Origin of the sequence: Parapedobacter sp. ISTM3, from assembly GCF_016533505.1 — a bacterium.
GTDB lineage: Bacteria > Bacteroidota > Bacteroidia > Sphingobacteriales > Sphingobacteriaceae > Parapedobacter > Parapedobacter luteus.
This window is the reverse complement of the sequence record NZ_JAENGN010000012.1, coordinates 1-57,671: the sequence shown is the minus strand read 5'-3', so window position 1 is coordinate 57,671 and position 57,671 is coordinate 1. Positions and strand designations below refer to the sequence as shown.

The window sequence follows — 57,671 nt, the reverse complement described above, 5'->3', positions numbered from 1 at the left end:
CGCAACTGGATGATATCGAATTGCAATTGCGCAATGCGGAGGTGAAGTTGCAGCAAGCCAACCGGCGCGTACAGGACGCGAACATTAAATCGCCGATTAATGGAATTATCAATCGCCGTGATATTGAAGTAGGTGCGTACTTGTCGCCGGGTACTGAATTGTTTGAGATTGTCGATTTATCCCAGTTGAAGTTAAAAGTCTCCGCCAACGAAAACCAAGTGGTGAACCTCAAGTTGGGCGATAAAGTCGCTATTACCAGCTCTGTTTTTCCGGATAAGGAATTCAACGGAACGGTTAGCTTCATCGCAGCAAAGGCCGACAATACACTGAATTATCCCATTGAGATTACGGTTGATAACAACACTTCCGTTCAATTGAAAGCGGGAATGTACGGCACAGCCAACTTCAGGTTCCCTCAACAGGAGCCAACGATTTTGATACCGAGGGGTGCTTTTGTCGGGGGGGTTAATAGCAATCGTATCTATGTGCTTGACGCGGATAGTACAGCGCGGACGCGTGAAGTGGTTGCCGGAAGGATTTTAGGCGAGCAAGTGGAAATATTAAGAGGCCTTGAAGAAGGTGAAACCGTCATTACCAGTGGACAGATCAACTTGGTAGATGGTGCAAAAGTCGAAGCGCAACTCGATTCGACGGCTGACAGCCAGTCGCAGGTCTCAACTTCAAATTAAAACGTCTCATATCTTAAGTCATGAAGATAGCAGAAATATCGATTAAACGCCCATCCATCGTCATTGTGGTTTATACCGCCTTGACCTTGCTGGGTATCCTGAGCTATTTCTCGTTGAACTACGAGTTGCTCCCAAAGTTTTCACCCAATGTGGTGTCCATCACGACCGTTTATCCCGGTGCATCGCCAAGTGAGGTTGAAAACACGGTCACCAAGAAAATAGAGGATGCGGTGGCCTCCTTAGAAAACATCAAGAAGCTGGATGCGACATCGTTCGAAAGTCTTTCGATGGTCGTCATCGAACTCCATAGTGGCGCAGATGTTGATTATTCGCTGAACGATGCGCAGCGTAAAGTCAATGCCATTCTTTCGGACTTGCCGGATGATGCTGAAACGCCGTCATTAGCGAAGTTCTCCATGGATGACCTGCCCATCCTTACGCTTGCCGCTACGGGTAATTTGGACGATGCAGCTTTTTATGATTTGATTGACAAGCGTGTTCAGCCGGTGCTTTCGCGCGTGCCGGGTGTAGCGCAGGTAAACCTTATCGGTGGGCAGGAGCGCGAAATCCAAGTGAGCATTGATGCCTCCCGCTTGCAAGGTTACGGCATGTCTATCCTTCAGGTGCAACAGGCTATCCTGACGTCCAACCTCGATTTCCCGACGGGAAGCGTAAAGACGCAGAATCAGGATATCCTTATCCGCCTGGCAGGGAAGTATAAGACGGTCGACGAACTTCGGAACTTGGTCATTGCTACCACTCCTACAGGAGCGCAGGTGCGGGTGCGGGATATCGCTGATGTACAGGATAGCCAAAAAGATGTTGAAAAAATAGCCCGGGTAAACAACCGGAGCGCCTTGGTGCTTCAGGTATTGAAACAGTCGGATGCCAATGCGGTGGAAGTGAGCCGTGGTTCACAGGAGGTCATCGCCAACCTGACGCAAATGTATGCAAAGGAAGGGCTGAAGATCGATGTCGCCAATGATAGTTCAACCTATACCCTGGAATCAGCCGACGCGGTGATCTTCGACTTGTTTTTGGCTATCGTATTGGTGGCGATTGTCATGCTGTTTTTCCTGCACAGCCTTCGGAATGCGGTAATCGTCATGGTCGCTATTCCTGCTTCATTGATTGCTACGTTTATCGGTATAAATCTTTTGGGATACACGCTCAACCTCATGTCATTGCTGGGGCTTTCATTGGTCGTGGGTATTTTGGTGGATGATGCCATTGTGGTTATTGAAAACATCTACCGGCACATGGAGATGGGCAAGAACAAAGTGCGCGCATCTTACGACGGGGCCAAGGAAATCGGCTTTACGGTAGTGTCCATAACGATGGTCATTGTCGTGGTGTTCTTGCCTATTGCGTTGAGTACGGGCATGGTATCGGATATTTTGCGGGAGTTTTGTGTGGTGGTAGTTATCGCCACGTTGCTCAGTTTGTTGGCTTCGTTTACGATTGTGCCCTTGCTTACATCGCGATTCGGGAAATTGGAACGGGTTTCCAACACGAACATCTTCGGGCGATTCATCCTTTGGTTTGAAAAGCAGTTGCATCGTTTCACCCGTTGGATGACCGGTATCCTGAAATGGTCGCTCAACCATAAATTTATCACGCTGACGTTGGTCGTGCTGCTGTTCTTTGCTTCCTTCATATTGCCCGCAGGTGGTTTCATTGGATTCGAATTTTTTGCGTCGGGAGATAGGGGGGAGTTCTTGGTGCAGATTGAAATGCCCAAGGATGCTTCCATCGAGCAAACCAACCAAATGACCAGACGGGCGGAAGAATACTTGGGTACAAAACCCGAGATTGTGTCGATGATTACAACGGTGGGCCAGTCAAGCGATGCTGTAACGGGCGCGCTGACAACCATGTATAAATCAGAAATCACCGTCAAGCTTGTGGAAAAGAAGGAACGGGAGGATGAGAGTAGCATTTATGCAGCGAAGATAAAACGCGAGTTGGAAAAAGTATTGGTGGGTGCCAAAGTAAAGACTGTCCCCATCAGTATTGTCGGATTTGCTGAGCAAGCGCCCGTCGAAATGGTGGTGATGGGTTCGGATCTGGACAGCGTGCTCGCTTATGCGGAAGATGCGCTGGCTTTATTGAACAAAATTCCCGGCACGGTCGAGAGTAAGCTTTCGGTAGAAAGCGGTACACCGGAAATTACGGTTGAAGTGGACAGGGATAAAATGGCCGCATTGGGGTTAAACCTGCAGACTGTCGGAGCGACGATGCAGACCGCGTTTAACGGCAACACCGACGGTAAGTTCCGCGCAGGCGAATATGAATATGACATCAACATCCGTTTTGATGATTATGATCGGAAGAATGTGAATGATGTAAGCAACCTCCAGTTTACCAACGATGCGGGGCAGCTGGTGCGGTTGTCGCAGTTTGCGACCATTCAAGAGGGGTCGGGGCCGAGCCAATTGGAACGCCGCGACAAAAGTACGTCGGTAAAGGTGCAATCTCAGGTTGTGGGGCGCACGGCCAGTGCGGTAGTGACCGATTGGTTGGAGCAACTGGACCAAGTGCACACGCCCAGTGGTGTAAGCTATGTTTGGGGGGGCGATATGGAGCAACAGTCTGAGGGCTTCGGTACGTTGGGCATCGCGTTACTGGCGTCGGTATTGTTGGTATATTTCATCATGGTCGCCTTGTATGATAGTTTTGTGTATCCGTTTGTGGTGATGTTTTCCATACCATTGGCGGTGATAGGCGCTTTCTTAGCCCTAGCGCTGACGAACAATACGCTGAGTATCTTTACGATTCTGGGACTCATCATGCTGATTGGTTTGGTGGCCAAGAATGCCATCATCCTTGTGGATTTTACCAACCACCTCAAAGCGGAAGGTAAATCGACACGCGAGGCACTCATCCTGGCTAATCAAGCGCGTCTGAGGCCCATTCTGATGACAACCATCGCCATGGTGTTCGGTATGCTTCCCATTGCGATTGCATCGGGTGCGGGTGCGGAATGGAAAAACGGCCTGGCTTGGGTGATTATCGGTGGCTTGATCAGTTCGCTGTTTCTTACCCTCATCGTGGTGCCGGTAGTTTACCAAATGGTAGACAATGTCCTGCACCGCTTTGGGCTCGATAAACAAGGACGGCCCATCGACGAGCTGATGGTTGAGGAGTATGTGCATAAGGAGGTGAAGGAATATGAAGATGAACCTGTTTAGTTCTATTGATTAGGTTAATATGTTTACAGGCCTGCTGGAAACCTTATCCAGCAGGTTTTTTTAGTTTTATGGGACCACTGGCCCGGTTGCTTCCGGTTTGCCGTATCATTTAATCTCCTTATCTTTACTCGCGCAAAGGAAAACTTACCATGAAGCAATACCTCGATTTAATGCGCCATGTTTACGAGAATGGCGTGGATAAGCACGACCGTACGGGCACGGGGACACGCAGTGTCTTTGGCTACCAGATGCGTTTTGACCTCAAAGCGGGGTTTCCATTGGTTACCACGAAAAAGGTACACCTGCGATCGATTATCCACGAGTTGATTTGGTTTCTCAAGGGCGATACCAATATACGCTACCTGAAAGAAAATGGGGTGAGCATTTGGGATGAGTGGGCAGACGAGCAAGGGAACCTGGGGCCTGTTTACGGATCCCAGTGGCGATCCTGGCCTACACCCGGCGGCAAACATATCGACCAAATCACGAAGGTCATCCAGCAGCTCAAGACCAATCCGGATTCGCGCCGCATTATCGTGTCTGCATGGAATGTGTCCGAAATCGAAAACATGGCGTTGCCACCGTGCCATGCCCTCTTCCAGTTTTATGTGACTCCTGCGAATCCCGAGAAAGGTTGGTACAAGCCTCAGCTTTCCTGCCAATTGTATCAACGCAGTGCAGATATTTTCCTCGGTGTGCCGTTCAACATTGCTTCCTATGCGCTGCTTACGATGATGGTCGCGCAGGTATGCGGTATGGAGGCCGCTGAGTTTATCCATACTTTTGGAGACGCTCATCTTTACAGTAATCATTTCGAACAGGTGGCCTTACAGCTGAGCCGTGAGCCGCGGCCATTGCCACGGATGGTGATTAATCCGGAAGTCGTAGATATTTTTGACTTCAAGTATGGAGACTTCGAGTTGATGGACTACGACCCTTACCCACATATCAAAGCACCCGTGGCGGTGTAAGCGCGATGCTTATGGACAGCGTACTGATGGACAGACCATTTATCTCCGCTATTGTGGCGGCTGCAGAAAATAATGCGATTGGCAAAGGCAACGAACTGCTATGGCATCTACCGAATGACCTTCGGTTTTTTAAACAGACTACCTCGGGACATACCGTCGTTATGGGGCGCAAGACGTACGAATCGGTTGGCAAGCCTTTGCCAAATCGACGCAATATCGTCATCACGCGCCAAGCGGATTATGCAATCAATGGGGCCGAAGTGGTACATTCGCTTGATGAAGCCATACAACGGTGCACAGGCGACGGAGAAGTATTTGTGGTGGGAGGTGCTGAAATCTATAAAGCGGCATTACCTATCACGAACCGCATCTACCTCACCCGGGTGCATGCGACGCTTGCCGGCGATGCCTATTTTCCGGAGCTGGATGAGCGGGAGTGGACTATCGTATCCAGCCAGCACCACGAGCCGGATGAGCGGCATGCTTTTGCCTACACGTTCCTGTGCTACGAACGGGCGTAATGAAATTGTAGGAATTGTGTATTTTTACGGCTATGGCAGCAGTGTCTGATATCGTAAAGCGCAGAGCCATCAAGGAACGGCTTTTCTTTATTTTCAAAGTGGTGCTATGGGTGGTGATTGCCTATTCGTTTGCCACGGCGGAAACGTGGTACCGCGATTATCCCCGCGTTCGCCAATTTGCTTACGGGATCAATACCTTTCTCACCGGTAGTGTGCTTATCTCAATTGGCAGGTTTATGTTTATTGCACTGTACAAGCAGCGCAACACAAAGAATGACCGGATAAGGGGCAATTATGTGTTGGGCATCAACCAAATCGCTGCTTTGCTAAACGTTGCTTTTGCGGTTATCGGGTTGATGCTGATGTTTGGGATCAATCCAAAAGAATTTCTAACAAGCATCACGATTGTCGCCATGGCCATCGCACTGTTGTTCAAAGACTACATCACGAACATGATTAGCGGGCTATTGATTATGTTTTCCGACCAATTTACTATCGGCGACAATGTGCGGATAGGGGAGCACAAGGGAAAGATTGTAGACATCACCCTGGCCAATATTATGGTTAAAAATGAAGATGACGACGTGGTGCTAATCCCCAACAATACGGCATTTACCGCCAACATTATCAACCAATCCCTCCAAAATTCCAAAAAGCTGTCCATGGACTTTGAGTTGCCGCTGGCCCACTCATATGATCATGAGGCGTTGAAAAACAGTCTGGAGGAGGTAGTGAAACAATATGGCGGAGCCATTGTGACGGGAAGTTTTCAGTTTAAAGTTGTCGGTGTGGGGAAAGACGTTGTTAAATACAAACTGCAATTTTTTACCACTAAACGGGATGCTGACATTCGGAGAAAAGTACGAAGTGAGCTGTACCAACGCGTGATTGCGTATGACGCCGAACAAGCCCGGAGCCGAAGTAATGACTAGACCTTTCTTATTTTTACACTTTTCACGAAATGGTGGTTGCCTTTTTCGAGGATAAGATCGGCACGGAGCCGGGTGGGTAAAATGTTTTTCAGGAGATTAGGCTTGTTGATTTCATTCCAAATCTGGGTGGCCATTTTGATGCTTTCCTCCTCGCTCAGGTTGGCATAACGGTGAAAGTAAGAGCCGGGGTTCTGGAATGCGGTTTTACGAAGCCATTTAAACCGCTGAATATACCATTCCAACAGGTCTTCCGGACTGGCATCGACATAGATGGAATAATCAAAAAAGTCCGATACGAACACGCGCGGCCCGCGGTGTTTACCTTTGACATTTACCTGCAGCACATTGATGCCCTCCACGATTAATACATCCGGTTGCGCTATCCATTGCAACTCGTTCGGCAGGATATCGTAGGCCAAATGAGAATACACCGGGGCGGAAACCAGTTCCTTGCCGGATTTGATGTCAGACAGGAAGCCAAGCAGCCGCCTGGTGTCATAGCTTTCGGGAAACCCTTTTCGATTAAGTATCCCCTTGGATTCCAGGTAATGGTTGGGGTGCAAAAAGCCATCTGTTGTGATAAGGTCCACCTTGGGGTTGCCCGGAGAAAGTGACAGTACTTTCTGCAGCACCCGCGCTGTGGTACTTTTACCTGCCGCCACGCTCCCCGCTATCCCGATGATGAAAGGTAGGCGCTTGCTGTAGTTATTAAAAAACGAGTTGGCTTTTTGGTGCAGTTGGCGATAACTGTCGATATGTATTTGTAACAAATGGCTCAACGGAAAATAGACGTCTTCAATTTCCTGCATGGTCAGGGGCTCATTCAAGGCATTGAGCTTATGAATGTCGGCATCGGCTATGAGGTAAGATGGATGGCCGTTGAGATCCTTCCATTCCTCCCGAGTAATGTGGCGGAAGGGTGAATATGTAATACCGTTGTCCGTTTTTACCATACCGATGGGGTTTGGTGGAAGCTGCAAACTTAGCTAAAATGCGCGGCATTCTCGATACCGCTGGAATAAAAACTTTTAGGTGGCACCCGTTTTAAAGTAAACCTTTCAAAATGAGCTCTCCCGTAGCCGGATTGGTTGCAAGCGGCACGTTGTATACATCGCAAACCCGCATAAGCATCTGGATGTCTGGCTCATGGGCGTGTTTTCCCAATGGGTCGCGGAAGAAAATAATGGCATCTACCTTGCCTTCAGCGGCTAAGGCTGCGATTTGCGCGTCGCCTCCCTTTGGGCCGCTGAGCTTCAGTTCGACAGCCAATCCTGTTTGTCTGATGTAGGACCCGGTAGTGCCCGTGGCTACAAGTTTTGCATCGCGCAATAAAGCGACATGGTCTTTCACAAATCCGACCATTTCGGGCTTTTTGCCGTCATGCGCAATGAGTGCTATTGTTTTTTGTTTCATCACGTATAATTTTTAGATTTAAGAGGCATTTTAGCCTTTGGCAGACAGAAACCGCCAGGGGCTTCTGGTCTGCGAATGCTCCTTTTCGCTTATTAATTGACCTGCCAGCTGATTCAGCAGCTCATCATTTTCGCTGACCATCCTGTCGCCCAGCGCGATTAATTTCTGGATATTGTTATAGCTTGCCGCATCCAGCTCCTCATGTATGCTGTGCAGGTTGCTCGGCTCTATCCTGATATATTGCTCTGCTTTGCCGGCAGATCGATACAGTTGCTGTAAGAAGAAGTCGCTGCTTTCGGCGGCCCCGCTCATCATGATATCAATCAGGGCAGGCCCCACGGAGATTGCCCGCCTCTTTTTGAAGTGTTCATAATCATAGGCTTTTCTTGACCGTCCGGTGCCCAAAGACAAAATAGCGATATCATTGATTTTGGTTTCATTGAACGCCCGCGTGACTTCCACCAGCGCACTCATCGAAGGGTTGGGAGCAAATACGCCGCCGTCAAGCAGTGGGTAGCGCGTGCCACTGATGGAATATGTTTCGGCGACGCTGAAATAAGTGGGGGCGGCCGAGGTGGCCCGGCAGACGTCACGCAAGTAAAAGTCGCGCGAATCGCCGCGCACAATGGCGGTCTGCTGCCTAAAAAAGTGCGTTTTACGGAGCTCGATATTATAGGCGGTCACGATACATGGTTTGAGAAGTTCGCTCAGTTTAATCTCGCCAAAGTAGGCTTGCAGGACATGCTCCAGGGTTGCACTGGGGTAACGTTCGCTCAATAGGCCAAATTTGGCCATCAGTCGCCGGAAGAAACCGGCCTTGAAGATATCGCTGCCGTGTGTCACATAAATATCCAATGCTTCTTTCGCCGAAAATCTCGGGCGGGGCGGTGTCTGGTCATCGGGGCACAGCAGCAAGCAGATAAGGATGCCCCCTGTGCTAGTGCCCGCAAAAAAGTCGAAATAGTCAGCGATTGCGGCATCCGGATTATTACTTATACGCTTTAATCTCCGTTCTAAAGCCGCCAACAACATACCCGGAATGATTCCGCGGATTCCGCCGCCGTCTATCGAAAGGATTCTCTTCATCGTTTATAGTTTGCGGTAAAAATATAACTTTTCTCATAATCTTCCGCCTGTGGCCTTCATCTGTAACGTGGTCTTCCATCTCATGCCCCACATCTCAAATCTTATCCTTATTTTTGCAGGAAATATTAGTGTTCATCATTTTTAATCATTCATCTTGGAAACACAGGAATTGACCACCGTAGAAACTGCAACCGAATTGGGCTTGCTGCCTGAAGAGTTTGAGCGAATCATCGAAATTTTGGGGCGGACGCCCAATTTTACTGAATTGTCAATTTTTTCGGTGATGTGGAGCGAACACTGCTCATATAAAAACTCCATTGTTTGGCTGAAGACTTTGCCCAAGGAGGGACCACACATGCTAGCCAAGGCAGGTGAAGAAAACGCAGGTTTGGTTGACATCGGCGATGGCCTCGGCTGTGCGTTCAAAATAGAATCCCATAACCACCCTTCTGCGTTGGAGCCTTATCAGGGTGCTGCAACCGGTGTGGGCGGTATCAATCGGGATATCTTTACCATGGGGGCACGTCCGATTGCGCAACTCAACTCGTTGCGTTTCGGCGACATCAACCATCCGCGCACGCAGTGGCTGATAAAGGGCGTGGTCAAGGGAATCGGCGATTACGGCAACGCATTTGGCATCCCCACGGTTGGCGGCGAGGTTTTTTTTGATGAATGCTATCAAGTGAATCCCCTGGTCAATGCGATGTCTGCAGGGATCGTCAAGGTGGGTGAAACCGTGTCAGCCACATCCTACGGTGTGGGTAATCCGGTCTATATCGTCGGGTCGGCTACAGGCAAGGATGGTATACACGGTGCGGCCTTTGCCTCCAAAGATATTACGGAAGACTCTGTAAACGACTTGCCCGCCGTGCAGGTGGGGGATCCGTTTCAGGAAAAATTGTTGCTGGAAGCCACACTTGAGGTCATTAAGACCGGTGCCGTCGTCGGTATGCAAGATATGGGGGCTGCCGGGATTATTTGTTCCAATTCAGAGATGTCTGCCAAAGGCAAACACGGCATGCGGATTGATTTAGATAAGGTGCCTACGCGGCAGGCCAACATGAAGCCCTATGAAATACTGCTGTCTGAGTCACAAGAGCGAATGCTCATCGTGGTACAGAAAGGTCGGGAAGCTGACGTGGAGGCCGTGTTTGACAAATGGGATCTGAACTGCGCCATCATCGGTGAGGTGACGGATACCCGGCGGCTGGAATATTACATGCATGGCGAGCTGGTGGCCGATGTGCCAGCCGACGACCTTGTATTGGGCGGAGGTGCCCCCGTTTATCACCGGGAATATAAGGAGCCTGCTTATTTTGCACAATATCAACAGTTCAAAATAACGGATATCGCCGAACCCGAAGATCTTCGCGAGGTTGCGCAGCATTTGCTGTCGCATCCGAATATCGCCTCCAAGCGATGGGTCACTAAGCAGTATGACTCGATGGTCGGAACGGCCACCGTGACAACCAACCGGCCAAGCGATGCAGCCGTGGTGGCAGTAAAGGGCACGAATAAGGCAATAGCGTTGACCGTAGACTGTAATTCCCGTTATGTAAACGCTGACCCGCAGAAGGGATGTGCTATTGCGGTTGCAGAAGCGGCGCGCAACATCACCTGCGCGGGAGGCGAACCTTCGGCAATTACGAACTGCCTTAATTTCGGTAATCCTTATATACCGGAGGTTTATTGGCAGTTTGTCCATGCAATCAAAGGGATGGGGGAGGCTTGCCTCAAGTTCCAGACGCCGGTAACCGGCGGTAATGTGAGCTTCTATAATCAATCGCCGGATGGGGGATCGGTATTCCCTACACCGACCATTGGTATGCTGGGGCTGCTGCCCGATGTATCCAACCTGATGACGTTGGACTTTAAAGCGGAAGGCGATTATATTTATCTAATCGGTGAGTCCCGCAATGATATAGCGTCGTCGCAATACCTGGCGTCGTACCACGGCGTGAAAGCTTCACCGGCTCCTTATTTTGATTTGGATGAGGAATATGCGACACATCAGGTTATCAAGCACCTGATCCATGAACGGCTCATCGTATCGGCACATGATGTTTCAGATGGCGGGCTATATGTAGCGTTGGCCGAGTCGGCGATGGCTGGCAATCTCGGATTTGCCATTGATACAGACAGTGAAATCCGCAGGGATGCTTTCTTGTTCGGGGAAGCCCAAGGCCGAATCGTGGTGTCTGTTAAACCGGATGCACAAGAGGCCTTTGTGGAATTGCTGGCAGCGAGCGGAACAGAGTTTTCGCTTTTGGGTGCGGTGACCAAAAATGGATTCGTAGTGGATGGAACATTGTACGACACCGTAAGCCATGCAAAAGAGATTTATGACAATGCAATCCAAAATATTTTAGGCGAGTAACTGAAAATTCTTCCCGATTCTGGAGCCCGGCAATATTGCTGGGCTTTTTTTATTGAAAAAAAATAGGCTGTTTAGCTTGTTTTTGTTTTTAAAGTACGGTTTTTGGATGTTTTGTGTTGTCCGATTTGGATAAAATAGGTATTCGTTTTGCTTTTTCGGCATATAAAAAAGAATAAAATATCAAAAACTATTTATTTTTTTGATTAAATTGTAATATTTTGATTGATTTAATAATATATTTATACATATTTGTGGTGTATATTGATTGTTTTTTAATGATTTCGGTGGTTTTTTGTGTTTGACTACCATTGTTGTTTGAATGAAACACTTTTTTTGTTGCTTGTTGGCGGGATTCTGTCAATTACCAGTTGGTAGTCGGTTGCTTTTATGTTTTATGCTGTCCATGTTTAAGTTCTTTCGCTGAATGTCTTTGTTTAAAATTTAAAGAAGTAAAATTATGAAGAAAAAAATCACACCACTAAGTCTGCAAACCCTTTTGAGCGTTTTGTTTTTAATAGTTGTCAGCACAACCAACGTGGCTGCGCAAGACGATGACGATGACTTTTCGTTCACACTGGCGTTGGTTTCTGATCAATTTTTCGGTTTTGCGCCCTCGTTTTCCGGGGCGTATTCATTAAATCCAACAGTTGATCTGACGTTTTATGGTATCATGTGGTCCGCAGGTACCGGTGCCGGCTGGGGCAATTGGACCGAATTTGGAGTGGGGGCCAATTTCAATGTGGCCGACGGTTTTGGTATTAACCCAAATCTGGGGATTACCGGGGGCAACTTACTCTCCAGTGGGGCGGAAGGGCCTTCGATTTTCGGAGACGGGATTGTGCCGAATGTTATCCTTTCCCTCGACAAACCGCGTATTGACGGGGAAGTGTATTTCGGTTATTATGCGCCTTTGAGGGATAAGGCACCCGCAGGCGGCACGACGCTGTCCTATGTGCATTATTGGGCAAATGCAGGGTACAAGGTAAGTCCGAAATTTTCATTTGGGGCCCATTTTGAACATCTAATCAATTCCGGTGGTTCCAACGTCAGTGAGTCAACGGACGTCTACCAGTGGTTGGGTCCTTACATTCAATTTTCATCGCCCAAGTACGGCGTCTTTTCACGCTTGACCGCAGGGGGAGACTTTATCGAAGGGAATGACTCTTTCTTTAAGGTTAGCGCAGGCTTTAGTTTTTAGTCCTTGGCGTTTGTTAAGGTAAACCGATCCTAACAAGTTTGAAAAAGAAACAGCTTGAACAGATAGCATCGATATAAGACACATCGGCTACTGAACCCTGCCATTTATGGCGGGGTTTTGTCAGTTAATCAGCAAAGATGGCTGTCATCCTGTCTTACCTGAGAAAGCTGGAACATTCCTTGTTTGAGTTCCAGCAGCAAAATTGAAGGTAATATGAACGAAAAGGGCAACATCTCCATCCATACCGAGAATATCTTCCCGGTGATCAAAAAGTTTTTATATTCAGATAACGAGATTTTCCTTCGGGAGCTGGTGTCAAACGCGGTAGATGCCACGCAGAAAATCAAACGGTTAGCCGCTCTTGGTCAATACAAGGGCGAATTGGGCGATACGACCATCGACGTCTCATTTGACGAAAAAGCGAAGACCATCACGATTTCTGACAACGGTATCGGCATGACCGCTGACGAGATTAAAAAGTATATCAATCAAATCGCTTTCTCGGGCGCCACTGAATTTGTTGAAAAGTTTAAGGAAGCTAAGGATGCCAACGAGATTATTGGCCGCTTTGGGCTCGGTTTTTATTCGGCATTCATGGTAGCCGACAAAGTGGAGATTCAGACCTTGTCATACCAGGAGGGCGCTGAGCCCGCCCGCTGGATTTGCGACGGTACCACTTCGTATGAGATTTCGGAAGGGAATCGCGCTAAGCGGGGCACCGATATTATTCTTTATATCAACAACGACTCCGAGGAGTTTCTAACTAAAAGCCGGTTGCAGGAGATATTGGAGAAATACGGCAAATTTTTGCCCGTACCTATCCGCTTCGGCACCCGCACGAGCAGTGAACCCGACGGGGAGGATAAAGATGGAAATACGAAGTACAAGTCAGTAGAAGTTGATAACATCATCAATAATACCCATCCAGCCTGGACGAAATCACCGTCTGAACTAAAGGACGAAGACTACTTGGCGTTTTATCGTGAGCTTTACCCTTACTCATTTGATGAGCCGCTCTTCTGGATTCATTTAAATGTAGATTATCCATTCAATCTCACCGGTATCCTTTATTTCCCGAAGATCAAAAACGATTTCGAACTTCAGAAAAATAAAATCAAACTTTATTCACGCCAGGTCTTTATTACGGATGAAGTAAAAGATATTGTTCCCGAATTTCTCATGTTGCTCCACGGGGTAATCGATTCACCAGATATTCCGTTGAACGTGTCGAGGAGCTTCCTGCAAGCGGATAGCAACGTAAAAAAGATAAATGCCCACATCACTAAGAAAGTCGCGGACAAGCTGGCGGAACTATTCCGGACTGATCGGAAAGGATTTGAAGAAAAATGGAAAGACATCAGCCTTTTTGTCAAATACGGAATGCTGAGCGACGAAAAATTCGCAGAAAAGGCTGCTGACTTCTGTTTGTTAAAAAATACCGGAGGCGAAATCTACACACTTAAGGAATACGGTGAAAAGGTAAAGGATATCCAAAAAGATAAGGACGGCAACATCGTGTACCTCTATACGCATGATGTGGCGCAGCAAGACAGCTATATTGCTACAGCCAACGGCAACGGCTATGATGTGCTGGTGCTGGATTCGCCGATAGACAGCCATTTTGTGGCGTACCTGGAGCAGAAAAATGAAAAGACCCAGCTGAAGCGTGTGGATGCAGACGTCATTGATAACTTGATTCAGAAGGAAGAACGTAAAACGCTGCAATTGACGGATGAAGAAAGTAAGACGGTGACATCATTGTTCGAGAAAGCTATCAGCAAGGATAACATGAAGGTGCATGTTGAAGCACTAAGCGAACAGGATCTACCCGTGACCGTTACCATCGACGAGTTTATGCGCCGGATGAAAGACATGGCACAAACCGGTGGTGGCATGAGTTTCTATGGCTCAATGCCAGACAATTATAAGGTGACAATCAATGGCAACCACCCCTTGATTAAGCGCATTCTTTCCAATGAAGACGAAGACGCGCGCCAGCAGTTAGCTAAGCAAGCATTTGATTTGGCGCTGCTTTCGCGCGGATTACTTACTGGTAATGAGTTGACTAGCTTTGTTAAACGAAGTGTCAGTCTGATAGGTTAAGGTTTTTTTTAAAATTGTTGTTGGATTGTCAGGTGATTATTATCTTTGCAGTCCATTAACACGGTAGGTATAGCTCAGTTGGTTAGAGCGCCTGATTGTGGTTCAGGAGGTCGTCGGTTCGAGCCCGATTACTTACCCTTGAGTGGGCAAAAGCTTTTGAGAGTTTTTGCCCCTTTTTTTTTTCTGATAAATTGCCCTAATCAGGAATAATAAAATATTGCCTAACTTCTGCGGGCCGAGCTTTCAGGTCGTCAAAAATCAATTGTCAAGAAACATCGGAGTGATCTAACGTTGTGGCATACTCCTCGGTTGCATCACTCCATTTATGATAGTTAAATGGCGGTATTATACGCTATTTTATGTATCTTACGGCTATTGATAGTTATCGGTTGCTGCATGAAGACATTTGTGTTAGGAGACATACATGGCGCTGCCAAGGCTCTCGAACAGTGCATTGAGCGGTCAGGGTTTGACCCGGATAATGATAAGCTTATCCAGCTGGGCGATATTACGGATGGATATCCCGATGTATTTGAGTGCGTCGATATGTTGATGAAAATAAAAAACCTGATCGCCATCAAGGGGAATCACGATGATTGGTTCAATGAGTTTATTTCGACGGATTTCCATCCGCAATACTGGAACCTGGGCGGATTGGGCACGCTGAAATCTTATCTCCGTCACGCAGGGAAGCCGGATATGTTCCGCGCGACACGCAGCGGCTATAAAACATCGCTCGCTTCCTCGGATATTCCGGCGGCCCACCGGCAATTCTTTATGAGGCAGCAACTGTACCACGTCGATGTGAAAAACCGCTGTTTTGTGCATGGCGGCTTCTTGTCGGGCATACCCCTGAGCCAGCAACGCCCGCAGGAATTCTACTGGGACAGAACCCTATGGGAAAATGCTTACCGGCATAAGCTACTGATGGCAGGAGACGAAAAGTTGCGTTCGTTTGCGCCCGTGCCGGACTTCTCGGAAGTTTTTCTTGGCCACACGCCGACCATCAATTGGGGGACAGACGAACCATTGAATGCATTCAATATCTGGAATCTCGATACCGGAGCAGGCCACTCGGGCAGATTGACTATCATGGATGCGGACACCAAAGCTTACTGGCAGTCCGACCCGCTACCATCGCTATATGCGGAAAATACAAGGCCCGGCTAAGGGTGGCTTCCTTGATTACAACGTCCGAAAAGAACGGCATTGATTGATGCGACGGAATTAGTCGGCGGACCTAAACGATATGTGGTTGCATCAGCGGAAAAGATGCTGCCTGCTGCCGACAACGACCCTCGGCTTAACGTATGCCTTTCGGGTTTCGGCTGGTCTTCGGCTCAGTGTGTTTTCTCAGCCCCCTGACCGAAAAGCGTTTTGGCGTAAATTCGGTATTTTCTTCCGGTTTTTTCTTGTCGGTATTCTCGTTCTCGGTGTTTTTTTCGACCGGTTTTTCTGTCTTATTGGTGCTCATGTCTTCAAAGGTTAAGTAAACAAATCAATAAATTAGTTTCCTCTATGAATAATACAACCAATAAGCCATTTTGTTTGGCCGAAGGAAAGCCCCGCATCGGTGGCAAGTTGTGGCTTACGTGTCGACAATGGCTTTCCAGTATTCCCTGTCGCCATTTTCTAAAAAGTCAAGGTAAGGTATCAATGCGTCGATTTCACTTCGTTCCATGGTTTCGATGCCGTCAAACAATGCATTTACAAACTCAGCACAGAATGTGGTGCCAAAGCTGTAAGCACTGATCCGTCGCAGTTCGTCATAACCAATTTCCGTCGCATTCAGGTTCAGCACTTCCTCCGGTATTTCATAATCTCCCTGTTTGTCATAACCCAGGTATCGGAATTTGCCCGCTTTCCATACCCTGAAAAGGATCTCATGGGTGATGCAAGTCCCGAAGTGCTGGAAAATGCGGACAAGTAAGCGCGCGGCGGATGTTTTTTCCAGCACCTGGGGGATAGTCTTTTCCAAGAACATGGCGTATGGGATAAATACGGATGGGTCAAAGCTGCTGTCAAAATTAGACGTTAGCATAGCGAATGCAAAATTCTCATTTTTTCCCTGCAGGAGCTGCTTGACAGCCAGTTTCATCAGGCTATGCTTGTGTTCTTTTTTTCGTCTATCCGGAAGCTGTATCATGTCGTTCGTTCCCAACAACAACAATGTGGCTGCCTTCCAATCCTCCTGATGGTCAAGGATACGGCATTTTGCTGCCGTATAGCCGTCCCGCTTTGCGTTTATTTTTTTATGGCCAAAAATTACGGTGCTGCTCTTTATCTCTCCCTGGGGTGGGCTAACAAAACCCCGGATATGCAGGAATAGCTCTTCTCCCGACGGTAATGCGATGATACCGAATCCTTTTTTGTTGTCAAACCATTTCACTGCGCCGATGAACATGGTTGGGTCTGGGCATTTTTTCAATGCTATAAAGGTAAAGAATATAATCCACTATTACGGCTTAAAAAGCAATATTATAAAAAGATGGAATAAATATTTTTATCTTTAGTCGGCAGAAGTAAAATTACCCCTTTCTTAACAATGGATTTTATGAAAGCGTTACTTTTTTTGCTGTTGTTCTCGGCCCTTGTCGGCCATGCCCAGCAGCGTCAACAGGTCAAAGGCAATCCTGTACATCAGTTACGAATCTATGAAATTTTTGAGCATAATAAAGACGCTTTCCATCAGCGTTTCAACGACCATGCACAGCGGATAATGAAGCAGTATGATTTTCACATCATAGCCATGTGGGAGACCAACACCAATGGCAAGCTTGCTTTTGTATATTTACTGGAGTGGCCGGATGTGCAGGTGCTCCAAGCGAGCTGGGATAAATTCATGGCTGATGAAGAATGGGCGCGCATCAAGCAGGAAACAGGCAGGCTGCATGGTCAATTGGTCGGGGAGATACAGGATATCCGCATGGCCGCCGTCCCTTATTCGCCGTTGATGAATTTCAAGGAAATAATGGATACAGCCAGGGACAAATGACGATTGTCCCTTGACTGCATCTTTATCTGTTGTCTATTATTGACGTTTTCGTCCTGGTCGCCTCATCCGTTGTACCAGATATAACCCCGCAATGACAAGGAGAACACCACCGAGTGTGTGCCAGGATAGCGGTTCTTTCATCAGGATGGCGGCAATGGCAAACCCCGCAATCGGGCAGAGGAAGAGCCATGCTGAGGCTTTGATGGGGTTGTCGCGCAACAGGTACAGCCAGATCAGTACAGCAAATACCGATACCGGTATGGCCAGCCAGAGTACGGCACTCCACCAGCGTACATCGAAGGTGTTGGCCGAATACTCAAAAGATAAAAACAAGCATGGGAGTAGGCATACACCGCCGATAAGCGTCTGCCAACCGTTAATTGTGAGAATATGGAGGCCATCCCATTTTCGTCGGGCAAAATAAATGGCTCCTACCGAATAAGCAAGCATGCTTAGGAAAAGGATGCCGATACCCAGCCAGGTGGCATAGCTGGTTTCAAAGAGCGGATATGCAGCCAGCAACATTCCCGCGATGCACAGGACGAAGCTGAGTATGCTAGACAGGCTGACCGGTTGTCGATACCATAGCGTGTTGATGAGCATGATAAGTACCGGATTAGTTGCGACAAACAGCGTCCCCAAGCCTGCTGATACCTCTTCCATGGCCAACACGTACAGGCCAAGATATAGGCTTACATTGAACAATCCGTAAATGAACAGTTGCTGCCAATGCGTTTTGCCCGAAGGCAGTGGCTGGCGCATCACTAGATGGGCAATGCCGAGCATGATGGCTGAAGCGATGGCAAACCGGGCAATAGCAATGACAAAAGGCTGGGCCGATTGGAGCCCTATTTTGGTAGCTGCCGAAGCTGAAGCCCATAAGACAGCAAATACTACGCCTGCCGAGAAATATGCAAACCGATGAAGGGGACTTTTCAACTGTATCGTAATTTTTCGGGCGAAGCTACCCAAAAGAATTGTCATCACCACTAAATCTGATCGGATTTCAAATCAATGGTCATTTTAAAGAAATTATTTGCTAATATTATTAGTATTACTATATTTGTTGTCGCAGTCCACAAGGCATGGCAACGATGAAGGAAAGCAAACAGGAAAAGGTGAACCGGCTAAAACAGGATATGCTGCGCTGGCAGGGATTTGTCCGCCCCGAAAGCCATGCTGCAAGGATAGGCCTTGGGCCGGTAGAGGACGCTTTCCCCAATGCCGTTTTCCCGCCTTACGGCGTTCATGAGTTCATTAGTGGGGGGCGGGAAGAAGACGCGGCAACCAGTGGTTTCATGGGGGGGCTATTGTCCCGTCTAACTGAAGGAAACAAGACCTGCTTATGGATTAGCACATCAAGGATACTTTTCCCGCCCGCTATGGGGGCATTTGGGGTACGGCCGGACCGCATCATCTTCGTCGACGTGCAACGGGAGCGTGATGTTTTGTGGGCCATGGAAGAATCGCTCAAATGTAATGGGCTGGCCGCCGTGGTAGCCGAATTACAGGATATGGATTTTATCCAATCGCGCCGTCTGCAATTGGCGGTCGAAAAGAGTAGCGGTACCGGATTGGTGCTGCGCAGCAATCCCCGCAATATCGGGTCTACGGCCTGCACGGCCCGTTGGCGGATTAGGCCATTGCCAAGTGCATTGGAGGAAGGGATGCCCGGTGTAGGGCCTCCCCGATGGCAGGTGGAATTGCTGAAGGTACGTAATGGTAACCCGGGGTGCTGGAAGATGGAATGGTCCCGGGGATGCTTTGTGCCGGTCATGCCATCCATCCGCCAGAATAAAGCCTTGCAATTGCAGAAAATAAGCTGATAGTTGAATGGAAAAGCGGTATGCATCGATTTGGTTCAAATACCTGAGGACAGACAGGCACGCTATCCGCCGGCCCGAACTGCGTGAAATACCGTTTGTGTTGGCTGAGCCTTTGCACGGCCGCATGGTCATCACAGAAGCGAATGCCATAGCCGAAGCACAGGGCGTGACACGAGGAATGGTAGTGGCCGATGCCAAAGCGTTCTTGCCCAGCCTGATAGTCATCGACAGCCAACCTCAATTGGCTTCAAGGCTGTTAAAGGCACTTGGCCTATGGTGTATACGCTATACGCCTGTAGTGGCAGTGGACCCACCCGATGGGCTAATCCTTGATATTAGTGGATGTGCTCACTTATGGGGTGGTGAGCGGGACTACCTTGCACTCATCGTATCCAGGTTGCGCTCAAGGGGCTTCCATACGCGAATAGCTATTGCAGGTACCATCGGTACGGCATGGGCAATGGCACGCTTTGGCAAGGCAACGCCAATCATCGCCAATGGATCCGAAATCGGTACACTCATGCCGTTGCCTCCGGCCGCGCTCCGGCTGGAACCGGAGACGGTGGATCGCCTGCAAAAACTCGGTTTGCGTACCATCGGCAGCTTTCTGCACATGCCACCCTCTGTGCTACGCAGGCGTTTTGGCGATAGGATCCTGTCAAGATTGCGACAGGCATTGGGGCAGGAAGATGAGCATATCGTGCCGTTGCGATCCATACCGCCATACGAGGAACGGTTGCATTGTCTGGAACCTATTTGTACAGCCATCGGTATTGAGATTGCGATTATGAAGTTATTGGAATCACTTTGCAAACGCTTATCGGGTGAGGGTAGGGGCCTGCGAACAGCCATCCTGAAATGCTGCCGCATTGACGGCAAAATTGCGCAGGTGGCCATTGGTACAAGCAGGGCAACGGCCAATATACCGCATCTTCTGAGGTTGTTTAAGCTGAAAGTACCCAAGATCGAACCGGCATTGGGCATCGAATTATTCATATTGGAAGTGCCTAAGGTGGAGGATACCGACCCGGTGCAGGAGGCGCTTTGGAGCAGCTCCCCCGGATTGGAGGAGACATCGCTGGCTGAGCTGATCGACAGGCTGAAAGGTAAGGAAGGTACCCGTGCCATTTACCGGTATCTGCCAGACGAACATTACTGGCCGGAGCGGTCTATCAGGGAGGCGTCCTCCATTGCGGAACAACCCTCCACGGCATGGAATACCGACAGGCCAAGGCCCACCCGCCTGCTGACAAGACCCGAACCTATCGAAGTGACGGCTCCGATACCGGATTATCCGCCGATGTTGTTCCGCCACAAGGGGGAAGTACACGCTATCAAAAAAGCGGATGGGCCTGAGCGCATTGAACGGGAATGGTGGATGGATACCGGTGAGCACCGGGACTACTATGATGTAGAAGACGACAAAGGTCGCAGGTACTGGCTGTTCCGTGCTGGGCATTATGACGACGGCAACTCACGCCAATGGTTTTTGCATGGTTTTTTTGCTTGACGGATTATGGGCTATGTAGAACTGCAGATAACCACCAATTTCAGCTTTCTCCGCGGAGCCTCACATCCCGAAGAGCTGGTGGAACGCGCAGCGGCATTGGGTTACAATACCCTGGCGGTGACCGACCGCAACAGCTTCGCTGGCCTTGTGCGGGCACATATCGCTGCCAAGAAGCACAACATGCGTCTCATCCCGGCTTGCCGCCTTGACTTGCTGGATGGCCCGAGCCTGCTGGCCTATCCCACGGATAGGGAAGCTTATGGACGGCTTTCTTCCCTGCTTACCGTAGGCAACCGCAGAGCAGAAAAAGGACAATGCCACCTGTACAAAGCCGATGTGTACGAATACGCTAAAGGAATGGAATTTGTCGCAGTGCCGCCTAATAAGCTGACGGATACCTTTGAACTGGAACCCGATTACGTGCGGCACATCACGGAATACCGCGAAGCGCTAAGTAGCCACTTCTCCCTTGGTGCCATACGCACTTATACAGGTGATGACGCTAAGCGACTGTTTCGCATCCATCAACTGTGCCAGCGGCTGGATATGCCCATGGTGGCCCTGAACGATGTGCACTACCATGTACCCGAACGCCGCGAATTGCAGGATGTACTCACCTGTATCCGGGAGAAATGTACCATTCAGACAGCTGGCTTCCGGCTGCATCCGAATTCGGAGCGATATCTTAAGCCAATGGATGAAATGGAGCGATTGTTTCGCCAGTATCCAGATGCCATCCGCAATGCAGGAGCGGTTGCTGAATCCTGTCATTTTTCATTGGATGAACTGACATATGTGTATCCTGAGGAGCTGACCAACGAAGGCCGTACGCCGCAGGAGGAGCTTGTTATGCTCACCTGGCAGGGGGCTGAGCGGCAATTCGGCACGGATATCCCTGAGCCGGTCAAAGCGGCCATCAACCATGAATTGGCATTCATCGAAAAAAAAAACTATGCTTCTTATTTTCTTACCGTACATGATTATGTGCAATTTGCACGCAATCGCGGCATCCTATGCCAGGGGCGCGGCTCCGCGGCCAATTCCACGGTCTGCTACTGCTTGGGCATCACTTCCGTAAATCCAGCGAAATTCCGGTTATTATTTGCCCGATTTATGTCAGATGCTCGGGATGAACCTCCAGATATCGATGTTGACTTCGAGCACGAAAGGCGCGAAGAAGTGATTCAATACATTTACAGCAAGTACGGACGTGATCGGGCCGCCATTGTGGCCACGGTCACACAGGTGCGCTCAAAGGGCGCAATTCGTGACGTGGGTAAAGCGATGGGGCTTTCGTTGGATGCGGTGGCCCGCTTATCTGGAGCCATTGGCAGCCATTGGGATGACCATATTGATATGCAGTTGCTGGCCAGTCAAGGCTTCAACCCCGGTGATCCACATCTGCGAAAAGTATTGGAACTAACCGACCAGTATATCGGGTTTCCCCGACAATTGGGGCAACATACCGGTGGATTTGTTATCACACAGGGCAAACTGCACGAACTATGCCCCATTATCAATGCCCGGATGAAAGACCGGACAAACTTGGAGTGGAATAAGGACGATTTGGAAGCAATGGGATTCCTGAAGGTGGATGTGCTGGGCCTTGGCATGCTTACCTGCATCAGGAAAGCGTTTGATCTTGCCAAGCGGCACTATGGGCGTGATTTGACGCTCGCCGGAGTACCGGGGGATGATCCGAAAGTATACGAAATGATTAGCCACGCTGATACGCTTGGTGTATTCCAGATTGAAAGCCGTGCACAGATGTCCATGCTTCCCCGGCTACAACCCAGGAAGTTTTATGATCTGGTCATCGAAGTGGCCATTGTCAGGCCCGGCCCGATACAGGGCGACATGGTGCACCCCTACCTGCGGCGGCGTAGGGGCGAAGAACAGGAGGATTACCCCTCTGAGGAAATCCGGCATATCTTGGAAAAGACATTGGGTGTTCCGCTTTTTCAGGAACAGGCAATGGAGATTGCCATTGTTGCCGCCGATTTTACCCCCGCCGAAGCTGACGAACTTCGCCGGAGTATGGCCACCTTCAAGGCTAAGGGGGAGGTCAGCCGCTTCCGTGCAAAAATGGTAGCTGGTATGGTCAAAAAGGGCTATTCGGAGGAGTTTGCCATGCGGGTATTCAGGCAGTTGGAAGGCTTCGGCAGCTACGGCTTCCCCGAAAGTCATGCCGCTTCATTTGCCCAGCTGGTGTATATCTCCTCCTGGCTGAAATATTATTACCCCGATATCTTCGCTGCATCTTTGCTCAACAGCCAGCCGATGGGCTTTTACCAACCCGCCCAGCTTGTCATTGACGCTCGAAAACATGGGATAACGGTCTTGCCTGTAGACGTGAATCATTCTCATTGGGACCACACGTTGGAGGGGGTGTTCGGCAAGTGCTATCATGCGTTGCGCCTCGGCTTCCGGCAGGTGAAGGGGCTGGCAGCGGAGGACATGGAGGTCTTGGTCAAAGCACGGGGTAGCGGTTATCCATTCGTCGCCGCGTTGGTGAACGCCGGGGTGCCGATATCCGCCATGGAACGGCTGGCCGACGCAGACGCTTTCCGCTCGATGGGCCTTGATAGAAGGAAGGCATTATGGGAGGTGTCTGCCTTGCGGGACCGGCCGATAGCCCTGTTCAAAGGCCAACCCTCCGAATGCGCCTTGGAGGGTCAGGTTGAACTTCCGCTGATGACACCCGGCGAGCATGTGGTGCAGGACTATGCCAGCACATCGCTGTCCATCAAGGCCCATCCTGTCAGTTTCCTCCGGGAAAAACTGGATATGCTCCACGTCACTCCGACAGGAACATTACCCACGATGAAGGACGGAATGTCCGTGAAGGTTTGCGGGATGGTGACCGTACGGCAGCGTCCTGGCACCGCTAAAGGAGTGCTCTTCGTCACGGTGGAGGACGAGACAGGGTTTGCCAACCTTGTCGTGTGGGGCAAGATGTTCGAAAAATATCGGAGGGAAATCCTACAGTCCAAGCTGCTGTTGGTGTCTGGTAAATTGCAGGTCGAGGGTGAGGTTATCCACGTCGTTGTACAGCACTGCATCAATCTGAATGGATGGCTGCGCGGTCTTGTCGCACCCCAGGATGGCGGCACAGTGGGCAAGGTGTTTCATAAAGGACGGAATTTCCAATGAGGGACGTTGAACGGTTTTAAATGCATATGAACAGGATTGAATTTGCGATCATCGGCCATAAGCTCCTTTTTTGCTGCTATGATACGCAATTTACTCAAAACCATTTGGCGTCAATTGGCGCAAAGCAAATCTTTCGGGATAATCAACGTCGTGGGACTTTCCCTGGCGATGGCATGCTGCTTGCTGATTTTCCTTTGGATACAACATGAACGACGTGTTGATAATTTTGTTCATCACGGGGATAGGCTGTATACGGCTTATCAAATGCTGTCTTCTGGGAATCAGGTGGACGGAACCTACCGCACACCTATCCACTATATCAGCACATCTGAAAAAAATGAGCGGATTTTTCTGCTCGAAGATGCGAAAGACGCTATCCCTGAAATTCGGTCGATTGTCTTCTATGCAACAGGATACGAATTGCCCTGGGGGCATCCCGAAACCCTTGAAGCAAATGGCAAAAAAAATAAAGCCAACGGAGCCCGTGCCAGCCAAGATTTTTTCAAGGTACTGGGCTATCCACTTTTAGCGGGCCATGCGGAAACAGCCTTAAGCGATCCCGGCAGTATAGCCATCTCCCGAGAGCTTGCAGACAGTTATTTCGGTTCTTCCCAAGCTGCCATGGGGCAAACCTTCCGCTATGAAAACCGCTTGGATTTTATCGTGTCGGCCGTATTTGAAAATGTCCCTGCCAATAGTTCCCTGGATTTCGATTTCCTGCTCAGTTGGGAAGCCCACAACACCATACTTGAATGGGCATCACCAGAGTTTAATACCTACGTGTTGCTGGATAGCAATGCTTCGTCATTAGCTGTCGCAAGGAAAATCAATCAATTTATCAAACCGCGCCTGAAGGATGAGAAAGGCATTACCGCCCAGATTGGGCTGCAACTGTTAAATGATAAGCATCTTTATGACACGTTTGTAAATGGCAAGCCAGTGGCCGGCCGCATTATCTACATCCGCATTTTCAGTGCTGCTGCACTTTTTATCCTCGTTATCGCCTGTATCAATTTTGCGCTGATTGCCACGGCACGTTCCATCAAACGAAGCAAAGAAGTAGGCGTCCGCAAAGTACTGGGTACTTCCCGCGCATGGCTTGCCCTTCAATTTTATTTGGAAGCGCTGTTCCTATCTCTTTTTGCCCTGCTAATTGCCCTTTTCCTGGTTTATATCACATTGCCGTTTTTTGCCAGCCTTACCGGTGCTGTTATTGAGCAGCCCTACGGCCAGGCCCAATTTTGGGGCACGGCATGTGCACTCGTCATCGTCACCGCGTTACTTGCAGGTACGTATCCAGCTATTTTTCTATCTGGCTTGCGACCGGCTAAGGCCTTGAAGCACCGACAGCTTTTCTCCATGAAGCGCGGCACACTGCGCAGGGTGCTGATTGTTTTTCAGTTTGGCCTTTCGGTATTGTTTCTGGTGGCCACTATCGTTGTCGCGCGGCAAACGCGATACACGAAGACTTTGCACCTGGGGTATGACCGTGAGCATCTATTGTATACACGCATTGAAGGCGAATTGATGGACCAGCGCAATTACGAGCTATTTAAAACACAGTCATCATCCCTGCCTGGCGTGGTCATGGTAGACCGGGCCAGTGAAACTCCGCATGCCATGCAATTTGTGGTCGATGTGGCTGACGGTGTTTCCAATACATCGGATGGGGGAGATGCCATTAACTGGGAGGGCAAACAAAAAAGCATCGCCGCAGGCTTCAAACCGGTGTCCGTAGGCTATGATTTTGTTAAACTGATGAGACTGGAGATTGTCCAAGGACGTGATTTCTCGCGTGCCATTGCCACGGACTCGGCGAGCGCTTTTCTGGTGAATGAGGAAGCTGTCCGGCAAATGGGTATGGAGGAGCCCATCGGCAAATGGGTTTCAGCCTGGCAAAAGAAAGGACATATTATTGGCGTATTGAAAGATTACCATACCTATTCTTTACACGAACCCATTAAGCCGCTCATCATGGATGTGAAGGAATACGAATACTTTGGCGTGATTTTGATCCGCATAGTGGGGGATAAGACCAAGCAGGCCTTGGAGGGATTGGAGCGCGTTTACAGTGCGATTAACCCAAGGTTCCCGTTTGACTATCAGTTTGTCGATGCCGAATACCAGCGTTTCTATACCAACGAGCAGGTAATGTCCCGGCTTGTCAGTGTATTTACTGCGCTAGCCATTACCATTTCGTGTCTGGGGCTGCTGGGATTGGTTATTTTTTCTATTGAGCAGCGTACCAAAGAGATAGGCATCCGGAAAGTGTTGGGCGCATCGATGATCGATATTGTGGGCATGTTATCGCAGGACTTCATCAAGCTGGTGTTGGTTGCTGCTATCATCGCCTTGCCTATTGCATGGTGGACGATGAACCGCTGGCTGGCAAATTTTGCGTACCGCATTGATGTCGAATGGTGGATGTTTGCCGCGGCGGGCTTGATGGCAGTCATCATCGCGTTGGTTACACTGAGCTGGCAAGCGGTTCGGGCGGCGGCGGCCAATCCGGTGGATTCGTTGCGGGATGAGTGATCACCTCCCGTATTCGCTTTCGGTTGCCGACAAGCCAAATGATGTCTCCGGCTTTGAAGACCAAGGAAGCTTCAGGGTTAAGCATACGGATGCCGTCGCGTTCTACGCCCACAACCTGCACCTGGCCGTCGGTATCTTCACGTAATCCCGAACGAGCGATACTTTTGCCGACCAGCGGGTGCGTTGCTTGCAGCAATACCTGATGAAGGCTGATGTCTTCGATGGCCATATCGTTATACTGGATATCCTCCTGCGATTCAAATGCGGCTTTAAAGTGCATCATTTGCTCATCCGTACCCAATATTCCAACGTGGTCTTGTGGAAGCAGGCGATGGTCGCCCCCTGGCAGGTGAATGATATTTTCTTCGCGCCTGATGTAAACCACCAATATACCGTATGCTTCCTTCCATCCCAGGTCTTTTAGATGCCTCCCCGCATAGGTAGCCAGCGGGGGCACCTCCATTTCCACGATATGGGCGTTCCATGCCTGCAAACCGCTTTGCACTTCTTCATTTTTTTGATTAAACCGTCCGCTATTATCGGCTTGGATAAGACTGTTTTCACGTTCGTTCAAATTGCTGATGAAATGCGCCTCGATCCGTTGATACAACACCTGTATCCGCCGTGAAAATAAATAGATAAACGGCAAAATGACCGGAAGGGTAATCCAGAGCGCCACATGTGTAGAAGTGAGCCGGTCGATAAACAATCCGACCAACAATACCCCGATGAGTACCCGGACGATTTCAATGGCCATTAGCGGAGCCTTATTGGTCGCCGTGTCCATCCACATGGCTTGGTAAGCATCACATCGTGGCTTTTGGAAGACGACCGCCCAGAGGAAAGGCGCAGCCGGCAGCATGGCCGCTGCCACGGTGACCGCATGTTGCACAAAAGCGCTGGCTATTTTTCCTTCGATGAAGGGGAGGAATGCATACCTGAATAGTAGCAGTATAGCAATCAGTACGATGCTATTGATGACAATGATGCGGATATATTCCTTAAACAGTACTTTCCAAGCCGGATTAGCGCGAAGCTTTTCTGTGCCCGTGGCATAGTGTTCGATTCGGTCTTTCCAATGAGTTAAGGGGACGCGCGCAAGCCAATTATAGAACGGTTCGGAATATTTGATCATGTACGGGGTGGTGAAGGTGGTGATGGCAGATACCCCTACGGCAATAGGAAACAGGAATTCCGAAATCACGCCGAGTGATAGGCCCAATGCCGCTACAATGAAAGCAAATTCGCCAATCTGCGCCATACTCATGCCTACCTGCACAGCCTGCTTCAGCGGTTGACCGGACAGCAGCGCACCCAGCGCACTGAACAAAAACTTGCCACCGATGGTCAGTATCGTCACCACAACTATCGGGAATGCATACTGGAGCATCGCTGCTGGGTCTATCATCATGCCCACCGACACGAAAAACACCGTGCCAAACAATTCTTTTATTGGTTTGGTCAAATGCTCCACCTTTTCGGCTAAGGTGGTCTCGGCGAGGATAGACCCCATTACAAAGGCTCCCAGTTCTGCGGAAAAGCCAACCCGTGTAGCCAAGATCACCATACCCAAGCATAAGCCAATGGAAAAAATAAGGAGTGTCTCCTCATCCATCCATTGCCGGGCCCTTTTCAGGAAGGAGGGGATCAGGTAAATGCCCAATAGAAACCAGAGCATGAGGAAAAAGCCGAGCTTGAACACAGTAAAGAGGATTTCACCCCCTTCAAATTGCTGGGTCACCGCTACGGTCGAAAGCAAAACCATGAGCAGGATGACAATAATGTCTTCGACAACCAGCACACCGAACACGACCCGCGCAAACTGCATGGTTTTGATGCCAAGCTCATCAAATGCCCGAAGGATAATGGTCGTTGACGAACTGGCCAGCATCCCCGCGAGGAATAGGCTGTCCATTTGGCTCCATCCCAACAGCTGTCCGGTAAAATAGCCCAGTGAGCTTACAAAAACAATTTCGATGACAGCGGTTATAGACGCATGGCCACCGACACGCAGTAGTTTCTTGAAGCTGAATTCTAACCCCAGACTGAACAGTAAAAAAATCACGCCCAGTTCGGCAAAAGTCTCGATATTTTCAGTGTCTACAATGGAGGGTATCAGCTGGAAATGCGGACCAACGAAAAATCCGGCGATAATATAGCCGAGCACCAGAGGCTGTCTGATGCGCTTGAACAGGATGGTAACAAACGCACCGACCAGCAAGATCAGGGCTAAATCCCGTATGAGTTCTGGTAGATGGGCCATGAGCTGGTCGTTTAAGCCTTATTGGAGGTTCGCTGCTTGGCTTTGTCGGTCAGCGCCATGCTGCCCCGTCTGGTGATTTGCTTGATGTGATCGACATGCCGAAAACGTATCGCGCTCCAATCTTCATCAATGGCCACTTGGCGGACGGGTTCAAGGTCATATTGTCCCAGTATTTTCCAGCCCGTATCCCGGTTGAAATCGCATTGATACCGTTTCGAAGTGCCTTTTGGATAGCAGAACCACAGTGCCGCGTCAGTTTCCAGCTTAGGGACGAGCTGCGTGATAATGTTGTCAATTTCTTTTTGTTGTGTGACGAAAACAATCGCAAAAGAGATGCTTCCGGCCCGTTCTACTTCAGTGACTATCTGCGTATCAGCGGCGATATCATTCAACGCCACTTGGAAACTTGGAGGGTGGTTGATGGAAAGCAGGGATTTTTGACTCTTGAAATTGAGTTTTTTAAATAATGCATTCATTTTTCAATGGATTTGACAACATAGACAAAAATAGTCAAAAATCGGAAGACATAGGTATGGACATAACAGGTAATGGATGGAGGCTACGGGAGGCACCATTATCCAATAAGCAATGCGATTTGCGACTGTACTGTTCTGTTTTGTTATGAAGCAAGAATGCCGTACTTTTGGACGGCGGGAGTGTGCGCGTGTCGCCGCCTTGTTACGCCTATTAAAAAGCTTATATGAAGAATTCGGAAGTTAGTACCGTGAATAGCGAACTGAAATACCTGAAGTTGGCTCACCTATTATTGGATAAGATAAAGCAAGGAGATTTGCGCATCAATGACCAGCTGCCGTCGGTCAACCGGTTGGCTGCCGAGCACAATATCAGTAAAAGCACGGTGCTGATGGCACTGAATCACCTAATGGAAAAAGGGATTATTGAACCAGTTTACCGGAAGGGCTTTTTTGTGAAGAAAAATAGCATTGATCACCAATTCCGGGTCTTCTTTTTATTGGACAAATTGACGGTTTTCAAAGAGGAGCTATATCATTCTTTTTTCAATAGATTAAAGGATCATGCGCATATTGATGTATTTTTTCACAATTACAGCTATCGGATTTTCGAACGGCTCGTGCTTGAAAACTTGGGGAATTACACGCATTATGTGATACTCTCCATCATGAAAGAAGATGTGTCACCAATCATTAATCTGATTCCTCCAGAGAAAAGAATAATACTTGATTACAATATCGAGAATTTGAATGGGGATTATTCTGCTGTATACCAAGATTTTGCAGGTGATATCTATGCAGCGATGAAGGATGTGCGTGGGCGTGTGGAAAAATATCGGCGGGCTGTGCTGGTTTTGCCTGAGGATTCGTTTTACGGCAACTTAGTAAAAGATGGTTTTTTGCGTTTTTGTGAAGAATATCAGTTTGATTACCTGATTGTCCATCAAATTGAGCGCAGTCAGTTCAGGCGTGGGGACGTTTACATTACGCTAAACCGGCATGATCGGGACGATGTAGATATCATTAAGTTGGTGCGCGAACATAAGTATAAGCTCGGTCGGGATATCGGGCTGATTTCGTATAACGACCTCTATGTCAAAGAAGTGCTTGAAGGAGGCATTACCGTGATAAGCACGGATTTTTCCAAGATGGGGGAAGAAGCGGCTAATTTGATTTTGGAGGGCAAAGTGGCGAAAATCAAGAATCCCAGCAAATTAATCATTAGACCGTCTCTTTAGCTGAACTATACTGTTCTGTTCCTGTTTTTTGGTATTTATTGTAAACACATGGAAATTCTTTCTGGGTGTTTTTTATTTTTTTATAGCTAACTATCAGCTATATATGTTTATTAGCCGAATCTTCTGTACTGGTCTGTATTGTTTTATAATGTTTTTTGTATATGTTTGTACTGTAAATCAAATTATGAAACATGACTGCTTTGCCGATGCTTGCGTTCCTTGTTGCTTTGACGGGCGTGGCCACATCCGCTCAACCTCTTGTCGTTAGGGATACATTAGTTCAAGTTGCTGGTCGGGAAGTGTATATAGCGATGCCGCCAATAACGCAAGACGGGTACCGCGTCGTATTAGCCTTACATGGTAGTGGCCGTGAAGCACGAAGCTATAAGCCTGGAGACAGCAAGGCAAATGCTTTTTATGTGCGTCAGCGCGATCTGGCCGTCAAAAACGGGTATCTTTTTGTAGTCGTCTCTAACGGAAGCGACACTTGGGGTACTGATCGGGGGCTTAATGCGGTATTGGATGCCTATCGGTACATTGAAGCGAATTTCCGCGTGCAGCAAAAGTGGGTATTGTGGGGCAGTTCGGCAGGGGGGGTGCTCATGTATCGTTTGATAAAGGAATATCCGGCTATTGTGGATAGGGCTTTGGGTACATTTGCCGTCTATAATCTCTCCGATGCTTTCAAACGCCTGACATCTGCACGTCATGCGTGGCGGTGCGATAGCGCTTTTAAAGACATTAATCCAGCTGCGGCGCCAAAGGCGCTTGCACAGATACCCTTGATGCTTTTTCATGGCATAGCCGATCAAACAGTGCCTTTGGAGGCGCATTCCGGTCGGCTCGTGCAGGATGTAAAGCCGTTCGGTGGATTGGTTGAACTGTACAAGGCACCGGGTGGCCATGATACAGCGAATATGTCGTTATATCCAGATCGGTTAATCAATGATTTTCTACGAAAAAAAATAAACTAACAACGAATAAACTTAAAAATGAAAAGCGTATGAAAATGTATCCAAAACTTGGAAAACGCTTGCTTGCGTTGTGGAGCCCGCTCCTGCTTTTCTGCCTGGCACAGGGCGTAAGTCTACTGGAGGTGCAGGCTAAGCATGTGAAAACACAGCAAACCGTTTCGGGACGGGTCATCAACCACGATGACGGAACAGCGATTGTTGGGGCCGTGGTGAAAGTGAAAGGCACGGATGCCGGTACCTCGACCGATGCCGACGGGCGCTTATACCGCAGACATCGGTTTTGATGTCGGCCTGTTCAATAACCGTGTACAGGTAGGGTTTGACTTCTATCGAGCAGATACCAAGGATTTGCTTTTGAATGTCCAGATTCCGGAAGTGACAGGTTTTGCCACTGCGCTTCAAAACGTGGGAAGTGTGCGGAATCAGGGGGTGGAATTTGAACTAAATACGGTTAACTTAGCGGGAGCTTTCCGGTGGACATCCGCTTTTAACATTTCGGCCAACCGGAATAAGGTGCTGTCGCTTGGGCCTGACGGAAGTCCCATCTATGGCACAAATGAGGGATATCGGCTCACCATTACGCAAATCGGCCAGCCCATTGGCAGTTATTATCTCTTTGAGCAGGAGGGCGTGTTTATGAATGAAGCCGATCTAAATAGCCATCCGCATTATCTGACGCAAAATGTAGGTGATATCAAGTACAGAGATTACAACAACGATGGCCGCATCGATCAAGATGATATTCACATCGTTGGCAATGCGTTTCCTGATTTTTTCTGGGGCTTCAGGAATACCTTCTCCTACAAGGGACTGGACCTGACGGTATTTATGGATGGTCAGCAGGGCGTCGATATACTAAACATTGGAAGTCGCTCCAATATGCAATCCCGCCAAAATGTATGGGGAATGTGGCGCGACCGCTGGCGCTCGGAGGATAACCCTGGCAACGGTATGGTGCCGAGGGCTGCTGTGACCGAGAATATGACGACCCCGTCCACGTTCTGGCTATTTGACGGCTCTTATTGGAGCATCCGGAACATCACTTTTGGCTATACTTTTCCTCAGACCGTGCTTAATCGCTGGACGGCGGTGAACGGTGTGCGTGTTTTCTTCAGTATGGATAATGTGTTCATGCATGATCACTATCACGGGAACCCGCAGACCGGAAATCATGCAAATACAAGCCTGACACCGAATATAGACAGTGGAACCAGTTATCCCTTGGCCCGGAATTTTACATTGGGATTGAATGTTAAATTTTAATATGAAAGACATGAAGCGCATTATTATTATCATGTTGGCCGGTTTGTTACAGGCTTGTAACAACTTGGACCTTGTGCCGATATCTGAACGCACCGTGGAAGGGTACTACCAAACGGAAGAGCATATCAACTTAGCGCTGCTCGGTTGCTACAACGGGTTGAGAAGTGCGATGGTAAGCCAGCAATATTCATACATGCTTACCGAGTCGAGGAGCGACAATACCTTCCAAAGCCTCGATTACAACGATGGAAACATTTCAAGATTCTCAGAAACATCCCTACTGCCCATACTTTTCACAGCATGGAGCGATTATTACAATAAGATCCAGCGCTGCAATAAAGTGTTGGAAGAGATGGTAGCGATAGATATGCCCATCGAAACCGCCCGTCAATACGAAGGCGAAGCGAAGTTTATCCGAGCGCTGCTGTATTTCGATTTGGTGCGGTTGTGGGGGAGGGTGCCGTTGGTGACAACGACGTTGACCATCGATGAAGGTTACCAGGTACGGCGCAATGAAATCAGTGAAGTGTATCGCCAGATTGAATCGGATTTGATTGATGCAGCGAACCTACTGCCACCTGATTACCCCAGCGCCAATCAGGGCAGGGCAACCAGTTGGGCAGCAAAGGCGTTTCTCGGGAAAGTGCTTGTGTTTATGAGTGGATACCCGCTTAATGCTGCTCGTTGGGGCGATGCCGCCACCCTGTTGCATGAAGTCATTGAATCAGGGCGTTTTGAGTTTTTTGAAAACTATGCGGACGTCTTCAGCCACGAGCATGAGTCGGGCCGCCAGGCGGTATTCTCTTTGCTGTTTAAAACCGGTGTTTCCGGAGAGGGAAACCCGTTTCCTACTCGTAACACACCCAATTTTATTTCTCGGGCGCTGGTGCCTATGGGCGGCAGCCCTTTTCAGTTGTTCCTCTCGAACGATCTGATAAACAGTTTTGAAAATGGAGATACGCGGAAAGAGGCGGTGATCTGGAGTGAATGGACAAACAATGCAGGGGAAGTGATTACATCCCAGCCGTTTAGCAAAAAATACTTGAATGGACCCGCCGTGCAGGGCGATGGGTGGGACATCGACTGGATCTTGCTTCGTTACGACGATGTGCTGATGTTGTATGCCGAATGCCTCAATGAGCTGGGCTATGTGCCCGAAGGTGAAGCATTCGATATCCTGAATAGGATCAGACAGCGTGCGGGGCTAACACCAAAAACAGCAACTGATATATCAGATCAGCAGCAGTTCAGACGATGGGTAGAGCATGAGCGCCGGATGGAGTTCTGTTTTGAAAATCAGCGGTGGTTTGACTTGGTCCGGACGGACCGCGCATTGGATGTGATGCGGGATTTTTTACGCAACTACGGGATCGAGTCGGCGATGGGATCGCGTGCCCGTTATTATTACCCCGTACCGCAGCAAGTGTTAGACATCAATCCGAATCTTGAGCAGAACGAAGGATATAACTAATAATCGCATGGAAAATCGTATCACAGGTACTTGGTGTACACTTTTGCTACCCCTCAATTCGGATGACAGTATCGATTTCGGAAAGCTGGAGGTACAAATAGATGCGCTTATTGCTTTTGGGGTGAGCGGCATTTATTCCAACGGTACGGCCGCTGAATTTTACAGTCAATCGGAGGTGGAGTTTGATCAAATCAGTGAACTACTGGCCGAGCGGTGCAGGGCTAAAGCCACACCGTTCCAAATAGGCTGCAACCATGTCAACCCTATGCTGGCGCTCGAACGTGTCAAACGGGCAGCTGCCTTACAGCCCGACGCCATACAGGTGATACTTCCGGACTGGACAGTACCTTCCATGGACGAGATTGTCGATTTTCTGATGGCCGTTCAGCAAGCCGCCAATCCGATTAGGCTGGTATTGTATAATCCGCCTCATGCAAAACGGGTGTTACTGCCGGAAGAATATGGGATATTGCGTGAGTCGGGTGTACGGTTGGCCGACTGCAAAGTAAAGGGCGGTGACGCCGCATGGTACGCGGCTATGCGCCAGTCCGATCCCGAACTTTCACTCGGTGTGCCGGGCCATACGCTCGCTAGTGGAATATTGGCGGGCGCTGACGGGTCGTACTCCAATATAGCGTGCCTGCATCCGGGTGCCGCACAAACCTGGTATCACCTGATGGCGGTAGATATGGAACGGGCGCTGGAGCTTGAAAAGCGCATAGGTCTCTTTATGGAGCAACTTATCCGGCCATACATTACGCGGTACCGGTATTCGAATCAGGCAGTCGACAAACTAATGGCGGCCGTGGGGGGCTGGGCGCCGATAACTACGCGGCTGCGCTGGCCATATCGCGGTGTCCATGAGCGAGAAGTAGGCGCAGTCCGGATTGAAGCCGAGCGAATTATACCAGAGTTTTTCCCAACAAACTAACAACGCATTAATCTCATGAAGAACATTATAACTTGGATCGCTTGCCTAATCTGCCAATTCCCACTTGCTGCGCAAGAACAAAGAGCGGATACCGTGCCTACGGTTGTAGCGGCAACGAAGGAGTCGCAGATTTTGTTGTCTCATAAGCAGTTTGCCGACAAGCAGTACCTGGCTTTCCCGGCGCTGATACAACTACCAAACGATGAGGTGTTGATCACACTCAAACGGGGAACGGCGCATGGCAATGACCGCGAGGCAGTTTGCGACATCATCCGCCTGAGCACCGCCACAAACCGCGTCACCGCACATCAGACCATCGGCAGCATAGCCGATAGAAAATTCCAGATCACCGTGCCGTTACAGACGCCAGACGGTAAGCTGCATTTTTATACTGATTTGCAACACACGGGACCTGATGGCCGGCATTACCGGGAGGGCATGCTGTACACCACGAGTGAGGATGACGGTAAGACGTATAAGCCATGGACAACGCTAAACCTGGTAGACGGTGTTGAATACGCTTATCCGTTTGACTTTGTTATTGACAATAACGTAATATATATGCTGGCGATGTCCTTTGGCTACCGCCCTGGGGGACGGTGGTCTGTAGCCGTTTTGAAGTCGGAAGATGCCGCGCAATCATGGACGTTTGTCAAAAATATTACGGAAGCCCTTGGAGACATTGCGATTAACGAAAGTGCCTTTTTGCGTACAGCCGACGGGTTCGCAGTGGTGGTGCGTGGTTACCACGACCAACCTACCCAGATCGCGAAATTCGACAAGTCGTTCAACCTGGTCAGTGCAAAGGACCTGACGGGCACAGGCATATTGGAGGGACTGATCGGGTGGCCCCGAATTTTTTCCAGGGATGGCAAGCTGTATGTGCTTGGGCGAATCCGATTGCCTGGGACGGCATTTATGCAATTTGGGTTGCTGCGGGTGAATGCCGAAAACCTGGCTATTGAGCAGGTGGCATTGCTGGACAATGAAACCGGCACCCTGCCGGTCAAAGACGGGTATTATGCCGGATTTTACTGGACTGAAAAAGACGGGGCAACCTGGTTGAACACCGTAACTTACCGATCGGTTGCAAACGACGAGTATCCGGATATTGTACGGCTCGCGTTTCGTTGGGAGGAGGTGCAGTGAGATTTATAACGCAAGCGGATGCCTACCCGAAAACATCAAAAAGCTTATGAATACATACAGAGATAAAATCATTGTTGAGGCAGAAAGCTTCGATGAGTTCGGCGGATGGGTTGTAGACCATCAGGCAATGGACGTGATGGGATCGCCGTACCTTTTAGCGCATGGGCTGGGTAAGCCGGTGGAGGACGCCGTGAAACGCATCCCTTTCAAACAGGGGGGCAATTATCATATTTGGGTTCGCACGCGCGAATGGGCGGCGCCTTGGAACGATGCCGTTGACGTAAGCCGCTACGATGAGCGTGAAAGCCCCGGACGTTTTCAGCTGGTTATCAATGGTCGCGTACTACCTACGGTGTTCGGTAACCGAAATGGTGAATGGCACTGGCAATACGGCGGTACAGCGGCCATCGAAGCTGGGCTGGTCGAGATAAGGCTGCGTGATCTGACCGGATTTGACGGCCGCTGTGACGCGATAGTGTTTGATTTGGATGGCGAGGAGCCTCCCAACGCGCTCGAAGCACTTACGGCATTCAGGAAACGGTGGCTTGGATTACCTAACGAACCCCGGGATAAGGGAACGTTTGATCTGGTCGTGGCCGGAGGAGGCATCGCGGGGATTTGTGCCGCCGTCGCTGCGGCAAGGCTTGGATTAAAGGTTGCATTGGTGCACAACAGACCGGTCGTGGGCGGCAATAACAGCTCCGAAATCAGGGTGCAGCTCGGCGGAAAGGTGAATATGGAACCTTTCCCGGCACTTGGTAACTTAGTCAATGAACTGGACCCTCAGCAAAAGCAAAACGCAAGGCCAGCGTCGGACTACAAAGATCACCTCAAGATGGACTTGGTAAGCAATGAACCAAACATCAGTTTGTTTTTGAATACGCACATTCAGCAAGTACATTTGGATGGCGACCGAATACGAGCCGTCGATGGTGTGGATATCCTAACGGGTGTTCCCTGCCGATTCAGCGGGCGGCTGTTTGCAGACTGCACGGGCGATGCGAACCTGGGCTACCTGGCTGGTGCAGATTTCCGTACCGGTAGGGAGTCGGTCGCTGAAACCGGTGAATCGCATGCTCCTGAAATTGCTGATAACCTGACCATGGGCACATCGGTCATGTGGTATTCGGTGGTTGATGAAGCGGCCGATTGCGGATTTCCGGAAACCCCTTGGGCAGTGCAGTTTGACGATCAAAGTTGTCAGAAAGCCCGTAAAGGCGACTGGGACTGGGAACTTGGGCTGGGCCGGGATCAAATTAAAGAAATCGAATATATCCGGGATTACGGCCTGCGCGTCGTTTACGGCAATTGGTCTTTCCTGAAGAATAAGTATACCAATAAAGCGGAGTTCAACCACCGCAGGCTGGATTGGGTAGCTTACATTGGCGGCAAAAGAGAATCACGCCGTTTATTGGGCGATGTAATCTTGCAAGAGCAAGATATTTTCGGCCGGCGCTTTTTTCCGGACCGTTGCGTGACAACGACCTGGTCGATTGATCTGCATTACCCCCGTACGTTTCCAAATTTCCATGGCGAGCCATTTAGAGCCCGCTGTGAGAAGACCAAGATCGAACCGTATGCCATTCCATATCGTTGCTTGTATTCTCGCAATATTGCAAACTTGTTTATGGCAGGCCGAAATATTAGTGTTACGCACGTTGCCCTGGGCACGGTTCGGGTTATGAAAACGACGGGAATGATGGGGGAAGTAGTCGGGATGGCTGCGGCGCTGTGCGTGAAACATCGTACTACACCGAGGGGTGTTTATGCTGATCATTTGGACGAGTTTCGAGCGGCCTTAGCGGAAGGGGTCCCCAGTTTCGGTAGTGCGACCATGCTTAATACCATCGCACATCAATGAGCTATAAGCAAATAAAATACCTGAGATGCCTTGCGTGTGGGCTGTTTGTCTTGCTGGCATCAGCATGCGGTACTGCGCAGAAAAGGCCCGTTTCTGACGATGCTCGATCGCAGATGGTCCGCATCCTGCGCCATGTGCTGTATGACACGCTGCAATGGGAAAAAGTCCATGCCGCCAGCTATCTGCTGCAACTGGATTATCAGGATGACGTGCGTGATGTATTTCTCGAAGAGGCACAGTGCAAGGGGCACATACCCTTTTATCGCATTGGTATTTGGCGGGTATTGGCTTCGGCGCCGGCACGGGAAGCCGAACAAGGGAAGTGGCTGGAGCGTATTCAAGGTGTTGCTGCCGACACTTCCGCACTTGACAGGGTGCATGCTGTGGAATCATTAGCCAAGCTGGGCATGCCAACGACATGGGAGCCGAATACGGCCGATCCGATACTGAACCTTTTTATACGATGGGCTAACAGCTATGCCACGGCCGGGAATTTGCACCAGACGGTAGACGCTTTACTGCATATAATCGCCGACAGCGAAGGACGCCGGCAGACCAGAGAACGGCGATTGGCGGCCTATGCTATCCGGAATATCGGCAGGCTCGATACCCGGCAATGGAACGAGCTCGCCGACCTCGCTCTTGGTGATAATACGCCCCATGCGCAGCAGGTTTATTGCCTCGCGGCAGCAGTGGCCGCAGCACCGCAAGCGATGAAAGGCACCCAACGTTTTTTTGAACTCAAGGATCGGTTGATTACCCTAGCCAGCGAGGGCGCTGCGGCAGAAAAGATGGAGTTGTCGCTCGCCTTGGCCGAAAGTGGGGGGCCGGACGACTTGGCCATGCTGTATGCTTTGGCTGAAGCTGGCAGTGCTATAGTGTCGACGGCCGGCGAGCTTTCGGATGTGCGTGCGGCCGCAGCTTACGCAATATTGCGTATTGACCGTAGGCATACGAACTCGCTGACCGTTCTGGATTGGGCTGTCATCGCCGCTTACGGCCTGCTGATGCTCTGGATAGGTTGGCATTATTCAACAAAAAATACAACCCGGGACGACTACCTCCTGGGTGGCCGCAGAATGAACCCGGTGGCGGTGGGCATATCACTTTTTGCAACGCTACTGAGTACGTTGAGTTACCTGTCATATCCGGGTGAAATGATTCAACACGGCCCAGCCATCTTTGCTGGCATGCTGGCATTCCCTTTTGTTTACTATGCGGCCGGATGGTGGTTGATTCCGAGAATCATGCAGATGAACGTTACAAGTGCTTACGAAATCTTGGAGTACAAACTTGGCCCGAGCGTACGTGTGATGGCTACGTTCATGTTTTTATCCCTGCGTTTCCTGTGGATGGCTACCATCATTTACGTGACCATCGACGTGGCGTTGCTGACGGTCGTGCCTATAGACCGTGCTTACGTGCCACTTATCGGTATTGTGTTGATGGTTATCACGATTGTCTATACATCAATGGGTGGGTTAAAGGCTGTTGTAGTCACCGATGTGATTCAATCACTCATTTTCCTTGGCGGCGGGTTAGTCAGCGTTGCGGTGGTCATGGCCGGTGTCGGTTCCTTTACCGGATGGCTTCCCTCCGCATGGCCCGCTCATTGGAATCCGCCGCGCCTGGGGTTTGACTTGCAAGAACGCTCTACCATTGGTAATGCGATGATCATGCTTTTTGTCTGGTACATCTGTACCACCGGATCGGACCAGCTTGCTATTCAGCGTTATTTGGCCACGAAAGACGTGGCCACGGCACGGCGATCCCTTCGCGTGTCGTTGTACACCAACCTCTTCGCAAAGATCTTGCTTGCCATGGTCGGGTTGGCAATGCTTGCCTATTTTAAGGCGAAGCCTCACCAGTTGGCGGACCACGCGTCATTGCAGGGGCAGGCTGACACACTGTTCCCGAGGTTTATCATGGTCGGTCTGCCCGCGGGTATTTCCGGGCTGTTGATCGCTGGCTTGCTTGCAGCGGCGATGTCCAGCTTGTCATCGGGGCTGAACGCTGTATCCTCGGTCATTTCGCAGGATGTACTCCATCGATGGTGGCCACGAAGAGCAGCTTCGTCAAATCCTTTGCGACAAGTAAGAAACCTATCATACCTCACCGGAGCCGTCACGATGGTATTGAGCATCTTTATCGCTTACGTCGAGGGCAATTTGTTTGATGTCGTCGTCAAAGTCGTTAATTTGTTCGTCGCACCACTTTTTGTGTTGTTTTTTATGGCACTTTTTGTTCCCTTTGCTACGGAAAAAGGGACACTCTTTGCGGGGGCGACGTCCATTGCCGCGGCGATTGCCGTTGCTTACTTCGGGGTACTTGGTATTACTGTACTTTGGATTTTGCCAGTTGCGTTAGTTGTCGGGGTGGTATGCGGGATGGCTTTCAGTTTTTTTGAACAAAAGAATAACTTAACAAAATCGTAATATGCGCTCATGTAAGTCGTTGGCCAAATGGCGGTCAGGTGAACCAGTTTTAGGCACCACGCTACACCTTGCCGATCAGTCGATATTCGAGATGGTGAGCTTGATGGGCTTTGATTTGTTGTGGGTCGATTTGGAGCACCATGCCCACAGTCTGGAAACTGTCAGTGGATTGATGCGCGCCGCGCGGGTTGGAAGTGCCGATGTCATTGCGCGGCCAGCGAAGGGAGAATTCATGCGCCTCGCTCGATTGCTTGAGTCGGGAGCACAGGGCATTATGTATCCCAGGTGTACTACCGCTGAAGAGGCAGCAGAAGTCGTGCGGAATGCAAAATTTCCGCCAATGGGGGACCGTGGGTTGGATGGTGCAGGTCCCGACATGCCCTATGGGCTAATGGACCTGCATGCCTATCTGAAATGGGCCAATGAGGAAACCTTCATTGCCATCCAGATTGAAGACAAGGCAGGGTTGGACCAAGCTGAGGCTATCGCCCGCACCGCAGGTGTCGACCTGCTCTTTTTTGGGCCTGGAGATTACAGCATACGCAACGGCTTTGCCGGCAATTTTAACGACGACCGCTATTGGGAGGCCATCGGCAAGGTTGCCAAAGCAGCGAAGTCCGCCGGAAAATGGTGGGGTACACCGGCCTTTGATGCACTGCACGCGCAAAAACTTTTGGATGCTGGCGCTATGTTGATAACCCGTTCGAGCGATTTGAGCTTACTTCGCCAAGCATATGACGGCATGAAATCCGAATTTGGTGCATTAGGTTTCACCTTTGACAGTTTCCTTTACTGATGTTCGTGGTATTTTGTCCTGAAACCGGATGGTGACTCTCCGGTCTTTGTTAAAAACAGGCGACTGAAATAGGCTGGATCGTCGTAACCCAATTCATAGGCTATTTCTTTGGCGGTCATCGATGTATGGACCAATAGCCGTTTAGCTTCCAGTACGATTCGGCTTTTTATGATTTCGTTGGGCTGCGGCAAGTTTAGCCGCTTAAATTTATGGGTGATGGTCTTCGGTGCCATATTCAGCAGGTCTGCATAATCGGCTACGGTATGCTTCTTCTTGTAATGTGCGTCCACCAGAAGCGTGAACTTCCTGAAAAACTCAAGGGCATTGTTTTGCTCCCTAATCGCCGTATCCAGATGCTGTTTTTTCCACAATCGGGTAGACCTGATAAGCAACTGTTTTAGGTAAGTGCGGATCATCTCTTCCAACGAGTAGTCATGAAGCTCAAATTCAGCTTTCATTTGACGGAAGAGATAATCGATGAAAACCGTTTCTTCCGCATCTACTTCCACCAGCGGCATATTGTGGATGTTGTTAAACAGCAGGCCGTCGCATGCTACTTCGTTGTCATGGATCTGAATGCAATAAAAATCTCGGTTATAAAATATCAGGTATCCAGGCTCAGCGCCAGTCGTTTCAATTTGTAGAAGCTGATTGGGCGCAACGAAGAAAAGAGCAGCTTGCTTCGGGCTGTACACCGTGAAGTCAACGCTCAGCTTACCGCCTTTCGGAAGGTAAAGCGCTTTGATGTACTCCCTGTAGGCACCCTCGTTAATGGAGTTCACCTTTTCTTCATTGACTGATATCAGCCCCAAGGTTTTTAGGCTGCTTTCAAAAAGGTTTTGCTTTGTGTCAATCATCGCTCGTGAAAATATGGTTAAAAATAGTTAATTGTACCTTACGTTGATTGCGGATAGGTAAAACTTGTGGGGCTATCAATACCCCACAAGTGCTTGTTGCATGATTTCACTTTCTCGCGAATTCTTCGAGCGCTGTGTTGAATTTTTCCATCTCTTCGATAAAGAGCGCGTGGCCGCTGTTTTCGAACCTTACGATGTAAGCATCTTTAATGCCTTTTTGGAGTTCCTCCGCCAACCCAAAGTCACACAATTTGTCCATTACGCCGTGGAAGATGGCTACCGGGATGTCTATGTTGGCAAGCTCCGGGCGTAAGTCAATGTTGGCCAGCGCGACGACAGCTTGGGTGGCAGCATAAGGCGATGCGTCCATGTTGATGCTTTTTAGCCAGTCTGACATGCCCTTGGAAATTCCCCCTTCCGCGCCGGGGAAATCCCTGTCAAAATCTTCAACTATCTTTGGACGGTCAGTCCGGGTCAGTTCGATAAAAGAAGCGGCGCCATCTTCCGTCAGCCCATAAGGGAATCCAGGGCGTTGTACCCAAGAAGGAGCTGCCGCTGCAAATAAGGCCAGCTTGCTGACATGGGCCGCTTGATGTTTGGTCACATAATGGATAACGACCGCGCCGCCCATAGAAAATCCACCTAACACGGCATTTTCGATTTTTAATTTTTCCAACACCGTCTTGATGTCGTCTGAAAAAACATCAAAATCGTATTGGCCATAGGGCCTGTCCGATTTGCCAAATCCCCTGAGCGAAATGCCGATTACCCGAAACCCACGCTGTACCAGGTATTGATACTGATACTCATACATCGCATTATTTAATGGCCAGCCATGTATCAAAACAACGGGTTGTCCTTCACCCCAGTCAATGACATGCAACCGCACATTCTTCTCTACTTCGATATACTCTTCCCTTCCTGCAGAATATGGTATTCTTTTCCCTTGTGAAAAAACCAGGGTGTTTAATGTCAACGAGGCTATAAATCCAATGATTAATGCCCGTGTTTTCATATTTTTGGGCGTTAAGGAAGATAGCCGTGCCGCGCTCAATTTCGGCGTAGCGGTGAAAAATTCCTTTTTCTTGTTGATTTTGCCAATCCATGTGGCTGTAGCTGAATTGTTCATTTTTCGTTGTTTTAATTTTTTTACACTAAATTTTATGAGGCAAAGATGCGGAAGGTTAGCTTGTTGAGGAACGGACAAAAGGCAATGTGAATTGTATATTTTTCCCATTTCGTGACCCCGCGCGACTACGCGGGCCGAAAATAGTCCGTTGACCGCTGACATAGGGTTGTCATAGGCGCTATGTTACTTTACGAAGTATTCATCCGTGTAGGAAAAAATGGAAACGATATATCCCAAAAACAAGCAAGAGTGGCGGAGTTGGCTGGAAAGCAACCATAGGGAAAAGCAATCCGTTTGGGTTGTCTTTTATACAAAAAAATCAGGTAAGCCGACGTTATCCTGGAGCGAAGCCGTTGACGAAGCGTTGTGCTTCGGTTGGATAGACAGTACCAAAAAGAAAGTAGATACCGATTGCGCTATCCAATTTTTCAGTAAACGAAAACCAACCAGCACCTGGTCTAAAATCAACAAGGAAAAAACCGTTCGATTAATCGAAAGCGGGTTGATGACCAAGGCCGGCTTCGAAAGCATAGAAATCGCCAAACAAAACGGTTCCTGGGGCCTATTGGATAGCGTAGAGGCATTAAAAATACCAGAAGATTTAGAAAGTTTATTCCGGCAGCATAAAGGCTCAAAACGTTACTTTAACAGCATGAGTAAGACGAACAAAAAAGCGATATTGCACCGCATTGCGCTGGCCAAGCGGCCGGAGACGAGACGGAAACGGATAGCGGAGGCCGTTGAACTGATAAACCGGGAAATGAAAAAATAACCGTGATCCGTAGTCAGCGAACCGTGCTTTCTTCGTACGTTGGCCCATAAAGACCTGGTACCTTATTGTCCGTAGCCCGTAGGTAAACAATCATTTCGCCTCGGTGATGATACACATGATTGAAGAGAAAGCTGCGGACGACAACTTTCCGGGGTAATGGGCCGAGCACGGTTCGGTCGCCGACTTTCATCGTCCATAAATCTTGTAAACTTTCCTCTGTTGTTGCATGTAGTGCGGTTCGGGCTTTTTCGACGTTTTTTTCGAAAAGGTCAAGTGTTGCGTTGATGTCCCCTGGTTCTCCACGCTCAAGGCGATCGGCTGCCAAATCGTACACATTTTGGTTGAGGACGCCCACGTACCAATAGTATATGGTGGCAATATGCTGCGCAAGCTCGCCCATTGTCCAGGAAATCGGCGAGGGTTTATACGCGATATCTTTTCCGGGGATAGCCTGCAGAAGTTTTCTGGTGCTGTTTGCTTCTTGGTCAAACTCGGCGATTAACGATTGTAATATCATAGCATGTTGTTTTTATACAAATATAGTAACGTTGCGCAACTATGGTAGGGGCCGCCTGTTAACAATTCTTAACATTTGACCCCGTAACAAATCAGATTCTCAGCCGTTATATAAACAGGTTCAGGTTAGTAAAATTTGTCTTTTCATAATTTTTAGGTTTATAATTGGTTAATTAGTGAAGCCCCGATTCTCCCCGTTTCGGGGCTTTCACGTCAGTGGATGCAGGCGAAGCGAATTGCTGTTATCAATTCTCAAATTTGCCGTAGATCTTACATATCCGAAACAGCACAGCTTGGATATCACGGCTTTGTAGAAAAATGCTGGTTTGGAGCAACGCTTGTTTACTGCCAATGTTTTTGCGCCGGATGATATCCAACTCATTTCCGAAATTGGTATTGATGAATGTCCTGATTTCATTGCGGTTTTGGCGGAGCGAGGGGATATCAGGCCCGTCTTCCTCGTTAAGCTCGTTTATTGCAAGCCTGAAAAACCTATCCATTTTGGCTCCCAGGTTCTCTAATGTGGTGATAAAACCGTTTGCAAGGGGTTCATGCAGGTTTTCGATGTATTGGAGGCTTTCGGTACTCAGGAATTTTGCCGATTGGAGCATATCTTGTATCAGGTCGGCGCCGTGAACGATGACTTCAGCAGAGCGTCGGTCGGCGGCGCCAAGCTGCCGGATGGCCCTGAGACTGTTCCGTTTCAACTTGTATGTGTAGTTAATTAATTCTGAAAGTTCCTTGTCCGCCTTCCTTATTGCAACCGCATCGCTGCTTCGTATACCATTCAAGATCGTGCTGTAATGGCCCGATACTTCAACGACCATGGTTACCAGCATATTCTTGCTGCGCATATAGACATCCAGATCCGGCTCTTCCAACAGGCTCAATCTGCTTTTTTCTTTTTTCGATTGGCGCTCCTTGTGGGCAAACTTGATATTGGAAATAACGATATAAATGACAACGATACCCAACAAAATACCTGTTGCTAACATTCCTTGGTAAATCACGAACGCAAAGAAAGCAGCTACGGAAAAAGCAAATAGCGCAGTGATAAACCACCCGCCTATTACACTGAGTACACCGGTGACCCGGTATACGGCCGATTCACGGCCCCATGCCCGATCTGCCAGCGATGTGCCCATCGCCACCATGAACGTCACGTAGGTTGTCGACAGCGGGAGCTTCAAGGATGTTGCCCATGCGATTAGTATACTTGCCAATACCAGGTTGGTTCCTGCTCTTATCAGGTCAAAAGCAGGCGCGTCCTGGTCCACCCGAGTGGCCTTGCTCAGCTTATCCCGTTCAAAACTCAGGTTATATCGCCTTTTCACATTGCGCGGGATCACCGTATCAAAAAGATTGCCCAGTAACATGGCGGTTTTGACCACGCGCCTGGATACATTGTTGGGTTTGAAGCGGTCATCACTTCCATCTTCATCCTGTTTGCCCAGACTGATTTCTGTTTCGGTTACCTTTTTCGCTTTCGCGCTTAGCCAAATGGTCAACGCCATGACGAGTCCGGCAATCCCCAGCATATAAGCCGGAACGATGACATCGCTCGTCGCAAGGTAGTCCTGATATAACGCATCCGCGGCGACTCCGCTTTCTGCCCAGTTTTGGTATGCCATCAATCCGGCAATCGGAACGCCGATGAAATTGACCAAGTCGTTGCCGGCGAATGCCATTGCAAGGGAGAAAGTACCGGCTATTACCACAATCTTGATGGGATTAACCTGAAATTGACGCTGGAGCCAAAAGCAAATTGCTGTTGTGACAACAAGGATAAGCAGCATAAAAACAGCGATGTTGTCATTCAACGCTTGTACCCATTCCGTCTGTGCCAATGTCGTGCCCTTGAGCCCTTTAATCAACAGGAAGTAAATGATCACGGTAATGCCCATGCCGGAAAAGGGCGCTCCCAGGTTATTCAGCCTTTTCTCGTATTGAAATGTAAACGCTGATCGGATGAAATACTGTACGGCCACACCTGCGGTGAAGGCGATTAAGATCGAAAGGAAAATACCTGAGATGATGGAGAATGTGCTCTCCATATTGATATATTTCATCACTTCGCCAATGGGCTCGCCTTTTTCGGCAGCAAAGAGGAAGCCCACCATTGCCGCAGCTCCCAACAATTCGAAGACAATGGAAACGGTCGTCGATGTGGGCAGTCCAAGTGCATTGAAGATATCAAACAGCACGATGTCAGCCAGCATGACTGCCAAAAATATCCACATCACCTTGTCGAATGTGAAATGCTGGGGCTGGAAAATTCCTTTGCGTGCAATCTCCATCATCCCACTGGAGAAAAAGCACCCCGCTAATATCCCCGCAGATGCGATGAGGAGGATGTTTCGATAGGTCGTGACCTTACTACCGATTGCCGAATTCAAAAAATTCACGGCGTCGTTGCTCACTCCTACTACAATATCGGCAATGGCCAAGACGAGTAAAACGGCAACGATAAGCAACATATAGTCCATAATTACCTCAACTGTAAATGACGCAAAAGTGTGAACACCATGTTATTGGTCGGTTATCAATATGTTAAGATGTTAATAAACGTTGCCGCACATCTATTCGTGTACGCATTTATCCGGAATAGCCGCAAGCGGTGTCCAGTCGGCCGCATTGATATGTTCAAGAATAATACGGTTCCGGGTCAAATATACAAATTATTACGGCCCTTACTCGGTAACTTCAATTTTATAGGAATAGCTCGGCGAAGCTTATCGGATTCGTTACCCAATTGATGATTTATTAATCTCACGGGAAGTTTCGCTTAACATGGGGCGGATAGCTTTGCCGCCAATCAAATTAGTGGCACACCATGCGTAATAAGTTTATCAAACTTCTGTTCCTTTCATTATCGGTTTCCGTTTCGTTATCGGTGAAAGCGGGTAATTTCCTCATCATCTCACCGAAACCGGCGATCCGGTACCACCAGACGACTATTTCCGGCAGGGTCACCGACGCGGATAACATTCCGATTGCGGGAGCCACCGTTACCAATAAGAGCAATCAATCGGCTACGCAGACCAACGCCGATGGAACCTTCGCCATCAGGGGAGGCATCGGAGACCTGCTGACTGTCCGGTACTTGGGGTATACCGAAATCGAGGTGGCGATTAGCTCCCTGTCTGACAACCGCATCGTCCTGGCAAGCGCCGAAAACATGATGGAAGAGGTGATGGTGTCCATCGGCTATCAACAGGTCCGCAAATCAGATGTCACCGGCGCGATAGCTAATGTAAAGGCGGAAGAGCTGAACCTCACTTCTCCGAAACTCTCCCAAGCCTTGGTGGGAAAGTTGGCCGGGGTACAGGTGTCGCAGACAAGCGGGGCGCCCTATGACGGCACGAAGATCCGCGTCCGCGGCATGGGGTCAATCAATGCCAGCTCAGAGCCTCTCTACGTCATCGACGGCTATCCGGCAGGCAATAATCTTAATATCAACCCCAATGATATCGAGTCCATCGATGTGTTGAAAGACGCGGCATCGGCGGCCATTTATGGCTCACGCGCAGCAGGGGGTGTAGTGCTCATTACCACCAAGCGGGGGAAAGAAGGGCGCAGCACGGTAGACTATGAAGTGTTGGGCGGCTTCGGGCAGCTGTCCAAGAAAGTAGACCTGCTCAATGCGGCGGAGTTCATTGATCTCATTATCGACGGCAGAAACAACAGCTACAAAGACTTGGTTATTAACCGGGGGCTGGCATGGACGGACGACATGCGCAGGGACGATAACGCTACCCGTGTCGGTCGTGTTGGCAATGCTGGTTCAGTAAGCATTCCGGAAGAGTACTATGATTTCAGTACCGGGCTTGCCAGGCCATCCCGCTATGACACCGATTGGCAGGATGCACTATACCGCAATGCACCGTTCCAACGGCATAACCTGTCTATTTACGGTGGTAATGAAAAAAGCCGTTACTTCTTGAGTGGGTCTTACCAGAATCAAGACGGAATAATGTTGGGCACGGATCAGGAGGTATACAATTTCCGGGTGAATGTAGATTCAAAAGTGAGCGAGCGCTTTACCGTCGGTGCTAATGTTTCCTTTACCTATAACGATAACAATGAAGTCACAACCGGACGGTACGATCGAAGCCCATCGATGGCTGCATTGATTTATCTCCCCACCCTGCCAGTTTACAACGAGGACGGTACGTATGCCCAATACCGCATGGGCGAGCTATCGGCCAATAATTATGGCATCCAGAATCCTGAGAACCCGCTGGCGTACGTCACCCAGATCAAAAATAATCGGCGTGGCAAGCGGGGGTTATATAACGCGTTCGCAGATCTTAAAATCATCGACGGCCTAAACGTGAAGGTAAACGGTGGCATATCCACATACGATGAGAAATATGACTATTACAGGCCTACAAGCATTTCAGACGGAAACAACCCGCCCTTCTCGGATAATGCCAAGCGGGCTGCCTATGCCGATGCCAATACGCGGGGTGAAGTAGATAAGCTGATTGAGACAACATTAAATTACAACAAGACGATTAACGAAACGCACCAAATAAACGCATTGCTTGGATACTCTGCCCAGCGGACAGACATCGACTATGTGGCTGTCCGAGCCAATGGATTCCAGAGCGACGCGATTGGGGAGATTACCGACAAAGGTGCAGACCCATCAAACTTCCAATTGCGCGACGCATTCAAACGGACGACCACGCTGCAATCCTATTTTAGCCGGGTGATGTATTCCTATGATTCGCGTTACTTCATCTCCGCATCATTCCGGACGGACGGATCCTCCCGTTTTGGCCCGGAAAGCAAATGGGGTACATTCCCTTCTGTATCGGCGGGATGGACGCTCTCCAACGAAGAGTTTTACCACGATTGGCTAGGCGAGCGCTCATCGGTAAAACTGCGCGCCAGCTGGGGACTTAGTGGCAACAATAACATCGGTGACTACCGCGCCATCACGGTGTACAACGCACCTGGCGGCGTCATCATTGGCGACAATGTAGCTACAGCGTATTGGCCGGGGGATCTGTACGACCCCAATCTAGGCTGGGAGTCTACCTCACAATACAACGCTGGGTTGGATCTGGGCTTGTTCCGTGGTCGGTTAAACATTTTTACGAATCTCTACCTAAGCCGTTCATTTAATTTATTGTTTAATCAACCCATCACCGCCGTGTCGGGAGCCACCACCATCCTGACGAATTTGCCGGACAGTAAAGTGGAAAACAAGGGCTTTGACGTGCAGGTGGATGCTGCGGTTGTGCAGAAGAGCCATTTTGAACTCGGCTTCAGCGGAAATATCATGGTAAACCGCAATAAAGTTCTCGATCTGGGCGGCGCTTCAACCATTATCACCAATGGGGCTGAGCGCTCCTACCTGACCCATATCACGCAGGAAGGAAGTCCCATCGGTATGTTTTACGGCTTTAAGGTACTGGGGATCGCCACGGAGGACAACTATCAGCAAGTAGCACCTTCAGCGGCGTCTACCAACCCGCTTCAGCCCGGGGATCTGTACTTTGAAGATGTAGATGGCAATGGTATTGTCAATGACGATGATAAGCGAATCATCGGCAATCCGCATCCCAAATTTACCTATGGCTTTGCGCTGAATGCCCGGTATAAAAACATTGATGTACGTGCTTCGTTCAATGGCTCGCATGGCAACCAAATGCTGGACGGTTACGACTACTACCTCTATAATATGGAAGGCTCCGGCAATCAATACGCCGATGTAGCCCAGCGGTGGCGGTCACCGGCTGATCCGGGCAACGGTCAAGTTTATCGCGCTTCCCGGGGTGGCACGCAGAGCAACAGTACCCGCTTGTCTACATTTTATTTGCAAGATGCCTCTTACTTCCGGATGACCAATATTATACTGGGTTACACCCTGCCGCAGGAAGCCGCCGGTAAGCTGCTGCTGGGTGGCCTGCGTATCTATGCTAGCGTGGACAATCCGTTCACCATTTCCAAATACAAGGGGTACAACCCGGAGTCTGACTATGACCAGCGCGGCAATCTGACACCGGGCGTGGATTATGGGTTATATCCGTTGGTGCGGTCGTTTAATTTAGGTTTGAAAGTGACGTTCTAATTTTGATCAATCATGAAAAAGAGATATTTATTGCCGTTTGTTCTTTTGGCTTTAGCCGCTTGCGACAAGGAGTTTTTGAATCAACAGGACCCCAATGCGGTATCCGTAGATGCTTATTTCAAGACCGAGAATGACGTACAGCTAGCAGTAAATGGTGTTTACCAAGCGCTGCGCGCTGGCAACACATTGGGAGAGACCAGTACACTGTATAGTGAAGAACGGTCGGACAATACCGGAAGGGACGACAACCAGTCCAATGCAGGTGAGCCTTTCCAGTTCAATGACTTTTCCTTGCTGGCCGGAAATACTTATCTACGCACGCATTGGTCATCCATGTATGATGGCATTGCAAGGTGCAATACGCTGCTGTCTCGTATTGACCAAGTAGTCTTCAGCAGCGAAGCGTTGAAACAGCGCTATATTGCCGAGACCAAATTCGTCCGGGCACTGCTATATTTCCACATGGTGCGGAAGTTCGGCGATATTCCGCTGTCCATCCATGAAATTCGGACTAAGGAAGAGGCAAACGAAATTGCTTTCAGGGAAAAGGAAGCTGTGGTTTACCAGCAGATTGTGGCCGACCTATCTGACGCGTTGGCAAGCGATTTGCCCAATACTCATTGGGAGTATGCAGTGGGCCGCACCTCGAAAGCCGCCATCCATGCCCTGCTCGGGCAAGTTTACTTGACCATGGGCGCTACGCTGGCCGATAACAAAGCCGATAACTTTCTGCAGGCCGAGCAGCACTTGACGGCAGCTTATGGTATGCGTACGTTTAATAAACTCACGGAGATCCCTTACGCAGACGTATTTGATGTCACGAAGAAAAATACCTGCCAAGAGCTTATTTTCCAGATCCAATACTTGCAGGGCGACCAGAATTACAGCTCCAGCATCGCGAGAAATAACCAAGCGCGCGGCGAAACCATCAATTCGCAGTTCAACTCCACCGGGATCGGTGGTAACGTTAAGCTGGATTTGGTAAACGATTATGAACCCAATGACATTCGGAAGGAGTTTTCTGTCAGGTTTGCGGCCCATCCCCAAGTAAACGACTGGTTTATTACAAAGTTCAGGGACAACAGTGATGCAGCCGGGACGGCAGGGTGGGGAGGAAACGACTGGATTCTCATCCGTCATGCAGACGTGATGCTGCTCCTGGCCGAAACAAAGATGCACCTAAACAAAACCGAAGAAGCCATCGCATTGCTGGATGAGGTGCGTGAGCGTGCCGGCTTGCCGGCTTATGCCATTGCGCGTGAGGATGCCACCTACAACGCAAAATACCCTACGCTAAAGGATGCCATCCTGCATGAGCGCCGTGTTGAGCTCGCTTTCGAAAACCACCGTTGGTTTGACTTGATTCGTAATTACAACGCGGAGGAATTGGTCGATTATTTCCGAACTAAAAGCCAAGCCGATTACGGCAATGCACAGCTGTCGAATATCTCAACAAAAGATCGGTATTATCCGATTCCATTTGATGAATATAAACTGGATCCCGAGCGGATGTACCAAAATCGGGGATATTAAAAAGTTGCTGAACTTTATGAGAACATGCATGAGTTGTTTTATGCTGATTCTGGCACTGGCGATGGGGGGTTCCCAAGAGGCCCAGTGCCAGGATTACACCAGCTATCGCAGCCCTCAGGACTGGGTCATTGCAAAAAATTACCTCGCCACCTTTCTCTTATACCAAGACAGCGCGCTGACCGAACGAATTTTGGCAGCACCGGAATTTCAGCAGATACTGTCCTCATGGCACGATCGGTACTTAAGCAGCTTGGCCTGCCAGGATGTGCCGTGCTTCCTTGACGCATTCAAATGGCGTGATGACGAAATCGATGCCCTGGTAGCCTTGTTTGCCAGGCACTCAATGGAAGACGATGCATTGAAAGAAAAGTTTGATAGCCGATTGCTTCCCTCGCAAGCATACGGTCTTTCCGAGCACACGACCGCCATGCGCTACATCGAAAAAGCATTGCGACAGGATTTAAACGCCATGAATTACACCATCGACGTATATGCAGGAGGTAAGCGGCCAAATTACCCACTCATCGATTCGATTGCTTTTGATATTACCAAAAAGTCGTTTTTAGCCCTGTTGCTGGATGTCAGGCAGGATGTACTCAAGGATATCCGGCAGCCCCATCACGTTTTTTATGAGACGCTGCTGACCGCGGTACGCTTGTTGGAAGTCAATGAACGGTGGGATGCGGCGCAATTGGAGCCCCTGATAGCACTGGAAAATAAAAAGGCGTTCGAAGCCATCAAGACAACAAACTTTGACAACTATCCTTACCCACTGCTGCTCACATTGGGCGCAGGGCCAGCAGTCTACCATCAGCCCATCAGTCCGGGGGGCATGCTTCGTGCCCGGATGGCCGCGCGTAGTTATTTCGAAGGGTTGGCTCCCTTTATTGTGGTTTCGGGCGGGCGTGTGCACCCCTATAAAACACCTTATATCGAAGCCGTCGAAATGAAGAAATACCTCATGGAGACGTTGAGTGTTCCCGAGGAAGCCATTCTGATTGAACCCCATGCGCGGCATACCACGACCAACCTTCGTAATACTGCCCGGATTATGCTTACTTACGGATTTCCGGCCGATCGGTTTGCTATTGTCACCAGCAGTGTGCCACATATTGATGCCGTTGAAAAGATGGAAGACCGTTGTATCAACGAACTTGGATATGTACCCTACGAATTGGGCAGGCGGGTCAGCGACGTGATCATCGAATTTAAACCCCGGCTGGAAGCTCTTACCATCGACCCGGACGAACCGTTGGACCCTTAATTGCCGATAACTTAACGTGACAGATTTGTTGCTGCCTGCGGACCTGAGGGCAGATGACATGGTTATACGCCGGACGCATGCCGTGGAAACAAATCGCTTTGTCACGGCCAAGGTACCGGGCATACCGCAAGACGGATATGGCGTTGTCAACGTCATTATCGGCTATCGCACTTCACCAGCTTCCAATCAGCGATTGCATCGTTGGGCATCCCGCCAGCGTTTAATACCAGTTAAATAATGGAGCGATATGGCTGATGAAATATTGTGCGTTATACCTATACTTGCATCATGGAACAAAAGCAGCCCTTTCAGCCGATCGGCGAAATAAATAACATCTTTGTCGACCATGCGCGGGCGATGATGTGGATCGCCTCGCCCGATAAACGGCGTTATGTCTTCAGTTCCGGTTGGTTGCGTTTTACCGGCCGAACATTGGAGCAAGAACGGAACGGTGGCTGGACGGAGGGTATCCACGCGGATGACCAGCGCCGTTGTTCCACAGCCTATGCGGTCGCTTTTGATGCTCGCGAAGCCTTTAGGTTGACATACCGGCTGCGAAGGCATGATGGAGCATATCGCTGGGTTGTAGATGCGGGTACACCCCACTACCTCGCTGACGGCACGTTTGCCGGCTATGTCGGGGCATGCATGGATATCGAGGAGCTCACAGGGCCCGGGGGCGGGGGAGAGGGAGTGGGCGGCGCGCACCGCGCTACTTATCCGTCAAACGACGAACCGGACGCAATCGAAGAGAAGGCCGCTGCCGTTGCTGACGAATTGCAAACAACTACCGACGGGCTCGCGGAGCGCGCATATCGGACGCGCAGTATCATTGCCAACGCTCCCTTCCCGATCGCGGTTTACACCGGCCGTGAAATGCGCATCGTAGAAGCCAATCAAGCGATTATAGACGTTTGGGGAAAGGGGAGTGACGTGATCGGAAAACGGTATGCGGAGGTGTTGCCTGAATTGGCCGACCAGCAGATTTATGAACAACTTGATGCGGTGTATACCACCGGCGTACCGTTTAATGCCCGGAACCAGCGGGTGGATCTAGTCATCCTTGGCGAGCGGAAGACGTTTTACTTCAACTACAGCTTCACACCGTTGAAGGACCGTGCCGGAAACATATATGGGGTCATGAACACCGCGGCAGACGTGACGGATGCGGTGCTGGCCAAGCAGCGCATTGAGCAAAGCGAAAAAATGCTCTATAATGCGATTCTTCAGGCACCGGTAGCCATGTGCTTTATGACCGGACCGGAACATGTCATTGAGGTGGCCAATACCTTGATGATAGCGCTATGGGGAAGGCCGCGGAAAACCGTGATGCACAGACCAATCGCCGAGGCGCTACCCGAAATTATGGGGCAGGGGCTCGAACAATGGATCGATCACGCTTACCGTACGGGCGAAACTTACCAAGCTTACGAGCAACCTATCATGCTACTGCGCGATGGACAAATCGATACCGTCTATCAGAACCTTGTTTATCAGGCGTATCGCGATGGCGACGGTGCGATCACCGGCGTGATAGCTATTGCCACTGATGTATCTGCGCAGGTAAAAGCAAAGTTTGAAGCAGAACGGGCTTACGAGCAGTTCCGGCTGGCCAAAGAAGCAGCGCAGCTCGGCATGTTTGATCTGGATGTTAAAAGTGGCAAGCTGGAATGGGATGAGCGGTGCAGGGCACTGTTCGGTGTTGATCATGAGGACCAGGTGACTTACGAAAAGGATTTTCTGGATGGCTTATACCCGCATGACCGCGAACACGTGCAGATGGCAGTCAGTGATGCACTTGACAAGACCAAAACCGGCGGACGCTATGATATCGAATACCGCACCGGCGGCCACGCAAACAAGCCGTTGCGCTGGATACGGGCAAAAGGTAAGGTTTATTTTGACGATCACGACAACCCACTGCGGTTTATCGGCTGTGTGCAGGATGTTACGGAACAAAAGGTAAACGAGATAGCGCTCCAGGAGAGTGTCGAGCGGAAAGCACGGCTGGCCGCAATCGTGGAAACATCGGACGATGCGATTGTCAGTAAAACGCTTCAGGGCATGATTACCAGCTGGAATAAAGCGGCTCAGCGGATGTTCGGCTATACCCCGGAGGAGGCGATTGGCCAGCATATTTCATTGATCATCCCGCGCGCTCGCCTGCCTGAGGAGGATTATATTATCGGTGAAATCCGTGCGGGCAATAGGGTAGATCACTTCAATACCATCCGGGTGACCAAGGACGGGCGCGAGATTCCGCTGTCAATCACCGTATCGCCGCTGGTCGACGATGATGGCCATATCATCGGCGCATCCAAAATCGCGCGTGACATCAGCGCAGAAACAGCAGCGCAGGAGTCTACCCGCCGCTATACCGAGCGGCTGGAAATCATCAATTCGATGGTCAATAGTCTCTCCGAAGATCTCGATTTGCATAAAACACTGCAAAAGCTTACCGATAGCACAACGGCATTGACGGGGGCGAAGTTCGGTGCGTTCTTCTATAACGAGACCGACCGCGACGGACAGTCGCACGTGTTGTATACCCTTTCCGGCGCAACACCTGAAGCCTTTAAAGATATCGGTATGCCGCGCGACACAGCGATGTTGCATCCCACGTTCTCCGGTCAGGGCGCCGTCCGCGTGGACGATATCACGAAAGACCCCCGTTATGGCAGGAATCAGCCGCATTATGGCATGCCAGCAGGCCATCTGCCGGTAACAAGTTACCTCGCTGTACCGGTATCGTCGCGTTCCGGACGGGTACTGGGCGGGCTGTTTCTCGGCCATCCCGAGCCGGGCAAGTTTACCGCAGACCATGAAAGCTTGGTAGTCTCGATTGCTGCCCAAGCCGCCATTGCATTGGACAATGCCAAGCTATATGAAGAAGTTAAGGCGTTGAATGACAAAAAAAATGAGTTCATTGGTTTGGCAAGCCATGAGTTGAAAACACCGTTGACCAGTGTCAATGCTTATTTGCAGATATTGGAAAGACTGCCTCTCGACGATCAAAGCAAGCAGTTTATTCAAAAGGCGTTGCGTCAGATGAAAAAGCTGATAACGCTCGTCAACGATCTATTGGATATATCCAAAATCGAAGCAGGGAAACTTGAGCTGAAAATGGCTACGTTCGACCTGAAGAAACTTATGGAAGAGACCATCGAGCTCATCGCGCATACCAATGAAAAATACCGCATTGTGTTTGATACCACGGTTGATTCGTGTATAATATACAGCGACTACCTGCGTGTCGAGCAGGTGGTTACCAACTTGCTCACCAATGCCATTAAGTATTCGCCTGATGCGGACGAGGTGAGAGTTAGTCTCAATTGCACGGAAGACGAGATAAAGGTGGGCGTCCAGGATTTCGGGCGCGGCATACCTGCGGCCAAACTTCAGCACATATTTTCAAGGTTTTACCGGGTTGACGATATCACCCAGCATACCACATCAGGTTTAGGTATCGGTTTATATCTATGCGATGAGATCGTCAGCAGGCTCAATGGCAGGCTATGGGCTGAAAGCGAAGTTGGGTATGGAAGCACGTTTTGGTTTACACTGCCTACAGGTACACAGCAATAATATCAGGCATCTGGTGGGACGGCGCACTACCCGCGGGGGAGTGGCTGCCTAATACGAATCAATTACGAAGCAGGCACAATATCGCTGGTCATGCTACGTTTATTAAAATGGTTTAGGTTGATAAGAAAGGTCCGGCAATCCCAAAGCGCCGGGCCTTTCGCATTTTCAAAACAACTTCCTTTTTTATTCTCTTTCCTTTATTTACACGTGAAATTATACTTGCAAACAAGTATTCTTTATTATCTCGCTATTAGATAACCTACCCCAAGAGACTTGTGTGAGGTTTCAGCCCACAGCACGCGAACGGACAGGACTATCCATATAGACATCGAATAACCGTAAAAGCGTAATAATTTATGTCACACCATTCTGTTAATTCACTATGGATGAAGTTAGTGTTAGAAAAATATAAATTTATCAAAACCAAAAGGTAATCCCCTTGTTGGTTATTACAAAGCTCTTATCGTAAGGGGTGGTTTAACAACCTGAGAAAAACCCATCGAACCTGATCCGGATAATGCCGGCGAAGGGATACGAAAGAGTGGAAAAGAGGCTTTGGATTAAGATTCAAAGCCTCTT

General features: G+C 49.5%; 42 protein-coding genes, 1 tRNA gene and 1 riboswitch (1 of these 44 running past the window's edge). Of the genes, 31 read left to right on the top strand and 12 right to left on the bottom strand.

The genetic code is table 11. The features are described 5' to 3' along the window. The 5 genes from JHJ32_RS15635 to JHJ32_RS15615 all read left to right on the top strand — a co-directional run. A protein-coding gene (locus JHJ32_RS15635) for an efflux RND transporter periplasmic adaptor subunit (protein WP_079718540.1) crosses the window boundary here: on the top strand, nucleotides 1-689 show its 3' portion. 415 nt of this gene lie to the left of the window's left edge; 689 of the gene's 1,104 nt are visible here — the last part of the coding sequence; its start codon lies off the left edge, out of view; the stop codon is at nucleotides 687-689. A 20-nt stretch (nucleotides 690-709) separates the two neighbouring features. Beyond that, the gene (locus tag JHJ32_RS15630; protein ID WP_079718539.1) at nucleotides 710-3,880 is read left to right on the top strand and encodes an efflux RND transporter permease subunit; all 3,171 of its coding nucleotides are present in this window, start codon (nucleotides 710-712) and stop codon (nucleotides 3,878-3,880) included. 149 nt (nucleotides 3,881-4,029) lie between these two features. Next, a complete protein-coding gene (locus JHJ32_RS15625; protein WP_079718538.1) occupies nucleotides 4,030-4,851 on the top strand; it encodes a thymidylate synthase in 822 nt (273 codons plus the stop codon). Nucleotides 4,852-4,862: 11 nt separating this feature from the next. After that, nucleotides 4,863-5,372 carry a dihydrofolate reductase gene (locus tag JHJ32_RS15620; RefSeq protein WP_304612946.1) on the top strand — a complete coding sequence of 170 codons (510 nt, stop codon included), beginning with the start codon at nucleotides 4,863-4,865 and terminating at the stop codon, nucleotides 5,370-5,372. 32 nt (nucleotides 5,373-5,404) lie between these two features. Further along, nucleotides 5,405-6,304, top strand: a complete 900-nt coding sequence (locus tag JHJ32_RS15615) for a mechanosensitive ion channel family protein (protein WP_079718537.1) — start codon at nucleotides 5,405-5,407, stop codon at nucleotides 6,302-6,304. Here JHJ32_RS15615 and coaA read toward each other — a convergent pair. The 3 genes from coaA to JHJ32_RS15600 all read right to left on the bottom strand — a co-directional run bounded on the left by coaA (nucleotide 6,301) and on the right by JHJ32_RS15600 (nucleotide 8,803). Further along, a complete protein-coding gene (gene coaA, locus JHJ32_RS15610) occupies nucleotides 6,301-7,257 on the bottom strand; it encodes a type I pantothenate kinase (RefSeq protein ID WP_079718536.1) in 957 nt (318 codons plus the stop codon). The genes JHJ32_RS15615 and coaA overlap by 4 nt on opposite strands. Before the next feature lie 91 nt (nucleotides 7,258-7,348). Continuing rightward, nucleotides 7,349-7,717: a methylglyoxal synthase gene (locus JHJ32_RS15605; protein ID WP_200121582.1), complete on the bottom strand. Its 369-nt coding sequence runs from the start codon at nucleotides 7,715-7,717 to the stop codon at nucleotides 7,349-7,351. 30 nt (nucleotides 7,718-7,747) lie between these two features. Continuing rightward, nucleotides 7,748-8,803 carry a patatin-like phospholipase family protein gene (locus JHJ32_RS15600; RefSeq protein ID WP_200121581.1) on the bottom strand — a complete coding sequence of 352 codons (1,056 nt, stop codon included), beginning with the start codon at nucleotides 8,801-8,803 and terminating at the stop codon, nucleotides 7,748-7,750. 154 nt (nucleotides 8,804-8,957) lie between these two features. Between JHJ32_RS15600 and purL the strand changes: the two genes are divergently transcribed. The 5 genes from purL (at nucleotide 8,958) to JHJ32_RS15575 (ending at nucleotide 15,651) form a co-directional block, all read left to right on the top strand. Next, nucleotides 8,958-11,180 carry a phosphoribosylformylglycinamidine synthase subunit PurL gene (purL, locus tag JHJ32_RS15595; RefSeq protein ID WP_079718533.1) on the top strand — a complete coding sequence of 741 codons (2,223 nt, stop codon included), beginning with the start codon at nucleotides 8,958-8,960 and terminating at the stop codon, nucleotides 11,178-11,180. A 457-nt stretch (nucleotides 11,181-11,637) separates the two neighbouring features. Then, nucleotides 11,638-12,378: a DUF6733 family protein gene (locus JHJ32_RS15590; RefSeq protein ID WP_079718532.1), complete on the top strand. Its 741-nt coding sequence runs from the start codon at nucleotides 11,638-11,640 to the stop codon at nucleotides 12,376-12,378. A 213-nt stretch (nucleotides 12,379-12,591) separates the two neighbouring features. Continuing rightward, complete coding sequence (htpG, locus tag JHJ32_RS15585; RefSeq protein ID WP_079718531.1) at nucleotides 12,592-14,481, top strand: molecular chaperone HtpG; 1,890 nt, start codon at nucleotides 12,592-12,594, stop codon at nucleotides 14,479-14,481. Between the two features lie 63 nt (nucleotides 14,482-14,544). After that, a tRNA-His gene (locus JHJ32_RS15580) sits at nucleotides 14,545-14,618 on the top strand. A 259-nt stretch (nucleotides 14,619-14,877) separates the two neighbouring features. Next, complete coding sequence (locus tag JHJ32_RS15575) at nucleotides 14,878-15,651, top strand: metallophosphoesterase (RefSeq protein ID WP_200121580.1); 774 nt, start codon at nucleotides 14,878-14,880, stop codon at nucleotides 15,649-15,651. Between the two features lie 133 nt (nucleotides 15,652-15,784). Here JHJ32_RS15575 and JHJ32_RS15570 read toward each other — a convergent pair whose 3' ends face one another. Beyond that, nucleotides 15,785-15,955 carry a hypothetical protein gene (locus tag JHJ32_RS15570; protein ID WP_200121579.1) on the bottom strand — a complete coding sequence of 57 codons (171 nt, stop codon included), beginning with the start codon at nucleotides 15,953-15,955 and terminating at the stop codon, nucleotides 15,785-15,787. Nucleotides 15,956-16,069: 114 nt separating this feature from the next. Further along, the gene (locus tag JHJ32_RS15565; protein WP_200121578.1) at nucleotides 16,070-16,885 is read right to left on the bottom strand and encodes a cold-shock protein; all 816 of its coding nucleotides are present in this window, start codon (nucleotides 16,883-16,885) and stop codon (nucleotides 16,070-16,072) included. A gap of 150 nt (nucleotides 16,886-17,035) precedes the next feature. Here JHJ32_RS15565 and JHJ32_RS15560 point away from each other — a divergent pair, with 150 nt between their 5' ends. Beyond that, complete coding sequence (locus JHJ32_RS15560; protein ID WP_200121577.1) at nucleotides 17,036-17,476, top strand: NIPSNAP family protein; 441 nt, start codon at nucleotides 17,036-17,038, stop codon at nucleotides 17,474-17,476. Between the two features lie 36 nt (nucleotides 17,477-17,512). Here JHJ32_RS15560 and JHJ32_RS15555 read toward each other — a convergent pair whose 3' ends face one another. Beyond that, complete coding sequence (locus JHJ32_RS15555) at nucleotides 17,513-18,415, bottom strand: DMT family transporter (protein WP_233632696.1); 903 nt, start codon at nucleotides 18,413-18,415, stop codon at nucleotides 17,513-17,515. Between the two features lie 155 nt (nucleotides 18,416-18,570). Between JHJ32_RS15555 and JHJ32_RS15550 the strand changes: the two genes are divergently transcribed. The 4 genes from JHJ32_RS15550 (at nucleotide 18,571) to JHJ32_RS15535 (ending at nucleotide 26,500) form a co-directional block, all read left to right on the top strand. Next, entirely contained in the window at nucleotides 18,571-19,302 is a 732-nt protein-coding gene (locus JHJ32_RS15550) for an ImuA family protein (RefSeq protein ID WP_079718681.1), read from the top strand. 7 nt (nucleotides 19,303-19,309) lie between these two features. Next, complete coding sequence (locus JHJ32_RS15545; protein WP_200121575.1) at nucleotides 19,310-20,812, top strand: DNA polymerase Y family protein; 1,503 nt, start codon at nucleotides 19,310-19,312, stop codon at nucleotides 20,810-20,812. A gap of 6 nt (nucleotides 20,813-20,818) precedes the next feature. Continuing rightward, entirely contained in the window at nucleotides 20,819-23,965 is a 3,147-nt protein-coding gene (locus tag JHJ32_RS15540; RefSeq protein WP_200121574.1) for an error-prone DNA polymerase, read from the top strand. Nucleotides 23,966-24,043: 78 nt separating this feature from the next. Continuing rightward, on the top strand, nucleotides 24,044-26,500 hold the full coding sequence (locus tag JHJ32_RS15535) for an ABC transporter permease (protein WP_200121573.1): 2,457 nt from the start codon (nucleotides 24,044-24,046) through the stop codon (nucleotides 26,498-26,500). On the opposite strand, the gene JHJ32_RS15530 is transcribed toward JHJ32_RS15535, so the two are convergent. Together JHJ32_RS15530 and JHJ32_RS15525 are read right to left on the bottom strand one after the other, a co-directional pair. After that, nucleotides 26,433-28,763 (bottom strand): cation:proton antiporter, encoded by a 2,331-nt coding sequence (locus JHJ32_RS15530; protein ID WP_200121572.1) that lies wholly within the window; start codon nucleotides 28,761-28,763, stop codon nucleotides 26,433-26,435. The two genes, JHJ32_RS15535 and JHJ32_RS15530, sit on opposite strands and share 68 nt — an antisense overlap. A gap of 11 nt (nucleotides 28,764-28,774) precedes the next feature. Then, nucleotides 28,775-29,239, bottom strand: a complete 465-nt coding sequence (locus JHJ32_RS15525) for a hypothetical protein (protein WP_200121571.1) — start codon at nucleotides 29,237-29,239, stop codon at nucleotides 28,775-28,777. 224 nt (nucleotides 29,240-29,463) lie between these two features. Between JHJ32_RS15525 and JHJ32_RS15520 the strand changes: the two genes are divergently transcribed. The 10 genes from JHJ32_RS15520 (at nucleotide 29,464) to JHJ32_RS15475 (ending at nucleotide 41,354) form a co-directional block, all read left to right on the top strand. Continuing rightward, a complete protein-coding gene (locus JHJ32_RS15520; protein ID WP_200121570.1) occupies nucleotides 29,464-30,474 on the top strand; it encodes a GntR family transcriptional regulator in 1,011 nt (336 codons plus the stop codon). A gap of 191 nt (nucleotides 30,475-30,665) precedes the next feature. Continuing rightward, nucleotides 30,666-31,448 (top strand): S9 family peptidase, encoded by a 783-nt coding sequence (locus tag JHJ32_RS15515; protein WP_200121569.1) that lies wholly within the window; start codon nucleotides 30,666-30,668, stop codon nucleotides 31,446-31,448. Between the two features lie 29 nt (nucleotides 31,449-31,477). Further along, entirely contained in the window at nucleotides 31,478-31,732 is a 255-nt protein-coding gene (locus tag JHJ32_RS15510) for a hypothetical protein (RefSeq protein ID WP_200121568.1), read from the top strand. Continuing rightward, on the top strand, nucleotides 31,677-32,711 hold the full coding sequence (locus JHJ32_RS15505) for a TonB-dependent receptor (RefSeq protein ID WP_200121567.1): 1,035 nt from the start codon (nucleotides 31,677-31,679) through the stop codon (nucleotides 32,709-32,711). Before JHJ32_RS15510 ends, JHJ32_RS15505 begins: the two co-directional genes overlap by 56 nt. A 10-nt stretch (nucleotides 32,712-32,721) precedes the next feature. Beyond that, nucleotides 32,722-34,182 (top strand): RagB/SusD family nutrient uptake outer membrane protein, encoded by a 1,461-nt coding sequence (locus JHJ32_RS15500; protein ID WP_200121566.1) that lies wholly within the window; start codon nucleotides 32,722-32,724, stop codon nucleotides 34,180-34,182. 7 nt (nucleotides 34,183-34,189) lie between these two features. Further along, entirely contained in the window at nucleotides 34,190-35,113 is a 924-nt protein-coding gene (locus JHJ32_RS15495) for a dihydrodipicolinate synthase family protein (protein WP_200121565.1), read from the top strand. A gap of 15 nt (nucleotides 35,114-35,128) precedes the next feature. Further along, the gene (locus JHJ32_RS15490) at nucleotides 35,129-36,262 is read left to right on the top strand and encodes a sialidase family protein (RefSeq protein ID WP_200121564.1); all 1,134 of its coding nucleotides are present in this window, start codon (nucleotides 35,129-35,131) and stop codon (nucleotides 36,260-36,262) included. Between the two features lie 46 nt (nucleotides 36,263-36,308). Then, nucleotides 36,309-38,123 carry an FAD-dependent oxidoreductase gene (locus JHJ32_RS15485; protein ID WP_200121563.1) on the top strand — a complete coding sequence of 605 codons (1,815 nt, stop codon included), beginning with the start codon at nucleotides 36,309-36,311 and terminating at the stop codon, nucleotides 38,121-38,123. Further along, nucleotides 38,120-40,558 (top strand): sodium/solute symporter, encoded by a 2,439-nt coding sequence (locus tag JHJ32_RS15480; protein ID WP_200121562.1) that lies wholly within the window; start codon nucleotides 38,120-38,122, stop codon nucleotides 40,556-40,558. Before JHJ32_RS15485 ends, JHJ32_RS15480 begins: the two co-directional genes overlap by 4 nt. 1 nt (nucleotide 40,559) lies before the next feature. Next, nucleotides 40,560-41,354 carry an HpcH/HpaI aldolase/citrate lyase family protein gene (locus JHJ32_RS15475; RefSeq protein WP_200121561.1) on the top strand — a complete coding sequence of 265 codons (795 nt, stop codon included), beginning with the start codon at nucleotides 40,560-40,562 and terminating at the stop codon, nucleotides 41,352-41,354. Here JHJ32_RS15475 and JHJ32_RS15470 read toward each other — a convergent pair. Both JHJ32_RS15470 and JHJ32_RS15465 read right to left on the bottom strand, forming a co-directional pair. Further along, nucleotides 41,348-42,211, bottom strand: coding sequence for a helix-turn-helix domain-containing protein (locus tag JHJ32_RS15470; protein ID WP_233632695.1), 864 nt, complete (start codon nucleotides 42,209-42,211; stop codon nucleotides 41,348-41,350). The two genes, JHJ32_RS15475 and JHJ32_RS15470, sit on opposite strands and share 7 nt — an antisense overlap. Before the next feature lie 106 nt (nucleotides 42,212-42,317). Beyond that, entirely contained in the window at nucleotides 42,318-43,340 is a 1,023-nt protein-coding gene (locus JHJ32_RS15465) for an alpha/beta fold hydrolase (protein WP_233632694.1), read from the bottom strand. Nucleotides 43,341-43,557: 217 nt separating this feature from the next. Here JHJ32_RS15465 and JHJ32_RS15460 point away from each other — a divergent pair, with 217 nt between their 5' ends. Then, the gene (locus JHJ32_RS15460) at nucleotides 43,558-44,112 is read left to right on the top strand and encodes a YdeI family protein (protein ID WP_200121560.1); all 555 of its coding nucleotides are present in this window, start codon (nucleotides 43,558-43,560) and stop codon (nucleotides 44,110-44,112) included. 13 nt (nucleotides 44,113-44,125) lie between these two features. Here the strand turns inward: JHJ32_RS15460 and JHJ32_RS15455 are convergent, their stop codons facing one another. Then, on the bottom strand, nucleotides 44,126-44,629 hold the full coding sequence (locus tag JHJ32_RS15455; RefSeq protein WP_079718698.1) for a DinB family protein: 504 nt from the start codon (nucleotides 44,627-44,629) through the stop codon (nucleotides 44,126-44,128). 244 nt (nucleotides 44,630-44,873) lie between these two features. Further along, nucleotides 44,874-47,114: an inorganic phosphate transporter gene (locus JHJ32_RS15450; protein ID WP_200121559.1), complete on the bottom strand. Its 2,241-nt coding sequence runs from the start codon at nucleotides 47,112-47,114 to the stop codon at nucleotides 44,874-44,876. A 347-nt stretch (nucleotides 47,115-47,461) separates the two neighbouring features. Between JHJ32_RS15450 and JHJ32_RS15445 the strand changes: the two genes are divergently transcribed. Genes JHJ32_RS15445 through JHJ32_RS15425 form a run of 5 tightly spaced genes read left to right on the top strand, consistent with a single transcriptional unit; the run spans nucleotide 47,462 to nucleotide 57,092 of the window. Continuing rightward, entirely contained in the window at nucleotides 47,462-50,710 is a 3,249-nt protein-coding gene (locus tag JHJ32_RS15445) for a TonB-dependent receptor (protein WP_200121558.1), read from the top strand. 12 nt (nucleotides 50,711-50,722) lie between these two features. Beyond that, the gene (locus JHJ32_RS15440) at nucleotides 50,723-52,243 is read left to right on the top strand and encodes a RagB/SusD family nutrient uptake outer membrane protein (protein WP_200121557.1); all 1,521 of its coding nucleotides are present in this window, start codon (nucleotides 50,723-50,725) and stop codon (nucleotides 52,241-52,243) included. Nucleotides 52,244-52,259: 16 nt separating this feature from the next. Then, nucleotides 52,260-53,507, top strand: a complete 1,248-nt coding sequence (locus JHJ32_RS15435; RefSeq protein WP_200121556.1) for a YdcF family protein — start codon at nucleotides 52,260-52,262, stop codon at nucleotides 53,505-53,507. A gap of 16 nt (nucleotides 53,508-53,523) precedes the next feature. After that, nucleotides 53,524-53,745, top strand: coding sequence for a hypothetical protein (locus JHJ32_RS15430; protein ID WP_200121555.1), 222 nt, complete (start codon nucleotides 53,524-53,526; stop codon nucleotides 53,743-53,745). Between the two features lie 50 nt (nucleotides 53,746-53,795). Continuing rightward, complete coding sequence (locus JHJ32_RS15425) at nucleotides 53,796-57,092, top strand: PAS domain S-box protein (RefSeq protein WP_200121554.1); 3,297 nt, start codon at nucleotides 53,796-53,798, stop codon at nucleotides 57,090-57,092. Between the two features lie 458 nt (nucleotides 57,093-57,550). Further along, nucleotides 57,551-57,641: riboswitch (TPP riboswitch) on the top strand. The last annotated feature ends 30 nt before the right edge of the window (nucleotides 57,642-57,671 follow it).

Coding starts and splice junctions, on each gene's coding strand:
- JHJ32_RS15520 (WP_200121570.1), top strand. CDS start 29,464: ATGAAGAATTCGGAAGTTAGTACCGTGAATAGCGAACTGAAATACCTG.
- JHJ32_RS15455 (WP_079718698.1), bottom strand. CDS start 44,629: ATGATATTACAATCGTTAATCGCCGAGTTTGACCAAGAAGCAAACAGC.
- htpG (WP_079718531.1), top strand. CDS start 12,592: ATGAACGAAAAGGGCAACATCTCCATCCATACCGAGAATATCTTCCCG.
- JHJ32_RS15485 (WP_200121563.1), top strand. CDS start 36,309: ATGAATACATACAGAGATAAAATCATTGTTGAGGCAGAAAGCTTCGAT.
- JHJ32_RS15615 (WP_079718537.1), top strand. CDS start 5,405: ATGGCAGCAGTGTCTGATATCGTAAAGCGCAGAGCCATCAAGGAACGG.
- JHJ32_RS15440 (WP_200121557.1), top strand. CDS start 50,723: ATGAAAAAGAGATATTTATTGCCGTTTGTTCTTTTGGCTTTAGCCGCT.
- JHJ32_RS15425 (WP_200121554.1), top strand. CDS start 53,796: ATGGAACAAAAGCAGCCCTTTCAGCCGATCGGCGAAATAAATAACATC.
- JHJ32_RS15505 (WP_200121567.1), top strand. CDS start 31,677: ATGCCGGTACCTCGACCGATGCCGACGGGCGCTTATACCGCAGACATC.
- JHJ32_RS15625 (WP_079718538.1), top strand. CDS start 4,030: ATGAAGCAATACCTCGATTTAATGCGCCATGTTTACGAGAATGGCGTG.
- JHJ32_RS15500 (WP_200121566.1), top strand. CDS start 32,722: ATGAAGCGCATTATTATTATCATGTTGGCCGGTTTGTTACAGGCTTGT.
- JHJ32_RS15435 (WP_200121556.1), top strand. CDS start 52,260: ATGAGAACATGCATGAGTTGTTTTATGCTGATTCTGGCACTGGCGATG.
- JHJ32_RS15510 (WP_200121568.1), top strand. CDS start 31,478: ATGAAAATGTATCCAAAACTTGGAAAACGCTTGCTTGCGTTGTGGAGC.
- JHJ32_RS15560 (WP_200121577.1), top strand. CDS start 17,036: ATGAAAGCGTTACTTTTTTTGCTGTTGTTCTCGGCCCTTGTCGGCCAT.
- JHJ32_RS15620 (WP_304612946.1), top strand. CDS start 4,863: ATGGACAGCGTACTGATGGACAGACCATTTATCTCCGCTATTGTGGCG.
- JHJ32_RS15480 (WP_200121562.1), top strand. CDS start 38,120: ATGAGCTATAAGCAAATAAAATACCTGAGATGCCTTGCGTGTGGGCTG.
- JHJ32_RS15470 (WP_233632695.1), bottom strand. CDS start 42,211: ATGATTGACACAAAGCAAAACCTTTTTGAAAGCAGCCTAAAAACCTTG.
- JHJ32_RS15495 (WP_200121565.1), top strand. CDS start 34,190: ATGGAAAATCGTATCACAGGTACTTGGTGTACACTTTTGCTACCCCTC.
- JHJ32_RS15545 (WP_200121575.1), top strand. CDS start 19,310: ATGGAAAAGCGGTATGCATCGATTTGGTTCAAATACCTGAGGACAGAC.
- JHJ32_RS15445 (WP_200121558.1), top strand. CDS start 47,462: ATGCGTAATAAGTTTATCAAACTTCTGTTCCTTTCATTATCGGTTTCC.
- JHJ32_RS15530 (WP_200121572.1), bottom strand. CDS start 28,763: ATGGCCCATCTACCAGAACTCATACGGGATTTAGCCCTGATCTTGCTG.
- JHJ32_RS15465 (WP_233632694.1), bottom strand. CDS start 43,340: ATGAACAATTCAGCTACAGCCACATGGATTGGCAAAATCAACAAGAAA.
- coaA (WP_079718536.1), bottom strand. CDS start 7,257: ATGGTAAAAACGGACAACGGTATTACATATTCACCCTTCCGCCACATT.
- JHJ32_RS15450 (WP_200121559.1), bottom strand. CDS start 47,114: ATGGACTATATGTTGCTTATCGTTGCCGTTTTACTCGTCTTGGCCATT.
- JHJ32_RS15490 (WP_200121564.1), top strand. CDS start 35,129: ATGAAGAACATTATAACTTGGATCGCTTGCCTAATCTGCCAATTCCCA.
- JHJ32_RS15570 (WP_200121579.1), bottom strand. CDS start 15,955: ATGAGCACCAATAAGACAGAAAAACCGGTCGAAAAAAACACCGAGAAC.
- JHJ32_RS15475 (WP_200121561.1), top strand. CDS start 40,560: ATGCGCTCATGTAAGTCGTTGGCCAAATGGCGGTCAGGTGAACCAGTT.
- JHJ32_RS15460 (WP_200121560.1), top strand. CDS start 43,558: ATGGAAACGATATATCCCAAAAACAAGCAAGAGTGGCGGAGTTGGCTG.
- JHJ32_RS15535 (WP_200121573.1), top strand. CDS start 24,044: ATGATACGCAATTTACTCAAAACCATTTGGCGTCAATTGGCGCAAAGC.
- JHJ32_RS15630 (WP_079718539.1), top strand. CDS start 710: ATGAAGATAGCAGAAATATCGATTAAACGCCCATCCATCGTCATTGTG.
- JHJ32_RS15600 (WP_200121581.1), bottom strand. CDS start 8,803: ATGAAGAGAATCCTTTCGATAGACGGCGGCGGAATCCGCGGAATCATT.
- JHJ32_RS15590 (WP_079718532.1), top strand. CDS start 11,638: ATGAAGAAAAAAATCACACCACTAAGTCTGCAAACCCTTTTGAGCGTT.
- JHJ32_RS15575 (WP_200121580.1), top strand. CDS start 14,878: ATGAAGACATTTGTGTTAGGAGACATACATGGCGCTGCCAAGGCTCTC.
- JHJ32_RS15540 (WP_200121574.1), top strand. CDS start 20,819: ATGGGCTATGTAGAACTGCAGATAACCACCAATTTCAGCTTTCTCCGC.
- JHJ32_RS15525 (WP_200121571.1), bottom strand. CDS start 29,239: ATGAATGCATTATTTAAAAAACTCAATTTCAAGAGTCAAAAATCCCTG.
- JHJ32_RS15565 (WP_200121578.1), bottom strand. CDS start 16,885: ATGTTCATCGGCGCAGTGAAATGGTTTGACAACAAAAAAGGATTCGGT.
- JHJ32_RS15515 (WP_200121569.1), top strand. CDS start 30,666: ATGACTGCTTTGCCGATGCTTGCGTTCCTTGTTGCTTTGACGGGCGTG.
- JHJ32_RS15605 (WP_200121582.1), bottom strand. CDS start 7,717: ATGAAACAAAAAACAATAGCACTCATTGCGCATGACGGCAAAAAGCCC.
- JHJ32_RS15550 (WP_079718681.1), top strand. CDS start 18,571: ATGAAGGAAAGCAAACAGGAAAAGGTGAACCGGCTAAAACAGGATATG.